54 protein-coding genes and 1 other annotated feature (2 of these 55 only partly in view) are annotated in these 57671 nt (G+C 41.3%); of the genes, 14 read left to right on the top strand and 40 right to left on the bottom strand.

The genetic code is table 11. From position 1 onward, the window contains the following. From mbcS to ACJROX_RS21315, 4 genes are all read right to left on the bottom strand, one after another. A protein-coding gene (gene mbcS, locus ACJROX_RS21300; protein WP_408007207.1) for an acyl-CoA synthetase MbcS crosses the window boundary here: on the bottom strand, nt 1–867 show its 5' portion. 723 nt of this gene lie to the left of the window's left edge; the window shows 867 of its 1590 coding nt (coding positions 1–867); its start codon is at nt 865–867; its stop codon lies beyond the left edge, outside the window. Between the two features lie 146 nt (nt 868–1013). Further along, nucleotides 1014–1205, bottom strand: coding sequence for a small, acid-soluble spore protein, alpha/beta type (locus ACJROX_RS21305; protein ID WP_408007208.1), 192 nt, complete (start codon nt 1203–1205; stop codon nt 1014–1016). Nucleotides 1206–1296: 91 nt separating this feature from the next. Then, a complete protein-coding gene (gene thiI, locus ACJROX_RS21310; protein WP_408007210.1) occupies nt 1297–2505 on the bottom strand; it encodes a tRNA uracil 4-sulfurtransferase ThiI in 1209 nt (402 codons plus the stop codon). Nucleotides 2506–2509: 4 nt separating this feature from the next. Beyond that, a complete protein-coding gene (locus tag ACJROX_RS21315) occupies nt 2510–3652 on the bottom strand; it encodes a cysteine desulfurase family protein (protein ID WP_408007211.1) in 1143 nt (380 codons plus the stop codon). A 325-nt stretch (nt 3653–3977) separates the two neighbouring features. On the opposite strand from ACJROX_RS21315, the gene brnQ reads away from it, so the two are divergent. Continuing rightward, on the top strand, nt 3978–5324 hold the full coding sequence (gene brnQ / locus ACJROX_RS21320) for a branched-chain amino acid transport system II carrier protein (RefSeq protein ID WP_408007212.1): 1347 nt from the start codon (nt 3978–3980) through the stop codon (nt 5322–5324). A 196-nt stretch (nt 5325–5520) separates the two neighbouring features. Here brnQ and ezrA read toward each other — a convergent pair whose 3' ends face one another. Further along, nucleotides 5521–7227 (bottom strand): septation ring formation regulator EzrA, encoded by a 1707-nt coding sequence (ezrA, locus tag ACJROX_RS21325; protein ID WP_408007213.1) that lies wholly within the window; start codon nt 7225–7227, stop codon nt 5521–5523. A gap of 213 nt (nt 7228–7440) precedes the next feature. Between ezrA and hisJ the strand changes: the two genes are divergently transcribed. Further along, complete coding sequence (gene hisJ / locus ACJROX_RS21330; protein WP_408007214.1) at nt 7441–8259, top strand: histidinol-phosphatase HisJ; 819 nt, start codon at nt 7441–7443, stop codon at nt 8257–8259. Between the two features lie 50 nt (nt 8260–8309). Here hisJ and refZ read toward each other — a convergent pair whose 3' ends face one another. After that, on the bottom strand, nt 8310–8990 hold the full coding sequence (gene refZ / locus ACJROX_RS21335; RefSeq protein ID WP_408007215.1) for a forespore capture DNA-binding protein RefZ: 681 nt from the start codon (nt 8988–8990) through the stop codon (nt 8310–8312). A gap of 149 nt (nt 8991–9139) precedes the next feature. On the opposite strand from refZ, the gene ACJROX_RS21340 reads away from it, so the two are divergent. Then, complete coding sequence (locus tag ACJROX_RS21340) at nt 9140–9619, top strand: GAF domain-containing protein (RefSeq protein WP_408007216.1); 480 nt, start codon at nt 9140–9142, stop codon at nt 9617–9619. 84 nt (nt 9620–9703) lie between these two features. On the opposite strand, the gene megL is transcribed toward ACJROX_RS21340, so the two are convergent. After that, complete coding sequence (gene megL, locus ACJROX_RS21345) at nt 9704–10906, bottom strand: methionine gamma-lyase (protein WP_408007217.1); 1203 nt, start codon at nt 10904–10906, stop codon at nt 9704–9706. 568 nt (nt 10907–11474) lie between these two features. Between megL and rpsD the strand changes: the two genes are divergently transcribed. After that, entirely contained in the window at nt 11475–12077 is a 603-nt protein-coding gene (gene rpsD / locus ACJROX_RS21350; RefSeq protein WP_408007218.1) for a 30S ribosomal protein S4, read from the top strand. A gap of 45 nt (nt 12078–12122) precedes the next feature. Here the strand turns inward: rpsD and ACJROX_RS21355 are convergent, their stop codons facing one another. The 3 genes from ACJROX_RS21355 to tyrS form a co-directional block, all read right to left on the bottom strand. Beyond that, nucleotides 12123–12371, bottom strand: coding sequence for a hypothetical protein (locus tag ACJROX_RS21355; RefSeq protein ID WP_408007220.1), 249 nt, complete (start codon nt 12369–12371; stop codon nt 12123–12125). A 452-nt stretch (nt 12372–12823) separates the two neighbouring features. Next, the gene (locus ACJROX_RS21360; protein WP_408007221.1) at nt 12824–13093 is read right to left on the bottom strand and encodes a nuclease-related domain-containing protein; all 270 of its coding nucleotides are present in this window, start codon (nt 13091–13093) and stop codon (nt 12824–12826) included. Nucleotides 13094–13357: 264 nt separating this feature from the next. Further along, nucleotides 13358–14599 (bottom strand): tyrosine--tRNA ligase, encoded by a 1242-nt coding sequence (gene tyrS, locus ACJROX_RS21365; protein WP_408007222.1) that lies wholly within the window; start codon nt 14597–14599, stop codon nt 13358–13360. Nucleotides 14600–14745: 146 nt separating this feature from the next. Continuing rightward, nucleotides 14746–14961: a binding site (T-box leader), on the bottom strand. A 151-nt stretch (nt 14962–15112) separates the two neighbouring features. Here tyrS and ACJROX_RS21370 point away from each other — a divergent pair. Further along, nucleotides 15113–17923: a transglycosylase domain-containing protein gene (locus ACJROX_RS21370; protein ID WP_408007223.1), complete on the top strand. Its 2811-nt coding sequence runs from the start codon at nt 15113–15115 to the stop codon at nt 17921–17923. 63 nt (nt 17924–17986) lie between these two features. Here ACJROX_RS21370 and ACJROX_RS21375 read toward each other — a convergent pair whose 3' ends face one another. The 3 genes from ACJROX_RS21375 to acsA all read right to left on the bottom strand — a co-directional run bounded on the left by ACJROX_RS21375 (nt 17987) and on the right by acsA (nt 22957). Beyond that, on the bottom strand, nt 17987–19960 hold the full coding sequence (locus tag ACJROX_RS21375) for a hypothetical protein (protein WP_408007224.1): 1974 nt from the start codon (nt 19958–19960) through the stop codon (nt 17987–17989). Continuing rightward, nucleotides 19908–21095: a GNAT family N-acetyltransferase gene (locus ACJROX_RS21380; protein ID WP_408007225.1), complete on the bottom strand. Its 1188-nt coding sequence runs from the start codon at nt 21093–21095 to the stop codon at nt 19908–19910. Before ACJROX_RS21380 ends, ACJROX_RS21375 begins: the two co-directional genes overlap by 53 nt. A gap of 146 nt (nt 21096–21241) precedes the next feature. Continuing rightward, nucleotides 21242–22957 carry an acetate--CoA ligase gene (gene acsA / locus ACJROX_RS21385; RefSeq protein ID WP_408007226.1) on the bottom strand — a complete coding sequence of 572 codons (1716 nt, stop codon included), beginning with the start codon at nt 22955–22957 and terminating at the stop codon, nt 21242–21244. A 416-nt stretch (nt 22958–23373) separates the two neighbouring features. Between acsA and ACJROX_RS21390 the strand changes: the two genes are divergently transcribed. Genes ACJROX_RS21390 through ACJROX_RS21400 form a run of 3 tightly spaced genes read left to right on the top strand, consistent with a single transcriptional unit; the run spans nt 23374 to nt 25834 of the window. Next, the gene (locus ACJROX_RS21390; RefSeq protein WP_408007227.1) at nt 23374–24006 is read left to right on the top strand and encodes a GNAT family N-acetyltransferase; all 633 of its coding nucleotides are present in this window, start codon (nt 23374–23376) and stop codon (nt 24004–24006) included. An 11-nt stretch (nt 24007–24017) separates the two neighbouring features. Further along, on the top strand, nt 24018–24647 hold the full coding sequence (locus ACJROX_RS21395) for an acetoin utilization AcuB family protein (protein WP_408007228.1): 630 nt from the start codon (nt 24018–24020) through the stop codon (nt 24645–24647). Then, on the top strand, nt 24644–25834 hold the full coding sequence (locus tag ACJROX_RS21400; RefSeq protein ID WP_408007229.1) for an acetoin utilization protein AcuC: 1191 nt from the start codon (nt 24644–24646) through the stop codon (nt 25832–25834). The genes ACJROX_RS21395 and ACJROX_RS21400 overlap by 4 nt, the downstream gene beginning before the upstream one ends. A gap of 178 nt (nt 25835–26012) precedes the next feature. Here ACJROX_RS21400 and ACJROX_RS21405 read toward each other — a convergent pair whose 3' ends face one another. From ACJROX_RS21405 to ACJROX_RS21445, 9 genes are all read right to left on the bottom strand, one after another. Further along, complete coding sequence (locus ACJROX_RS21405) at nt 26013–26459, bottom strand: CHRD domain-containing protein (RefSeq protein WP_408007230.1); 447 nt, start codon at nt 26457–26459, stop codon at nt 26013–26015. 414 nt (nt 26460–26873) lie between these two features. Beyond that, on the bottom strand, nt 26874–28463 hold the full coding sequence (locus ACJROX_RS21410; protein WP_408007232.1) for a sodium:solute symporter family protein: 1590 nt from the start codon (nt 28461–28463) through the stop codon (nt 26874–26876). Next, nucleotides 28460–28567: a hypothetical protein gene (locus ACJROX_RS21415; protein WP_408011724.1), complete on the bottom strand. Its 108-nt coding sequence runs from the start codon at nt 28565–28567 to the stop codon at nt 28460–28462. The genes ACJROX_RS21410 and ACJROX_RS21415 overlap by 4 nt, the downstream gene beginning before the upstream one ends. A 250-nt stretch (nt 28568–28817) precedes the next feature. Next, entirely contained in the window at nt 28818–29081 is a 264-nt protein-coding gene (locus tag ACJROX_RS21420; RefSeq protein WP_408007233.1) for a hypothetical protein, read from the bottom strand. Between the two features lie 66 nt (nt 29082–29147). Continuing rightward, nucleotides 29148–29813 (bottom strand): reverse transcriptase-like protein, encoded by a 666-nt coding sequence (locus ACJROX_RS21425; RefSeq protein ID WP_408007234.1) that lies wholly within the window; start codon nt 29811–29813, stop codon nt 29148–29150. Between the two features lie 325 nt (nt 29814–30138). Further along, nucleotides 30139–30477 carry a hypothetical protein gene (locus tag ACJROX_RS21430; RefSeq protein ID WP_408007235.1) on the bottom strand — a complete coding sequence of 113 codons (339 nt, stop codon included), beginning with the start codon at nt 30475–30477 and terminating at the stop codon, nt 30139–30141. 108 nt (nt 30478–30585) lie between these two features. Then, complete coding sequence (locus ACJROX_RS21435; protein ID WP_408007236.1) at nt 30586–30897, bottom strand: hypothetical protein; 312 nt, start codon at nt 30895–30897, stop codon at nt 30586–30588. Next, nucleotides 30894–31112: a LysM peptidoglycan-binding domain-containing protein gene (locus ACJROX_RS21440; RefSeq protein ID WP_408007237.1), complete on the bottom strand. Its 219-nt coding sequence runs from the start codon at nt 31110–31112 to the stop codon at nt 30894–30896. Before ACJROX_RS21440 ends, ACJROX_RS21435 begins: the two co-directional genes overlap by 4 nt. Nucleotides 31113–31434: 322 nt before the next feature. Then, nucleotides 31435–33771: a WD40/YVTN/BNR-like repeat-containing protein gene (locus ACJROX_RS21445; RefSeq protein ID WP_408007238.1), complete on the bottom strand. Its 2337-nt coding sequence runs from the start codon at nt 33769–33771 to the stop codon at nt 31435–31437. A gap of 336 nt (nt 33772–34107) precedes the next feature. Here ACJROX_RS21445 and ACJROX_RS21450 point away from each other — a divergent pair, with 336 nt between their 5' ends. Next, entirely contained in the window at nt 34108–35994 is a 1887-nt protein-coding gene (locus tag ACJROX_RS21450) for a Xaa-Pro dipeptidyl-peptidase (protein WP_408007239.1), read from the top strand. Nucleotides 35995–36136: 142 nt separating this feature from the next. Here the strand turns inward: ACJROX_RS21450 and tnpA are convergent, their stop codons facing one another. The 6 genes from tnpA to ACJROX_RS21480 form a co-directional block, all read right to left on the bottom strand. Further along, nucleotides 36137–36589, bottom strand: a complete 453-nt coding sequence (gene tnpA, locus ACJROX_RS21455; protein ID WP_408007240.1) for an IS200/IS605 family transposase — start codon at nt 36587–36589, stop codon at nt 36137–36139. 175 nt (nt 36590–36764) lie between these two features. After that, nucleotides 36765–37775: a catabolite control protein A gene (gene ccpA / locus ACJROX_RS21460; protein WP_408007241.1), complete on the bottom strand. Its 1011-nt coding sequence runs from the start codon at nt 37773–37775 to the stop codon at nt 36765–36767. A gap of 115 nt (nt 37776–37890) precedes the next feature. Then, complete coding sequence (locus ACJROX_RS21465) at nt 37891–38967, bottom strand: bifunctional 3-deoxy-7-phosphoheptulonate synthase/chorismate mutase (protein ID WP_408007242.1); 1077 nt, start codon at nt 38965–38967, stop codon at nt 37891–37893. A gap of 108 nt (nt 38968–39075) precedes the next feature. Next, nucleotides 39076–39405 (bottom strand): bacillithiol system redox-active protein YtxJ, encoded by a 330-nt coding sequence (gene ytxJ, locus ACJROX_RS21470; protein ID WP_408007243.1) that lies wholly within the window; start codon nt 39403–39405, stop codon nt 39076–39078. A 93-nt stretch (nt 39406–39498) separates the two neighbouring features. Next, on the bottom strand, nt 39499–39963 hold the full coding sequence (locus ACJROX_RS21475) for a YtxH domain-containing protein (protein WP_408007244.1): 465 nt from the start codon (nt 39961–39963) through the stop codon (nt 39499–39501). A gap of 14 nt (nt 39964–39977) precedes the next feature. Continuing rightward, complete coding sequence (locus ACJROX_RS21480; RefSeq protein ID WP_408007245.1) at nt 39978–40418, bottom strand: DUF948 domain-containing protein; 441 nt, start codon at nt 40416–40418, stop codon at nt 39978–39980. Between the two features lie 558 nt (nt 40419–40976). On the opposite strand from ACJROX_RS21480, the gene ACJROX_RS21485 reads away from it, so the two are divergent. Further along, the gene (locus ACJROX_RS21485; RefSeq protein ID WP_408007246.1) at nt 40977–42092 is read left to right on the top strand and encodes an aminopeptidase; all 1116 of its coding nucleotides are present in this window, start codon (nt 40977–40979) and stop codon (nt 42090–42092) included. A 300-nt stretch (nt 42093–42392) separates the two neighbouring features. Here the strand turns inward: ACJROX_RS21485 and murC are convergent, their stop codons facing one another. The 9 genes from murC to ACJROX_RS21530 form a co-directional block, all read right to left on the bottom strand. After that, nucleotides 42393–43694 carry a UDP-N-acetylmuramate--L-alanine ligase gene (gene murC, locus ACJROX_RS21490; protein ID WP_408007247.1) on the bottom strand — a complete coding sequence of 434 codons (1302 nt, stop codon included), beginning with the start codon at nt 43692–43694 and terminating at the stop codon, nt 42393–42395. Nucleotides 43695–43852: 158 nt separating this feature from the next. Beyond that, nucleotides 43853–44950 carry a nicotinate phosphoribosyltransferase gene (locus ACJROX_RS21495; RefSeq protein ID WP_408011725.1) on the bottom strand — a complete coding sequence of 366 codons (1098 nt, stop codon included), beginning with the start codon at nt 44948–44950 and terminating at the stop codon, nt 43853–43855. A 156-nt stretch (nt 44951–45106) separates the two neighbouring features. Beyond that, on the bottom strand, nt 45107–47617 hold the full coding sequence (locus tag ACJROX_RS21500) for a DNA translocase FtsK (protein WP_408007248.1): 2511 nt from the start codon (nt 47615–47617) through the stop codon (nt 45107–45109). Nucleotides 47618–47817: 200 nt separating this feature from the next. Beyond that, the gene (gene ytpR / locus ACJROX_RS21505) at nt 47818–48429 is read right to left on the bottom strand and encodes a YtpR family tRNA-binding protein (protein ID WP_408011726.1); all 612 of its coding nucleotides are present in this window, start codon (nt 48427–48429) and stop codon (nt 47818–47820) included. 28 nt (nt 48430–48457) lie between these two features. After that, entirely contained in the window at nt 48458–49258 is an 801-nt protein-coding gene (locus ACJROX_RS21510; protein ID WP_408007249.1) for a DUF1444 domain-containing protein, read from the bottom strand. A gap of 206 nt (nt 49259–49464) precedes the next feature. Next, a complete protein-coding gene (locus ACJROX_RS21515) occupies nt 49465–49662 on the bottom strand; it encodes a hypothetical protein (protein ID WP_408007250.1) in 198 nt (65 codons plus the stop codon). 45 nt (nt 49663–49707) lie between these two features. Next, the gene (queF, locus tag ACJROX_RS21520) at nt 49708–50130 is read right to left on the bottom strand and encodes a preQ(1) synthase (RefSeq protein ID WP_408007251.1); all 423 of its coding nucleotides are present in this window, start codon (nt 50128–50130) and stop codon (nt 49708–49710) included. An 82-nt stretch (nt 50131–50212) separates the two neighbouring features. Beyond that, a complete protein-coding gene (locus ACJROX_RS21525) occupies nt 50213–50527 on the bottom strand; it encodes a thioredoxin family protein (protein WP_408007252.1) in 315 nt (104 codons plus the stop codon). A gap of 17 nt (nt 50528–50544) precedes the next feature. Beyond that, complete coding sequence (locus tag ACJROX_RS21530) at nt 50545–51555, bottom strand: PTS transporter subunit IIC (RefSeq protein ID WP_408007253.1); 1011 nt, start codon at nt 51553–51555, stop codon at nt 50545–50547. A 238-nt stretch (nt 51556–51793) separates the two neighbouring features. Between ACJROX_RS21530 and ACJROX_RS21535 the strand changes: the two genes are divergently transcribed. The 3 genes from ACJROX_RS21535 (at nt 51794) to ACJROX_RS21545 (ending at nt 53899) form a co-directional block, all read left to right on the top strand. After that, a complete protein-coding gene (locus ACJROX_RS21535; RefSeq protein WP_408007254.1) occupies nt 51794–52405 on the top strand; it encodes a hypothetical protein in 612 nt (203 codons plus the stop codon). A 118-nt stretch (nt 52406–52523) separates the two neighbouring features. After that, nucleotides 52524–53168, top strand: a complete 645-nt coding sequence (locus ACJROX_RS21540) for a HAMP domain-containing protein (RefSeq protein WP_408007255.1) — start codon at nt 52524–52526, stop codon at nt 53166–53168. Continuing rightward, nucleotides 53165–53899: a methyl-accepting chemotaxis protein gene (locus tag ACJROX_RS21545; protein ID WP_408007256.1), complete on the top strand. Its 735-nt coding sequence runs from the start codon at nt 53165–53167 to the stop codon at nt 53897–53899. The genes ACJROX_RS21540 and ACJROX_RS21545 overlap by 4 nt, the downstream gene beginning before the upstream one ends. Before the next feature lie 507 nt (nt 53900–54406). Here ACJROX_RS21545 and mltG read toward each other — a convergent pair. Beyond that, on the bottom strand, nt 54407–55408 hold the full coding sequence (gene mltG, locus ACJROX_RS21550; RefSeq protein ID WP_408007257.1) for an endolytic transglycosylase MltG: 1002 nt from the start codon (nt 55406–55408) through the stop codon (nt 54407–54409). Between the two features lie 131 nt (nt 55409–55539). Between mltG and ACJROX_RS21555 the strand changes: the two genes are divergently transcribed. Next, nucleotides 55540–55986, top strand: coding sequence for a YtoQ family protein (locus tag ACJROX_RS21555; RefSeq protein ID WP_408007258.1), 447 nt, complete (start codon nt 55540–55542; stop codon nt 55984–55986). 61 nt (nt 55987–56047) lie between these two features. Here the strand turns inward: ACJROX_RS21555 and ACJROX_RS21560 are convergent, their stop codons facing one another. Further along, entirely contained in the window at nt 56048–56554 is a 507-nt protein-coding gene (locus ACJROX_RS21560) for a DUF84 family protein (protein ID WP_408007259.1), read from the bottom strand. Nucleotides 56555–56706: 152 nt separating this feature from the next. Continuing rightward, nucleotides 56707–57671, bottom strand: partial view of a M42 family metallopeptidase gene (locus ACJROX_RS21565; protein ID WP_408007260.1) — the 3' portion only. Its footprint extends 106 nt past the window's final position; only the last 965 of its 1071 coding nucleotides appear in the window; its start codon lies off the right edge, out of view; it ends in the stop codon at nt 56707–56709.

The following is a 57671-nucleotide window of genomic DNA, read 5'->3' on the forward strand; positions in this document are numbered from 1 at the left end:
TGAAAGATTGTAATCCTTCAAGTTATCTACTTTAGCCATCAACCTGTACTCAGTCGGTGTACAGCAAAGGACGTTGATCTGTTCCTTCTCCAACAACTCCAAATACGTATTGGGGTCGAATTTGCCGTTGTAGACAAACCCTGTCGAACCAGTACCGAGAACAGATACGAATGGACTCCAAATCCACTTTTGCCATCCTGGACCAGCAGTCGCCCATACAATATCTCCTTCTTTAATGTTCAGCCAAGATTTAGATGCAGTCCGAATATGTGCATAAGTCCATCCATGTGTGTGGACGACACCTTTTGGCTGACCTGTCGTTCCGGATGTATACGATAGAAAGGCTATATCGTCGCTGTTGGTCGTCGGCAGTTCAACAGATCGATCTAGCGATTGGATCACTTCCTCGATCATCGACCATCCATCAACGTTTCCTCCAACTGAAATTTTATGTTCCAAGCTTTCTATAGGATCTTCAATTCCATCAATAAGAGAAGTCAATGGTTCATAAGCGATGACCGCCTTCACTTCCCCGTGATTGATCCGATAACTTAAATCTTTAGGCCTGAGCATCTCAGAACAAGGAATGACAACGAGACCTGATTTCAAAATTGCAAGGTACACTTTATACGTGTCAATCAAGCGCGGCATCATGACGAGAACGCGGTCACCTTTGCCCAATCCTAAAGTTAGGAGAGCCTTTGCTAAATCATTTGCTTGATGAAATAACTCTTTGTACGTTATTTCATCTACTGCACCCTTTTCGCTACGACACTTGATTACTATACGTGATGGGTCGCTCGCAAACTTTTCCATTTCTTCAGCTGCATTGTACTGTTGAGGAGCAATTAATGTTTGGTTGTTCAAAGCGGACGCCTCCTTATGTATTCATTTACACTCTCTATTATACATAATTTTTAGAATATTTCCATTTTGTGTGATGAAGTATGAAGAAAGGCCAGCATCATGTGCTGACCTGTATTCCATCAATATAAGATTTGTAGAGCTGTGAGTTACTTTTGAGGTTGTTGACCTTGAGCCATAGCAACTAGACGCTTAGTGATTTCTCCACCAACAGATCCGTTAGCGCGCGATGGTGAGTCAGGACCAAGTTGTACTCCGAATTCAGAAGCAATCTCAGTTTTCATAGCGTTAAGAGCTTGTTCAGCTCCCGGTACTACTAATTTGTTTGATTGACGAGCCATGATATTCACCTCCTTTGTTACCCATAGGTTACGGAGGTACAGTTGAATTCATACTCGCTTAAGAGTGGTAAATCTTGAAAGGACAGGTTGGTTAAAACAAGTCCTCATACGCATCATGATGAGTTTCTGCGTCTTCTTTAAAATAAGCTGTTTCGGTATTCGCCACAGCTTCGTTTACAAGCGCATCGATTTCCATATATTGTTCAAATCGATTCGCCTTTTCGCGTCTTGGTTTTGTTTTGGGAGCAGATGGCAAGAACACTGTACAACAATCCTCGTATGGGCGGATAGAAATATCGTAGGTTCCGATTTTTCTGGAGATCCCCATGATTTCAATTTTATCCATCGTGATCAATGGCCGGATAATTGGCAAATTCGTCACCTCATTGATCGTATTCATGCTGGATAAGGTTTGACTTGCTACCTGTCCCAGGCTTTCGCCTGTGGCGATTGCCAGAGCATCATTTTTTGCGGCTAATTGCTCTGTAATCCGAAGCATATACCGACGCATGATGGTCATGCTGTAATTATCGGGAATTTGTTTTTTTATCGCTTTCTGGATGTCTGTAAAAGGAACTACATGCATTTTGATCGTTCCACCGAATTTCGTAAGAACTTGTGTCAGATCCTCGACCTTTTGTCTTGCTCTTTCACTTGTAAAAGGAGGACTGTGAAAATGAACCATTTCCAGACGGATTCCCCGTTTCATTGTCAGGTATCCAGCTACAGGACTATCAATGCCACCAGATAACATCAGCATGACTTTACCGCTGCTACCGATCGGCAATCCCCCAGCACCGGGATAATCGATGCAACTGATATAAGTTGCTTCCGGTTTGATCTCCACTTTTATTTCTACATCAGGATGATGAACATCTACTGTAATGTTTTCGGAATTTTTAAGAACATAACCACCGATCAAATGATTCAACTCCTGTGAATCATGCGGATACTGTTTATAATTACGTTTGGTGGAAACCTTGAATGTCTTTACAGAAGGACCTGCTTCTCTTAAAGCTTCAAGTGCTGTCTTTTGGATGTTTTCCAATTCAAGATCAGTTTTAACGGCAAGGGTTAATCCTTGGATTCCGAATATTTCTTGCAATTTTTCTACGATCGGTTCATGATTTTCACCGTTCAACTCAATGTACATACGATCAAACGCTTTTTTTACTGTAACACCTTCAAAAGGCTTAAATTTTCTTCGGATCGTATCCCTTAGTTGGTTTACAAAATGGTGTCTGTTTTTCCCTTTAAGTGACAACTCACCGTATTTGACTATGATATGGTCGTAAATCATATTATTACCTCATTACTTTCGTTAAATTGTGCAGAACTTCCTCAAGGATGGTAATGAAACGCTCTCCTTCACTTTCTGTATTATCAAAGCTCAGGCTTACTCGGATGGCGCTGCTGGCCCGTTCTAGCTCATGGCCTGTAGCTTCCAATACCCTGCTGACTTCTGTTGACTTCGAGGAGCAAGCAGATTTCGTTGAGACAAAAACATCTTTTTCTTCTAAAGCATGGATTAGTACTTCTGGTTTGATACCCGGAACGGAAAAATTGATGATATGGGGGGCACTTTTCTCTTCAGGTGTATTTAGGACAACCCCTTCAATCTCCGATAATTTCGAACGTAATAAACGATTCAATCTCAGAAGCCCCTCCATCTGATCTTTTGATTTCTCCATCGTCAATCGAAGAGCTTTTGCCATCGCGATGATTCCAGGTATGTTCTCTGTGCCAGCCCGGTGTTTATACTCCTGTAAGCCACCGTGAAGGAGTGGGGATATCTTTATACCATTACGGACATATAGGATTCCAACACCTTTTGGACCATGGAATTTATGGCTCGATAAGGAACATAAATCAACCCCGGATTGCTCATACTGAAGAGGGACTTTTCCTATACCCTGGACGTGATCGACATGGAAAAAGATCTTCGGATGTTTCTTAAGGAATTGACCGATTTCCTGAATTGGTTGAATCGTTCCCAATTCATTATTGACATGCATGACTGAAACAAGAATCGTATCATGTCTGATGGCGTTATGGAGGTTTTGTATTGAGACATGTCCATTCCTATCGACTGGTAGAAATGTAACGTCAAATCCGAGTTGCTCCAGCTGTCTGAATGATTCATAACAGGAAGCATGTTCAATTTCAGTTGTGATCAGATGTTTCCCGCGTGTCTGATGTTCAATCGCAATCCCTTTTATCGCCAAGTTATTCGCTTCTGTTCCACCTGAAGTAAATATAATCTCGGCAGGCTTTACTCGTAGAAGACCAGCAATTTGATTTCGAGCAGTGCTGATCAACTTTTCCACTTCTCCTCCCAATCGGTGAATCGAAGAAGGATTCGCGAAGTAATTCTCGGAGACCGTCATATATGTCTTCAGAGCTTCAGGATAAGGTTTTGTTGTTGCACTATTATCGAAATAAATCATTGTTACTTTACCCCTTTGAATATCGTATTACTGCATCATTTAATAATAGCATATATAGGCTTGATTCCAAACCACAGAATTAAAACACCATTGTTCGACATGATGTGACAAGAAAACTTTTCTTCTTATAGACGTTTCACTTACTATTTTCAGAAGAAAAACGTTATATATGCAAGAAATATAGAGATGTTAAAACATTATGAATCAATACAATTTTTCAACTTTTTTCTAAAGTGTCTATTTTATATAAAGATTATGTTAAGCTTTAACCGATTTTAGAAAACTCAATGATTTCAGTCGATAATTGTCACGGAGGTTTTACAGCATGAAAGCAACAAATTCACTTTCTTTTAGAGAGACATTTACTATTGGACTAATGATGTTCGCTCTGTTCCTCGGAGCGGGCAATATGATATTCCCTCCTCTGCTTGGTCAAACTGCAGGAACCAATGTGTGGACGGCCATTTTCGGCTTTCTGGTCACTGGTGTCGGCTTACCGCTTGTAGGTATAGTTGCAGTAGGACTTACAGGTGGAACATTGAGGGATTTAGCTGGTCGGGTCCATCCTGCTTTTTCCATTATTTTTTCAACGTTTATCTATTTGGCGATAGGTCCATTTTTCGCAGTTCCAAGAACAGGTACAGTTGCATTTGAGATCGGTGCTGTTCCTTTTTTACCTGAAACAATGAATCCTAATGGTTTGCCATTATTGATCTATACTGTCATCTTTTTCGCGATTACATTTTGGTTTGCCCTGAATCCAACTAAACTTGTGGATCGGATCGGCAAGATCTTGACTCCGATTCTTATCTTTGTGATCGGGTTGATCGTCATCAAAGGGATCTTCAGCCCTATCGGCAGTTTTTCAGCTCCGACAGGTGAGTACGAAGCGAATCCATTTTTCAACGGCTTCATCAATGGATATTTAACTATGGACGCGCTTGCCGCACTCGTTTTCGGGATTGTGGTCATCAATGCTGTGAAATCCAGAGGGGTTACCGATAAAAAAGAGATTGCCAAAGCTACGACGAAAGCCGGCTTTATCGCTGTAAGCGGCCTAGCATTGGTTTATCTCTCACTTGCCTATATCGGGGCAACAAGTCGAAATGTTTTAGGAGAGAGTGATAACGGGGGAGCGATCCTTACTGGAGCTGCAGATCTGTTATTCGGGCAATTCGGAATTGTTCTGCTTGCTGTAGCGATTACATTTGCCTGTCTTACGACTTCAATCGGCCTAGTAACTGCATGCGGCGAATACTTCAAAGGAATCATGCCGAATGTATCCTATAAATTGATCATCGCTGTATTATGTGTGTTCAGTGCAGCTGTCGCAAATGTAGGTCTTACCCAGTTGATCAATCTGACATTGCCGGTATTGATCGGCATTTATCCACTTGCTATTGCATTGGTTGCCTATTCTTTTTTCCACCGCCAATTTGGGGGCTATCGTGAAGTATATATAGGCGGGCTATTAGGGGCAGGAGTGATCAGTATTTTTGACGCATTGAATCAGATGAATGTAAATATTACTGCTGTGAACGATGTCCTGAGTGCCTATCTTCCGCTATATGTGCAAGGTGTAGGCTGGATTATTCCTTCATTAATCGGAGCTATCATAGGGTATATCATCGGCCGATCAAAAACCCGCGTCGTAGCACCCAATAAAGCATAAAGAACCAGCCACTGTGGCTGGTTCTTTTTCGGGTTTATAGGATCATCGCCCTAAGTTGGGATAAATATCAGGTTGTTGAGATAATTATCCAGCTTTTAAGGGATAAAGGGCTCCCGAAAGACTTTTGACCGCAGAACTGGATAAAGACTCTTTTAGAAACAGAAAAAAGCGGATCCGGGATACGGTCCGCTTTACTTTAATGTACTTTTTCCATCTCTTGTTGATAGCTTTCTTCCAGGTCTCTTATTATTTGTGGATTGACCGTTTGTATAGCTTCTGCTGCGTGCTCCATGGCCTCTTCATAATCATACATACGGAAGGCTTGTTCAGCTTCTGAAAGCTTTACAGCTACTGTCACATATTGTCTTCGGTATCGGTTTCCGTGCTGTATCAGCCGCTCCGCCCAAATTGCTCGATCAATCAGCTTGTAGGTCTTAACATGTACTTCGTCGATGGCTTCTTCCGCTTCGATCAACCTGTGTAGGACTTCAGCCATTTGTAATGGTTTATCATTCAATTTCATTGAGACCGTCTGCAATTTGCTCTCAGCATCATGAAGGGATGCATAATATTGTTCCGGCAGACCTGGTAAATTGTTTCGATGTATTTCTTTCTTGGCCTCGATCAGCTTTTTTCGGAATTCATGAATCTTTTCAACAGCTTCTAATTCGTCTTTACGAAGGTTGTGTATTTTCTCTTGATATACTTCTGTCATGACTCGTAAATCTTCCAGTTGTTTCGTGACGCTTTCCAGCATCTCTTTAACGGATGTGTAGGTCTGGTTATTTTCCTCTACTGAATGGAAAATCGTTCCTACCCGCTTTTCTAATTTTTCAAAAGAAGTTTCTAACCGTTCTTGCAAATCAATGTTTTCTTGCTCGATTTGATAGCTTAAACGTACGACATTCGTTTCTTCTTTCATCTTGTTGATTTCTTCACCAAGCTCTTCAACTTCAGCCTTTACTTCTTTTCCATCTGTCATCACATATTGCTTAGCTAAGACTTCCGCTTCGAGACGGTCATAAAGCTCTTCGATTTTCTTATTCATCTGATCTATTTCTTCTTGAGCATCTTCAATGTTTACGGCATTTACTTTTTCTTTGACGATTTGATAAGCGTAATCAATCACTTCAAGTTCTTTTTCGACACCAAGTTGTTCAACCCGGAAGCCCTGATCAGACATTTGCTTCAGACCTTCCTTCAACTGCTTAAGCGTCTCAGGAATTTCAGATTGCAACTGATATTGAAGCTCCGGAACGACTTCTAATTCATATTGTAAGCGGCGGACTTTCTCATCAAGCTGTATGATATAGGTGCGAGCTGCAATATGATTTCCGTTTTCCGTCTCTTCATTATAGCTTGCGAAATCTTCTGAGATGTTCTCCAGACGCTTTTCGAATGTCTCTACCAGCGTTCCAAGTGCTCGATAATGCGTAAGAAGATGTTTCCGGAGTTCTTTGTGGCTCTCTTTAAGCTCACCGATTTCTTTTCGATTCAATTCTTCGCTTTCCACAAATTCATTGATTTCTGAGGAGATTTCATCAATCTTCTCTTCTATCGAAAAAAGTGTTTTTCTCGTGTCACTCAGAATACCTCTTGCTTTCTTGAACCGGTATTTATCTGCTGCATCTTCTGCATCAAATAGATTCTCTTCTAGGCCAGGAAGTTGGACTGTTACGATGTCGTCCCATTCTTCGCGCCATACTTCAAACTTTTTTTCGGTCTCCCCGATCATCTCAAGTGCTTTCACTTTTGCAATCTCATCGGATAAAGGCTTATTCATGATATTGACTTTCTGTGTTTCAAGATGATCGATTTGATCATAAATTTTCTTTCGAGTATATGTACCGTACGCAATAAATACTGAGAGCAATACTATCAGCGCAATAAAAATATAAATCACAGGGACCATCCTTTCTTCCCTTTTTCAATTATGTATATTAGACTTATATAGAATATCGACATATTCGATCAATTTTCGCCGAATTTCATCCAGTTTCGGCGTTCATCGTAACTACTATAATACCATGTATACTACTTTTAGAACTACATTTTTTCGAAAATTTGATAAAAAATTGCTTTTTTCTTACAAAAGTACCAATTTAGGAGGAGGATCATGAACATTTATGACGGTCACATCCATACCCCATATTGCCCCCATGGAACTAAAGACTCATTCCATCAATACATCGAACGTGCAATCAAACTAGGGTATCAGGCCATGACATTTACTGAGCACGCTCCGTTGCCTCAAGGCTTTGAAGACCCTACTCCAGATAAAGACAGCGGTATGCAACTAGAAAACCTTGAAAACTATATTGAACAAATTACTCAACTTAAAAAAGAATATAGTGAAGATATCCTCATTCATACTGGTTTAGAGATTGATTATATTGAAGGATTCGAGAATGAAACTACTGCATTTTTAGACCGCTATGGTCCATATCTTGATGATTCGATCTTGTCCGTCCATTTTTTAAAAACAAAAAGCGGGTACCATTGCATGGATTACAGCCCTGATGTATTCGGTAAAATACTTGAAGAATGTAATTCCATCCAAGATTTATATTCCTTGTATTATAATACGGTTAAAAAATCTGTTAACGCAGACCTTGGGGCATATAAACCTAGAAGGATCGGACATATCAGCCTCGTTATGAAGTTTAAAAATAAATATCCGAATGTTGATATTAACAAGAACGAGATTTTAGAAACGATCGATTTGATCGCCCGACAAAAAATACAGTTAGACTATAATGGTTCGGGTGTAAATAAACCTTTATGTCGGGAACCTTATCCACCGGATTGGATTATTTCCGAGGCCTTGAAAAGAAACATCCCTCTGGTTTATGGCTCAGATGCTCATAGGGCTGGTGAGCTTGGCCAGGGTTTTGGGGAGTTAAAGCAAGAAGCACCGCTGACCCACCCAATTTAAATGGTAGCAAGCGGTGCTTTTTCTTTTGAAAGTAAGGATAAATTTCTGGCTCATCCTGTGCCAAGGCTTGATTTTGCTATGTTTTCTTTATCTTTTCCCGAAATAGATTCGGAATCATATTGGATGCATAACGTCTCATTCACCCAATCTTGTAACACGTTTAAATATTTGGATGTGAAATAACGATCGTGTACAGAGAATTGATAGATCTCCCTGACATATTGCGGATATAGAAATGGCATGAACAACATGCTTCTCAATTGCATCGTCACCATGTTTTTTGAACAAGGCTTGAACTCCTTCTGTTTCACGCCTTGCTCAAGGATCGTATTCAGATAGAATTTCTCTTTCATCAGGTAGGTAGTCATGATTTCGCGGACCAGTGTTGTATCTATGCTGATTTCACGATGAACCAACCTTGCAGCTTGTGATCGGTTTTGTTGATATAGGATGACTTCTTCAATCAAAAGGATTAGACAATTCCTAGCGGAGTCTTTTTCGAGTCGATCGTAAGCGCCTTGCAATACATGAAGATACCCTTCCAGAAATGACGACATCAAAAATTCCAACAGTCCTCTTTTTCCGCCAAAATAGTAGGAGATCAGAGAAACATTCACTCCAGCTTTTTCAGCGATATCACGAACAGAAGTTCCGGAATAACCATTGTTATTGAAAAGGGAGGCGGCTGATTCTGCGACTTTTTCTTTGGTGATGGATAAAGCCTTCTTCATGGCAAATCACCTCAATATACAATCATTACTATACATCTTTCTTCTTTTTTTATGGAAATCCTTTGAAAACACCTCGACATATCTAATGAAACTTTCAACAAATTCTGATATCATAAGACTAATTTCTAAGGATTGCGAGGGGAAGGAACGTGTTTCACGTCGAATCATATACAGGAAATCGCGAAGAAAATTATGAATTACTGAACAAACAGTTGAAAGCATTATTGGAAGGTGAAACGAATCAAATTGCAAACCTTGCAAATGCCTCTGCACTTTTAAATCAATTCCTTAACGAAGTCAATTGGGTCGGTTTCTACCTGATGGAAAATGGTGAGCTTGTTTTAGGACCGTTCCAAGGACTTCCAGCTTGTGTCAGGATTCCAGTTGGGAGAGGGGTCTGTGGGACAGCTGTCAAAGATAAGAAAACGATGCTTGTTGAGGATGTGCATCAATTCCCTGGACACATCGCCTGTGACGCAGCAACCCGATCTGAAATCGTTGTTCCGATTTTGAAAAACCAGGAAGTGATCGGTGTCCTTGATATTGATAGTCCTGTCACATCACGTTTTGATGAAATCGACAAAAAACATCTTGAACGATTCGTACAAACATTAACGGAAAACCTTTAGGGAAATCAGGAAACCTTTTTCCAGTCATCTCCTATGCATAAGAACGAGGCTCCCATCATGGAAGCCTCGTTCTTTTTTCCAACACTATACAGTTTCTGTTTTCCTTAGATGTTGTTGTAATGCTTGCTCGAGATCTTCCCAAATATCTTCCTTTGCCTCTAGCCCGACAGACAAACGGATGAGGTTATCGGAGATGCCCATCCGATCTCTCGCTTCCTTCGGTACAACTGCATGAGTCATTGTAGCCGGATGCTGAATCAACGTTTCTGCATCACCAAGACTTACAGCAATTTTCAATAACTTCATCGAGTTGATGAAATTCTGCGCGTCTTTCTTATCCCCTTTGATCTTAAAGGAAATCAGGCCGCCTGAACGCGCCATCTGTTTTTGAGCAATCGTATAATCTGCAAATTCCGGATCACCTGGAAAGTAGACCGCTTCCACTGAGGGATGCTTCCTTAGCTTTTTTGAGATATACATTGCATTATCGCAATGGCGGTCCATGCGGACAGGGAGTGTTTTCAGACCACGAAGTAATAGCCATGCATCAAAAGGGGACATGATTCCCCCGATATCCTTCTGGGTCGTGGCAGCCAAAAGATCGATCGTTTCCTTATCACCTACGACAAGTCCTGCTACAACATCACCATGACCACCGATATATTTCGTCGCGCTATGGATGACTAAATGACAACCATGTTCTAAAGGTCTTTGCAGGTAAGGTGTACAGAAAGTATTGTCTACCACAACCTTGATTTTATATTTAGCAGCGATCAGTCCTATCATTTTAAGATCCACGAGTGCCATCGTCGGGTTGATTGGTGTCTCTATGAAAATGACTTTCGTATTCGGGCGAATGTAAGCCTCTATTACATCAGGATGAGACATCGCGATAAGATCGTGTTCCACATTATATTTATCCCGAAGCATTTGGAGAAGTCCGAATGTACAACCATAAACTCCTTGAGAACATAAAATGTGATCCTCTGATTTCGTCAATCCCATTAGAACTGCAGACACTGCGGCCATTCCTGAAGCGAATGCCAATCCTTGGTCTCCCCCCTCTAAAACAGCGATACGCTCTTCAAGCATTTTCACCGTAGGATTGCCGAGCCTTGAATAGATGTATCCTTCTTGTTCGCCAGCAAATCGATGTTCTCCCGTTTCTGCATCCGGAAAGACGAAGGTGGAAGTCGGAAAGATCGGAGGTGCCAACGCGCCATGATGCTGATCAGACGAATAGCCCGAATGGATAACCTTTGTCTCGAACCTGTTGTCTTTTTTCACTCCTGAACACTCCTTTTCTCTATATATGGATGTAAGCGCTTTTATGCTAATCGTAACACAATCCCTTGTAATTTTGTGTTAAATTATTTTTGTGTGTGTCATAAGGGAAGGTGTTTAAAAGAAATTCGCGACACTCTTGCGGGAAAAGCGAGCCAGGCGAGACCCCGTAACGATTTAAGGACCTTCGAGTATAATAATGAACTTCGACTAAATACCACCGCGTCCTGCGCCTGCGGTTAAAACTATAAGGTTGGAATGTAAGTCCGTGGTCTTGTGGTGAACGTCGAAGCCAGCATAAAGAAATCTTCTAAGAATTCTCATCGCAGACACCCTTGACTTTTATTCCTAAACGTTATACACTGTTCTTTGTGTAAATTAAGACAGCCATGTGAATTCATGTGAGCCCTCTCATTATGTTCCTTGTAATAGCGGCTGATTAAATATTCAAGGTGCATCGCGTAGCTTCATGCTGTCGAAGTGAAGGTGTATGAAAACATAATGAACACATGAACGATCACACCGGCACTGTTTTTTTTACAACAAAAAAATGGTGAAGGAGGAGCTATTTATGGCTCGTTATACAGGACCAAAATGGAAATTATCTCGTCGCTTAGGAATCTCCCTTAGTGGAACAGGAAAGGAACTTGAAAAGCGTCCGTACGCTCCAGGACAACACGGTCCAAACCAGCGTAAGAAAATCTCAGAATTCGGATTGCAACTTCAAGAAAAGCAAAAGCTTCGTCATATGTATGGAGTTAACGAACGTCAATTCCGTCGTTTGTTTGACCAAGCAGGAAAAATGAGTGGTATCCACGGTGAAAACTTCATGATTCTTCTTGAATCTCGTTTAGATAACCTTGTTTACCGTTTAGGACTTGCACGTACACGTCGTCAAGCTCGTCAATTGGTTGGACACGGACACATTACTGTTAATGGTAAGCGTGTAGATATCCCATCTTACCGTGTAGCTCCAGGACAAGTGATCGGTTTACGTGAAAAATCCAGCAACCTTGACATCGTTAAGGAAGCGCTAGAAGTAAACAACTTCGTACCTGAATACCTTACATTTGATGAAAACAAGCTTGAAGGAACGTACACTCGTTACCCTGAGCGTTCTGAACTTCCTGCAGAAATCACAGAAGCACTTATCGTCGAGTTCTACTCACGTTAATAGTAGCTTACACAACCCTTGGGCATTTGGTCCAAGGGTTTTTTATTACCTATTTTCAGCATGTAAATCTAAATAGTAGATCCGTTCTTTTGTGTTCCCCCTATAATCAAGGTTCAAAGATTTCAGTATGTAATTCGCGACTGCTTCTGAATCTATATGCAGAAACTTTCTTAATTCTTTATTGGTGATAGTCGGGTTAATCAATAGAGCATAATCATGTAGAGCTTGGAAGTGGGCGTTTTTAGAGGTCGCCCTGCAAATGGGGCAAATCCATTTCCCATGAATTCTTTTCATTGGACGTCGAGAACACCCAGGGCAAACTACTCCTGTTAAAAGGTCTTCCCTATTCAGTTTAAGCAAATTGAGTAGTTCCGGGTCGCTCGGAATGTGTTTTTTGATGTGGAGCTCCTGAAGGTTTCGGAGGTCATAATTGGTGAAGGAAGCTTCTTTATGGGTATTATGAAGGGATATCACGGTATATAATATCTTTGTATCCCGAATCACTTTTTTGCTGATCAGGCTACCATTGTTTTTTGGTTCTATTTTGGCATTTTCATTCACTATCACTACGAAAGAAAAGATCGGGATCTTATCATTGAATCTATACCGTTCCAACTAATTTTCAAACTGAAAATGCTGGTGGTTTACCTGTTGGATTGGATCCTTGTAGTAATCCTCCCGTTCATCTTGTTGGCGTATAAGCTGATTGTATTCAGTATCAAAGATCAATTTACCGGATAAATTTTTCACTTCGGGATTACGAAAAAATTAGGATGGGTCAATAGGATATCGATTTGGAAATGAAATTTGCCACTGGATAAGCGTAAGCCTTGAAAGATGCCGTGACCATAGTCTTCTAGGAAACTTAAATGATAATCTAGTGACCGCTCTCCTGCTTTACTTGTAGCTAACCTCTTTTCAGTTCTTGATTTTGCAGGGTGATTTGAGTCGATTCTCCTTATTAAGGCTTCCAGTTTTTCGATTTTATATGATTTAAAATAGATTTTAAGGCTCAAAAAATCCCTCCACGTTTTATAGGTAGATATAACTTCAACACTTGATTCAGAAATCCTTCCAGCGAGGTGTGAAGGCTTGGTGTATGGGTTGGTTGAAAGAATTCAAGAAATTTTGGACATAATCCTAGAAATTTAAGAGGGAATCCTAGAAAAAAACGGATAATTCCAGAAAAATAAAGCTCAATCCCAGAAATCAGTAAAATCGAATTACAAAAATATAACCCTCACATAGAAAAGAGCCGTCCACCGACGGCTCTTGCTTATCTATTTTACAATCTTAACGAATTTTCGCTTTCCAACTTGGACGATCATGCCGTCTTCCACTGCAACCTGCTGCTGAACATCATCGACTTTCTCTTGATTGATCTTCACACCGCCATTTTGGATCATGCGGCGTGCTTCCCCTTTTGAATTCAATAGCCCAAGGTCTACAATCATATCGACGATCCAAATATCATCTTCACCCTTCCAGGCATGTTCTGGAATATCGTCAGGCAAGGCGCCTTTTGAGAAAACGGTTCGGAAATGCTTTTCAGCAAGCTCTGCTTCATCCTTCCCATGGTACATCTCCACAAATATTTTTGCGAGTTTAATTTTCATATCTCTTGGATGCAGTTCCCCGCTTTGGATGCCTTCTTCAATCGCTCTGATTTCGTTCATCGGAAGCGGTGTGGCAAGCTCAAAATATTTGATCATCAAGTCATCCGGTATCGACATCGATTTCCCGAAGATTTCATTCGGGTGCTCATCAATCCCGATGTAGTTGTTGAGGGATTTAGACATCTTACGGACCCCATCCAACCCTTCGATCAACGGTACTGTCATCATTAATTGCTTCTCTTTCCCGTATTCTTCTTGAAGTTGACGGCCCATCAACAGGTTGAATTTCTGGTCCGTACCACCAAGTTCGATATCACTTTCAAGCGCAACGGAGTCATAGCCTTGCATCAGTGGATAGAAGAATTCATGGATCGAAATCGGCTGGTTCGCTTTATAACGTTTCTCGAAATCGTCACGCTCGAGCATACGTGCTACCGTAACCTTGCCTGCTAACTCGAGTACATCGGCGAAATTCAATGTTGACAACCATTTGGAATTGAAGTGGACCTCTGTTTTATCCATATCGATGATCTTGCCGAATTGTTCCACATAGGTTTTTGCATTTTCTTTGATTTCATAATCCGTCAGCTGTTTTCTTGTTTCGGATTTGCCTGTTGGATCCCCGATTCGACCGGTAAAGTCACCAATCAGCAACTGGATTTCATGCCCGAATTCCTGGAATTGACGAAGCTTATGTAAAACGACTGTATGGCCGACATGCACGTCAGGTGCCGATGGGTCGAGTCCAAGCTTCACATTCAATGGCTTGCCAGTAGCAACCGACTTTTCAAGCTTCTTTTTCAAATCCTCTTCAGGAACGATTTCAACGGTTCCCCTTTTTAAAATCGTAAGCTGTTTTTCAACTTCTTCCTGCTGTGCAGCTGTGAGCGCATATTCTTTTCCCACTTTCCTTCATCCTTCCCTTTTTATCTATCTTTTTAAAATTTAATCCTTTGTTAACAAAGAAAACTTGGCGCAGCCAACCCTGTAGCGTAGGCTGCGCCTTGTTGCCCTCATATTGCAGAATATAAAAAAACACGTCCCTTTCGTATGAAAGGAACGTGATATACGCGGTACCATCCTTCTTGAAGCATATGCTGCTTCCACTTCGTTCAGATAACGGCTAAGGTTGCCGCCTTTTGCTACTATTTTTCACAAAAGGTGCTCGAGGAGGTAATTCACAGCGTTCCTTTGTTCTGGTTTTCACCGGCCACCAGCTCTCTGCTTACAGTGAGGAAACTGCTACTTATTCCTGTCTATGCTTCATCAGTATGTACAATTATGTAAAAAAGTATAATCATTTTGTATCACATTCATAAATGGAATGTCAAATTTACTTCCCTATAAATCGACATGAAAGGTATTCCATATGTTGTCTATGTGCTATAATGAAAGTTGGAAATTTAGGGGGGTATGACCATGAATCACCTATCATCCTTCATCGTTAAAGTGAAACATTTCATGAAGGTTTTAGATGATAAGAACATATTTAAAATCAGTCGGATTACAGGAAAAGTAGTATGGAACCTGTTTTTAGTCTTGTTGGTCTTAGCTCTTGCCGGCGGCTTTTTCGCAACTGGCGTTGGAGCTGGTTACTTTGCTTCACTTGTGAAAGACGAAGAAATAAGAACATATGACAATATGAGAGATGAGATCTACAACTATACAGAAACTAGTAAAATATATTTTACTGACGGTACCTTACTAGGCAATCTCCGTTCTGATATCGTTCGACAAGAAATAGATATCAAGGAAGTTTCACCTCATTTGATCGATGCAGTCATTGCGACGGAAGATGAATATTTCAAAGAGCATGAAGGTATCGTGCCCAAAGCGATTGCCCGTGCAATTTTCCAAGAAGTGACCGGTGCTGCTGTTCAAACCGGTGGTAGTACATTGACCCAGCAGCTTGTGAAAAACCAGATGCTTACAAGAGAAGTCTCTTTCGATCGTAAAGCTAAAGAAATGCTTCTCGCTTTAAGATTAGAACGTTTCTTTGAAAAAGAAGAAATTTTAGAAGCATACCTAAACATCGTACCGTTCGGACGTAATGCTTCAGGGCATAACATTGCTGGTATCGAGGCCGCAGCCCAAGGGATTTTCGGGGTGGATGCTAAAAATCTCAGCTTACCCCAGGCCGCTTACATCGCAGGAATGCCACAAAGTCCATTCGGATATACGCCATTCACGAATGATGGAAAAGTCAAAGAGAACTTAGATCCTGGGCTAAACAGGATGAAGACGGTGCTGTCAAGAATGCTTTCTGGTGGTTACATAACCAAAGAGCAATATAACAAAGCTCTGGCACATGACGTTACAAAGGAATTCACTAAAAACTCTCCAAGCCCATTTGAAAATTATCCACATTTGACAATGGAAATCGAACGCAGGGCAGTCGATGTCATGAAGGTAAAATTAGCAGAGCAGGACGGTAAGAAATATTCCGAATTGACTCCAACTGAAAAAAGCAGCTACCAAAAAGCAGCTGACCTTGAATTAAGGAAAAATGGTTACAAAATTGATATTACAATCGATAAAGAGATTTATGATGCATGGCAAAAAGCCAAAAATGAAGTGCCTTATGGTCCTGATACCACAAACCCTGTAACAGGGGAAAAAGAACTTGAAGATGTAGGTGCGATGCTGATTAAGAATGACACAGGGGAAATTCTGAGCTTCGTCGGTGGACGTGATTATGAACAGGAAAACTTGAATCACGCGACCCAATCGTATCGACCGAATGGTTCAACGATGAAACCGATACTCGTATATGCGCCTGCAATGGAAATGGGATTGGTCCAGCCAGGATCGATCATTCCGGATACGAAGTTCACTTTCCCAAATGCAAAAGGATGGTCTCCGAATAACTACGACGGTGGTTATCATGGCCTTGTTACTGCACGTAAAGCTTTACAATTTTCCTATAACATACCCGCTGCACGGACGTATGCAAAAATGGACCGTTTAAAAGCAACGGAATATCTTTACAAAATGGGCTTCACGACTTTAAGTGAAGAGGAACGATATTACCCTTCCCTTTCCCTTGGAGGTATGACGACCGGGGTTACAGTGGAAGAAGCGACGAATGCGTATACTACTTTCAGTAATCAAGGAAAGTTTGTGGACGCATATATGATCAAATCGATCAAGTCCAAAGATGGCGAAGTCGTATATGAACATGAGTCGAAGAAAACAGACGTTTTTTCTCCACAAACTGCTTATTTGACATTAGATATAATGCGGGATGTTGTAAGAAGCGGTACTGCTGCCGGAATACCAAGCATGCTTAAACATCCGTCAGTGGATTGGGCTGGGAAAACAGGGACAACCCAAGATTTCCATGATGCCTGGTTCATCGCTACCAACCCAACCTTAACGATGGGATTAAGACTCGGTTATGATACACCTAAAAGGGTTTCGACAGGGTACGGACATAGAAGCCAACGGATCTGGGCAGCTCTGATGAATGCGGCATATGATGTAAGGCCAGAATTGTTGACGACAGAAAAACATAAACGGCCAAGCGGAATTACGACCGCTTCCTTCTGTGGAATTTCTGGTAAACTTCCGTCTAAGTTGTGTAAAGAGGCTGGTCTTGTGAAGACGGATCTGTTCAATGTGAAATATTTGCCTAAAGAGGAAGACGATAGCTTGCAACAAGTGAAATATGTTGTTAATTCAGAAGGTAAGAAATTCAAAGCAGCAGGGAATACACCTGGAGGCTTCACTGCTGACGGTGTCATGATCAACAAGGACTATTTTGATGATATCAACTTAGATAATATCATCAAAGATGATTGGGATAATATCATCGGAGACGATAAGTTGAAGGATAATGGAAAAGCACCTGAAGCAGTTTCGGTGAAACACAGTGGCTCGACACTTACCTGGAATGCTTCAGGGGAGAAGGATGTCATCGGTTATCGAATTTTCCGTGCAGCCAATGGAAGCGATTCTTATTCTGCGATCGGTGAAGTTAAAGGCGGAAATGAAACGAGCTTCAAGATTTCAGGCGGAAACTTCACCTATATTGTTCGTGCAGTTGATATATCAGGAAATGAATCGAAAAACAGCAATACGGTGAAATTTGGAGAAGATCCTTCACCACCTAAAGAAGATAAACCGAAAGATCCACCGCCGCCGAAAGATGATGATAAACCTAAGCCTCCACCACCACCTGAAGATCCTGAAGGCGATTCGGAAAATGATCCAGAAAATCAAAACGGTTGAGACAACAAATGAAAGGACCTCATCAAGTAATGAATACTTGGTGAGATCCTTTTTTTGTAGCTCCTATTTACTCATAAAACGGATGGATTTCAAATCTTCTAAAGCGCTATTTGGAAAAGGTTTTTGATTCCCCAGGAAGAAGACAGGTTTGGTAAACATCCTTTTTCCATCCTCTAAATTGAGCTTTGTATTGATTTCCAGAAACATGACTTCCTTGTTGATATATGAACTCATACGAGAGTCAATCGAATCGGTTATGACCTGCAGCAGACCTTCATGCTCATCGGAGCCGAATACGACACTCTTTGTGATCCTCATTTGCTGCTCCCCTTTTCCACCATAGATTTTCTTCCATTCGCCATCTGCATTCTGGAAGTGCCCCCAGCTATGTTCAAAATTCGAACTAGGGTTGAAGAAACAATTCGTATCCCAATTTTTCATATCGATATAATAACCTGTGCTTTGAATGATTTCAGTTGTCTGACAAAGGACAGGCGTACCTGGTAAAAGTAAGTAGTATTGGTGATATTCGACGCCTTTATATTTCTCGTTCTCCTCAAGTCGGACGACAACCTTGAGTCCTTGCCACTTGTTTTCTTTGGAATCCTCCAACGAAACGAATTCGGCATGCCGCTTCTCCTTTAATAAGGATCTTTGACTCACATCGCGCAGTCTATTCTCCACTCCGCCTGACCAAGGATTCCACCATGACTTTGGTTTCACTTCAGGAAAAGAAGAATCCAGCCATTCTTGATTGTTCCATTTTAATGAATAGAGTCCTGGATAGAAGTCAGGAGCTACTGATATCTCCATTAAACCATTACCGCATTTGAAGACTCCCATACTTTCCTTTACCCCTGTCGCAAAACGGACTCCTTCTTTTCCAATCTTGACATAAAGGGACGGTTTCTCCGTTTTGATTGCATCTAGTTTCAGATTCGCTGTCAATATTCCTGTTTGCGGCAACTCACTCAATGTCACTTTAAAGTCCTTCATCTTGATCGCTTCAACTGACTGTACCTTTTCCTTTGTCAGTACTTGATCACCTGAAAGAAATTCCACAACACCATTCAGATAAGAAGCTTTGTAATCTGACACCTTTACTTCAATCGATTCCTCGGTAATGAACGGATTATGGTCATTCATATTGATTTCAAGGTGTTCTGTCAAAGACCCATGATCAGGCGATTTTTGGGTTACGAATTCTCTGAAGGATTGCCAATTTTGAAAAGCTCCGATAGAAAGATAGACCGGTTCCGTTTTCACAATTTCATTCGCTTTCAACCTACCAATTCTATTTTCAAAATAGACGAACCAGCCACCAAAGTTAATTTTCTCCTGTTTTGACCAACTAAGCCCCCTTGGATTCTCGTCATCCCTTGAAAACAGCCAATTTTCGGTGACGGAACCACCCTTCCAGTATTCATGGTAGGAACCGATCGAATCCTTCATTTCTATCATTCTGTTTTCATAAGGGATTACTGCTCTTTCAAGCGTATGATAAACCCGATTGTTGAGCCATAGCACGTCATCCAATGTATTGGAGTTCGCGTTTTCTACTTCGTAATGATGTTCAATCAATCCTTCGGAAAATAATTTAGCGATCGCATGTAATTTTACACCTGGATAGGACTTGGAGCAATATGTTGCCCTGTACCCTATTGAACTATCATCTTCTAAAAACTCAACCTTTTCAGCTCTTCCCTTTGAAAATTCTTCAGAGAAAGGTTTTCCTAGGCGAGGATACATGAACGCAGAATCCTGATCCTTCGTCTGCTTTCTCCCTGGAATCAGCCAGTTATCGAATTTCTGAAGCCACATATGGTACTGTCCATTATAGACATGGTAGGTCTCTTCACTTTCACCAAAGAACCTGGTTCCGATCCCTTTGAATGCAACACCAATTTTCCTCGTAAAAGTAACCTGAGAGCCATCAGCTTTCGTAGCAGTGATCTCAACTTCAGGAGAATAAAATCCGTGCTTTTTAAGCGTACTCGATAGGAACCGAGCACCTTGACTTTGGTGGCAGGGATACATCCACCTCACTTTGCATTGGACTGAATAACTCACTACCAGGCAACACGAATGAAAATTTCACGGTTTCTTTATAGTTGTTTTCAATATCAACATATAAGTTGGAAGACTGTCCGATAAAGGAGAGGTTCCGAGGTGTGTGGCAACTCACATTCGCTGGAAATTTAGGCAGTACTCCGACTTGGAATTTTGCCATTTTTCCGTTTATCAATACATCCGTGTCGACGGTAGGGTGTGTCCTCCAAACACTCTGTTCTTCTTTAATACGATCTACGAAAAATGGCGCTTCAATGACATCTTCATCCTTCACTGTAATGTAATCTTTTTCAAAAGAAAAATGGATGTTCTTGTTCTCATTTCCACGGAGGGAAATCGTCAAAGGGTTTCCTGTCTTATTACTGATGTGATAACGCACGATATACTGTGAACCGAAAACCAACTTGAAGTCCTCTACTGTGGCAGAGATTTTATAATCATCCGTCTCGATGGAGCGGAGCCCGCGTCCAAAACGCTCGAATTGCATCTTCAGCATTTCTCCGCGTTTGTCCCATGAGTACTCATAATAATGGAAATCATTCTCTGTTATGCCGTCAGGCTTTACTTCAATCAATCTTGTACTCGCCTCATACCAATTCAAGTCCTTAAAGTATTCCTGGACCGCTTCCGTATGTAATACAGTCGGCATGAAGTTCATCAGATGCGTGGCATCGTCTCTTTCTTCCCAGAAAAATCCACATTTTTTGTATAACGGGACTGCTTTCGTATTCCCAGGCCAAGTATATAGATCAAGACGCGGCCATTTCAGTTCGATTACCCGTTCTAATGCTTTCAGTACGAGCTTCTTCCCGATTTTTTTACCGTGATAATCACTTCGTACGTTCAGTAGCGGAATGTATAAAGCACCCTCATCCTCCCTATATTCACCTAGACTGCAATATCCTACGACCTTTTCACCTTCTAAAGCTAGGTATAGGTGGAGATTGGTCGAATTTGCTTCTTCCTTGAGGATTTGTTCTTCTGTTTTTACAGTATTCCCGCCTCCCCAGCCATCCTGGCTATGGTTCCACATTTCTGCAACCGCTGCTGCATAACTTGGTTCATATTCTACGATTTTGATTTGATCGACTGTTTGAGTCATTTCCCAACCCCCATTCCTCACGTATAATCAACTTAACATATTTTTACAATTCTATGCTCAAAAAAAGAAAAAAGCATGTGAAGTCATTATGAAATCACATGCTTATGCTTTATTCTGAACTATATTATGTTCTTTCCCGGTTATTATTAATCTTCCATTGTAGACAAATCGCCTGTTGGGAGGTCTAGTTCCCATGCTTTCAAAACTCGGCGCATGATTTTACCGCTTCTTGTCTTCGGAAGCTTATCTTTGAATTCGATTTCTCTTGGCGCGGCATGTGCAGCCAATCCTTTTTTCACGAAGCTACGGATCTCTTCTTTAAGTTCATCATTAGCATCATAACCTGTTCGTAGGGCAATGAAAGCTTTGATGATTTCTCCGCGTACTGGGTCAGGCTTCCCGATGACACCCGCTTCGGCAATGGCCGGATGCTCGACAAGCTTACTTTCGACTTCGAACGGACCGACACGTTCACCGGAGGTCATGATGACATCATCGATACGGCCCTGGAACCAGAAATATCCGTCTTCATCCATATAAGCGGAGTCACCAGAAATATACCAATCCTCTGACGTGAAATAGGATTCATATTTCTCAGGCCGGTTCCAGATCGCTCTCATCATAGAAGGCCAACCTTTTTTAATCGCAAGGTTCCCCATTCTGAATGGTGGAAGTTCATTTCCTTGATCGTCGATGATCGCTGCCTTCACTCCTGGGATCGGTTTACCCATCGATCCAGGTTTGATTTCCATGGAAGGGAAGTTACTGATCAATTGAGCGCCTGTTTCAGTCATCCACCAGTTGTCATGAATCCGAAGTCCGAACACTTTAGATCCCCAGCGGACAACTTCAGGATTCAGCGGTTCACCTACACTAAGTATATGACGCAAGCTTGAGAGATTATATTGCTTAACGACCTCATCGCCTGCCCCCATCAACATACGGAAAGCCGTTGGAGCACTGTACCAGACAGTCACCCCATATTTTTCAATGGTCGCATACCAATCTTCTGGACTGAAACGGCCCCCACGAATGACGTTCGATGCACCATTCAACCATGGAGAAAAGACACCATATGAGGTACCAGTCACCCAACCAGGGTCTGCAGTGCACCAATACACATCTTCATCTTTCAAATCAAGGACCCATTTCCCTGTTTGATAATGCTGAAGCATTGCATTATGCACGTGCAGGACACCCTTTGGTTTTCCAGTAGAACCTGAAGTATAGTGGAGAATCATACCATCTTCACGGTCAACCCATTCGATTTCCAGGTCTTTGCTTGCATTCTCCATACGCTTATAGTAATCCGCGTATGTGTCATCTTCTTGTACGTTTTCCCCAACGAGGATTACGTGCTTAAGTGCAGGTAATTTATCAACTGGAACCCGATCAAGAAGAGCTGGTGTCGTCACAAGGACCTTCGCTTCACTGTCTTCAAGACGGTCAGTCACTGCCCCTTCCATAAAGGCTTCAAACAATGGACCAACAATGGCTCCAACTTTCAGTGCCCCGAGAAATAAGAAATAGAGTTCGGGTGAACGCGGCATAAAGATGAATACACGGTCCCCTTTTTCTACATCCAAATCTCTCAGCACATTACCCGCTTTATTGGAGTAATCCTTCATTTCTTTGAACGTATATTTTTCATCTCGTTTTTGGTCTGAAAAATAAAGGGCTACCTGATTTTTCTTTACTGATTCAGCGTGACGGTCGATCGCCTCGTAAGCCATATTGACTCGGCCTGTTGACGACCAGGAGAAATTCTTCTCAACCTCTGACCAATCAAAAGAATTATAGGTAGTTTCATAATCTTGTAGGTTGTATTCGCCATTGATAACCGGAAGCGCTTCCACTTTCATTATTCGATCTCCCCTTTATTTAAGATTTGGCTCTGTTATACTTCTTTGATTTTCGCGAAATTCACTCCCTTTCCGCGGGCGATCCGCAAGCATCCTCACTTACACACGGATGTGCTGGCTTCGACGTTCACCACAGGACGTGGTGGTTTTTAGTCGAAGATCCTTTTTAAAGAGTGCGGGGTCTTGTCTGACTCGCTTTTCCCGCAGGAGTGTCACAAATTTCACTTAAGGCAATTTTCTGTATGAAATCAACTAAGAAATTTTAACAAAGCCTTAGATTTAGATTCAGTATATCAATATTTTCGATTATTCTCAATTTTAATACTGTTCCTAGTATTTCAGTTTGAAAACGCTTACTCGTTGTGATTTCATGTATAATAAGTAATAGAGTATGAATACAGGTGGTGAAACTGAGTTTGAAGCACACAAAAATTTATAATGCAAAAACCATGAATACACCTAAGGGGAAATTGATTTTAGAAGGACCGATCAAGCCAACAACTCTTGCAAGCTATGAATTCCATGAAGACCTCACTGCGTTTCGTCCTCCTGCTGAACAGCATAAAGCCCTGATCGAAATAGCAGGACTGCCTGAGGGACGAATTATTATCGCACGCTATCATAATACTATTGTAGGATACGTCACATATGTGTATCCCGATCCTCTTGAACGCTGGTCACAAGGCAATATGGAGAATTTGATAGAGCTTGGAGCAATTGAAATCATTCCGGAATTCCGTAACTATAAAATCGGTAAAAATCTATTGAAAGTATCGATGATGGATGATGCAATGGAAGACTTCATCATCATTACGACTGAGTACTACTGGCATTGGGATTTGAAAGGTACCGGGTTATCCGTTTGGGACTACCGGAAAGTCATGGAAAAAATGATGAATGCAGGCGGCCTGGAATGGTATGCAACGGATGATCCTGAAATCAGTTCTCACCCAGCCAATTGTTTGATGGCCAGGATCGGAAGCCGTGTTGATCACGAATCCATCCAGAAATTCGATCAGCTCCGTTTCCAAAATCGGTTTATGTATTAGGAGGTCCATAGATGAAAGTCGAAGCTATGATGAAAACGGAAATCATTTCCGTCCGGGAAAATGTCAGTATAGAAGAAGCTAAGAAACTGATGGAAAGCCATCGGATACGCCATCTTCCTATTGTCGATGATCAAAAACATCTGGTGGGGATCGTTTCTGATAGAGATTTGGTTTTGGACCGGATTCCCAACCAACATTCTCCTAGCGATACAGAAGTACAATCGGTAATGACTAAAGATGTGATTACATGTCACCCATACGATTTTGTAGAAGAATTACTTTCGATTTTTTATGAAGAACGCATCGGATGTATCCCCGTTGTGAAAAACAATGAAGTCGTCGGAATGATTACTGAACGGGACATGCTTTATACATTGATCCAACTGACTGGTGCACATCAGCCAAGCTCACAGTTTGAAATTAAAGTGGAAAACGTATCTGGCAAGTTAGCGGATGTAACGGCTGTGATCAGGAACCATAACGTCAATATCAACAGTGTTCTCGTCTACCCTGGAGAAACAAATGCGACCAAGGTACTTGTACTGCGAGTACAGACAATGAATCCTCTGCCTATCATCAATCATTTGAAATCGGAGGGATACAACGTATTATGGCCGGACACATCAGGAGAATTCGTATGACCAAGCCGATCTTCGTCTTTTCAGATCAGCTTTTAAGCTATAAGTTCAGTAACCATCACCCGTTCAATCCGCTTCGATTCCAAATGACATTCGAACTATTGAAAGATGCAGGGATTCTTTCGGAAGATCAGATCGTCCAGCCGCGTAAAGCGACTGATGAAGAAATCCTGCTTGTGCACAGCGAAGATTACATGAATGCCATTAAGAAAGCAGGTCAAGGCCAGCTACCTAAGTCGCTGCGATCAAGTTTCGGGTTGGATACAGATGATACGCCGGTTTTTAAAGACATGCATGAAGCAAGCGCTTGGCTGGTCGGAGCAACATTGACCGCTACAGAGCAAGTTTTTGAAGGGAAAACAAACAAGGCGCTGAGTTTAGGCGGCGGATTACATCATGGCTTCAGGGGGAGAGCATCTGGATTTTGCATTTATAATGATAGTTCTATTGCAATTGAATACATGAAACAAAAATACCACGCACGTATCATGTATATCGATACGGATGCCCATCATGGCGACGGTGTTCAGTGGGCTTTCTACGATGACCCGGATGTATGCACGTTTTCGATTCATGAGACTGGTCGTTATCTATTCCCTGGTACTGGTAACGTTTCAGAAAAAGGAGCCGGTAAAGGCTACGGTTATGCCTTCAACCTTCCTGTAGACGCCTTTACAGAGGATGATTCTTGGATACCAATACTTGAGGAAGCGATTGATGAAATCGTGAAGTTCTTCAAACCAGACATCATCATCAGTCAAAATGGTGTTGATGCTCACTATTGGGACCCTTTGACCCACCTCTCACTCACGATGAAGTCCTACCGTAAAATCCCTGAATTAGTCAATCGTGCTGCGGACCGTTACACAGAAGGACGCTGGATTGCCGTCGGCGGTGGAGGTTACGATATTTGGCGAGTTGTACCGAGGGCATGGTCTCTCATTTGGGCAGAAATGAATGGAATTGAACTTCAAGGTTCACTTCCTGAGGCATGGTTGAAAAAATGGCAGGAAAAAGCCCCTGTCGACCTTCCGACGTTCTGGGATGATGAAGCGGATCTTTATCCAAGCATTCCAAGAAAGCAAGAAATCTGTGACAAAAACCAAGTCATGCTGCAAAGAGCCCTCCAACATATCAGGAACGAAAAAAGTCAGTGTAACCAAAATCTTACTGTGAATTTTAGAAAATAACGACCTAAAGCGCTTGGCAAGCCGAGCGCTTTGGGTTCTTTTTTTACGAAGGACTATTAACTTTTAAAAAAAGTTAAGTGATCTGGGTACCAAATGAAATGTAAAAAAACTCCATTTGTAAGGAGGTATTTTTATAGTGAAGAAAGTCAAGTTTTAGTTGGACCACAGCTTGTCCGGATCAGGTCAAAAAGCGATTTTTTCGGACTCGCTTGATTTGTCCCCGGATTTCGCCTGCCGGGTTTTGTTCGGTATGAGCATTGACATAAGTGAGTCCCTCAGACATAAGTGTGATCAGATCCCCCACATTTCTAACGCCAATATCATTATTTTCGATATCTTCATTGGTTATGATGCCTGTGACCGTCCCGCGGTTGGTGGTGATGCCATGTTGTTCTTCAAGCGTGGCAAGGTCTGCCCCGAATAAGAAAACGAGTACCGGACCATTCTGACCACGAGCACCAAAGTGGATATGGGCTTGTACAAGATTCCGTATATCCTTCACTTGCAAAATGAACCTGATCTGCTCCCGTCTTGAATTGGTAACGAATTTTGCAACACCGAAAGCTTCCGTATCGACTGGAGGTACTTCGTTTTCACCTTTCAATCTAGCAATAAATTCACCCATTCTATCACCTCCTTTGAAAAAGCTATAGTATAGTATTCAGGGTGATGGATTCGTGTATAGATGGAAGTCCCTATTTCTGTATAATGGGTCTGCACGTCTACTATGGCAAATAAAATAAAAGCTAGAGTAAATCCCCTAGCTTTGAGAATCCTTGACTTCTATTTATTTGAACGTGCAAAAACCATTGATGACCAAACTAGCCTGATTTTTTCCCTATCTTATCAACTTAAGGGTGGGTAGATTTTTTATACTTCAAAAGTAAGATTATAGATGTGGTTATCAGTGGCAATTTTATCTAGAACCTCGTTTTGTTAGAAAGTACTTTATTCTTTATCCTCTCTATGAACTATGGCTAGTTTTATACCAGGGCTAAAGAAAAGCCCTTCAAAGAGTAGAAGGACTGTTTTACTGCAATTATAAAGCTGTCTTGTGTTGCTCATTGTATTCACGTTTCACTTTTGAACTTGATCCCAACAAGCTTACCACAACGAAGACGATTGTTGATAATGGCAGGGCATAGAAGAGAGGATCGACATGTGTCCAAGGAAACGCAAGTAATGTTTCTTTTCCGAAAATCGCTTTTGAGATTCCAAAAGCTGCTGCCTCTTTTTGATGGAAAAAGATAAATCCGAAAATACTGACTGCAAATCCTGTTATAATACTGTAGGTCGCTCCAGCTCTTGTCGCGCCTTTCCAAAATAGAGCCCCCATCAATGCAGGCAAGAATGCTGCCCCGCATATACCAAACCAGAATGCTGTCGATGTCGCTATGACTCCTGCTGGAAGGATGTAACCGAGAATAACCGCAGCGATAACACCAAGGATGACACCAATACGTGACAAATCCATTTTCATACCGAAGAAACTATTCACACCAAGTGTTTTTAATATATCCTGACCAAAAGCTGTCGCTTGAACATGGATTAAAGAAGAAACAGTTGATATCGTCGCGGATAACAGCGTCAGTGTAAATAAGTAAATGAACCAATCTGGCATAAGAGCATTGATGAACTTCGGAATGATCAAATCAGCATTCCCCCCAGCTACCGTCAATGCAATTTCACCAGAGTTATTATAGAAATACAAGTTACTTAATGGACCGATTACAAAAGCGGCACCTGTCATAAAGAAAATGAAAATCCCGCCAACAAGCACAGAACGGTAAAGGGCACGATCATTCTTCACCGTCATACATCTCATTGCCAGCTGTGGCTGAGCAAGCACCCCGATTCCAACACCCATGATAATCGTACTTACTACCGTCCACCATAATGGTGACCCGAGTGCAGGCATACTTGTCCAGCCAAGGTGCCCTCCCTCAACCAATGGTGGAGGAACTAGATCCTTCATTGCCGTTAGTCCACTATGGCCTTCAACCAAACCTCCGACAGCTTGATAGGTAACGAATAGGAAAATCGCCATACCTACAAGCATGATGACTGCCCCGAAGGCATCCGTATACATGACGGCCTTGATTCCTCCACTGACTACGTAAAGTGCGATAATCAACGCGAGGATCAATAAGGCAATATTAAAGTTCATCGCAAGAGATTCCTGCAGGAAACGCGCGCCTCCAATCAATACAATGCTCGTATACGCTGGCATCAATACGAAAATCATCGCTCCAGCAAAAACCGTAATGAAATTCGACTCATATCGTCTACCTAAAAGAGTCGGGAAGGTTGATGCATCAAGCTTGAGTGACAACCTTCTGATTCTGGTTCCGAATACCGCAAATGCAACGAAAATTCCAAGGACGATATTTAGAAATGCCAGCCATAACAATCCCATACCGAACACACCAGCAGCTCCGCCAAATCCGACAATAGCAGAGGTACTAATGAAAGTCGCTCCGTAAGAAAGGGCCATGACAGCAGGGTGAATGTTCCGTCCACCTACAAGGTAATCCGCTTCTGTGGTTGTCTTTTTATAACCATAGTAGGCAAGACCAGACATGATCCCGATATAGACAATGATGATTGGAATCAATACTGCTAAATTCATTGCTCATCTCCCCCACGGTTCCACATTACAGTTCCAAAAACAATACATCCGATTGTTGCAAGTACAGTTGCAATCCATACAAAAGCAACTCCGACATCTTCCATACCTAACACCTTTACCGCCTCCTATGTATGTGCTTTTTCCATCCCTTTCACAGCGATAAACGCATTGTAAGCGTATTCATTTTCAGGCAAAACAACGAGTATTGCAATTTTGAAAGGAAGGTTCTCGTTATACTTTTCCTCTTAAAAAGACAAAATCCTTCCGATCATATATGATTTTTCAAAATTTTATGAACTTTCCATTCAAGGAGGAAGGGTTCTCCTATTCAACTATAGGAAAACCCTTCAAATTTTATTGATAGAGAGATCTGATATCGTTTAAATCTTGTATGAACTGATTGATTTCGTATTGGTTCAAACGGATCAGCATTTGATCGTATAACGTAAGCACCAAGCCATCAGCCTCATCCTTATTCTTATACAGAAAATCATACAAATTATTCAATTGTGTTTCTTTAAGAGTTGATTCTGTGGAGAAATGTTTGACCTTTTCCAACATGAACTCATTATTCAATTGATCGAAGTCTCCAGATATGATGCTTCCATTTAATTTCATGCCCTCACTCCCTGGTGTTTACAGTAGTTTACCCAAGGTTGTCATTGTTATCGATATTAACTCTATTTATTTTTGGGATTTCGTTTCGATTGTACTCTCAATATCTACCTTTTTTAATGCTTGAGAGGCCAATTGATCCGCTTCCCTGTTCTCTTTTCGGGAAATTAATTCATATTCTGGTTGGATACCTAATTCCTTTAGTTTAGTTTCAATCCGATCAGCCCATTTTGATAATTCTCGTTCCATGCAAGCCCATTCACCATTCAATTGATTGATGACGACTTGTGAATCACCAATGAATTTAACAGGCAAATGATGAACTTCTAGTTGCTCCAATTCCATAAGGCTAAGATGAAGTGCTGCATATTCTGCCTCATTATTTGTGTTAAGCTCTTCTACCAAAGCGTTTTTCCGAAGGCGCAAGGATTTTCCATTCTGATCATAATAAATCGCACAACCCAGGCCAGATTTTCTTGTTTCAAGATCAAAACCACCATCAAAAAAAACCATTATATTATGGGGTTCAGTTTCAATCCCCTTCATAAATTCCTTCAGTTCCTTCAAGGACCACGTATTTTCAAGATTATCGATAAACTTTAAATTTTTTGTACGTCCCGTTCTTTCAAGATCCTCAGCGATTTTTATCCCTTGCTCAGCGTCCATAACCTCTGAATTTAATAACGTTGTTAGACCTTTTGGCGTTTTATATGTGATTTCAATTCTGATTTTCATGTTTGATACCATCCTTGATTTCGTATTGAAGACTATTTATATATTCGTATCTTACCAATAATACAAGTTACTAAACCAGGGCCTATACATAAAGTGTAAAAAGTGTTGAAGTGTTTTTATGCTAAATTTCCATACGCTTTTCAAACGGATAAAATTCGTGATCATTGCTTTAACCTAGAATTCTTATGATTACCATTATTTCCTCTTAGTTATTATTTGATTGCCTCTAAAACAAAAGAAGAAGCCCCTCAATACCAATCGTATCAAGGGTCTGGATAAAGAAAGAATTGAAATGGGATTCAAGTTCAAGTTCCTAATGGCGCTGTTATTGCATAGAAGCTGAAATTTCTTTCATTTTTTGTAACACTAAGGGATAAAAATTACTTTTAGCGCTGGTTGTAGAATTTCCTCTGAAAAAACCTGTCCCTGGGCAGGTTTTTTCAGCATGTCCCTCACTGTGATCCAACACTCTTTCTCCCGTATTGATATCCCAACAATGATGGTAGGTGATACTATCAATGGAAGGAGTCAAGCCATATTTCAGCATTAACAAGACTGTGACAGTAATTATGGTGCCCCTTTGTTCCGCGGTCATTTGATTCTTACCTTTATCAAAGTTCCCGACATTTTCAATTGCTAACGAATCAGCTTCAATAGCATGCATCGCAGATTCATTCTGTAACCCTAACGAACCTTCAGGGGGTGTATCGAATGGTCTACCAACTGCTACTTTTCCGTCTGGAAATGTGGTTAATTGTTGACTTATAGTACTCTATCCCATTTCCTTTACATGATACTCCTCCATTCCCTTCAACAAAGGAAAATGATTGGAACCATTGAATTGCTGATAGGATGGTTGGTACGTGTGATGTTGTTGGATTTTACCTATTTTTCTAATGAAATGATGATTATTGAATAACCAATCCTTGAATTCCTCTCTTGTCATAAGTACATACTGTCCTTGCATGGTCAATCTTTTAGGGGGAATCTTTAATTTTTGTCCGATATAGATCATGTTCGATGTAAGACCATTCGATGTTTTATCAACTGGACTGTAGAATTGAATGATTGTGAAAGTTTTCATAGGGTATCCCCAGGAACAACTTCGTACATGATGGGGACCCTTAATTTCTGGCCGACAAATACTACATCGGATTGCAGTCCGTTGATCAGTTTCAGGTCTTTTACAGTAGTCCCATACGTATTAGCAATTTTCCAAAGATAATCCCCTGATTTCACCTCATATATATTTCTCGGGTTATTAGTTGCATGAACAGGAGATAGAACCATCTGCAGCACGATCAGCAAACCTAATGTAAGTACAAAAATTTCTTCATCTTATTATCCTTCCAATGTGGTATTACAAAACAAAAAGATATTTCTTTATTATTTTGTAATCCAGCAATGGAAATATTCTAATTAATTCTTAAAAATTGTACAGGGTCTTGCCTGGCTATCTTTTCCCGCAGGAGTATCGTGAATTTCGTTTAAAATAATTGCTATTAAAAATCAACAAAAGGATTTACCAGTATCTATCACCCGTGATTACAGGTACAGGCTGCCGAATTTTTCTCGACAGCCTGCGTATATCTTTTTGGAAAAGATAAGTTTTTTTGTTATTCTACCAACCTTTTGGTTTTACTTCATATACACCTCGTCCGAATGTTGCCGCGTACAGTACACCGGATGGCTCATGGTATTTCAAGTCAGTGACCGGAACGACCGGGATTCCATTTCCGAGGCTATACCATTTCTTCCCGCTGTTCAGTGAAACAAATACACCGACATCACTAGCTGCATAAAGAACATTTCGTTTTTGAGGATGGACGACCAGATCGTTCAGAGGAACATCAGGAAGATTCCCGCTTATATCACTCCAGCTTTCACCCCCGTCTTTGCTTTTCAAGACATGAGCAGCATTATCGCCAGATCGGAAACCAGAAAATGTTGCATAAACGATGTTTTCATCTTTCGGATCGACAGCTAATCGCGTCACCCAACGGTCCGGTAATTTAGGATCCTTAATTTCGTTCCAATTCTCACCTAAATCCTTTGTAGACCACACTCTTCCATCGTCTGTTCCAGCGTATAGGACGTCAGCATTCGATTTCGATACGGCAATCGTCGTGATCGTTCCGAACGGATATTGGTCTTGACTTTCAGCATCTGAAAGACTAGGACTGATCGCTTCCCATGTCTTACCGGCATCTGTGGAACGATTGACTATATTCCCCCCGTAATACATGACAGAAGGATTGTTCGGATCGAATACGACTGGTGTCATCCAGTTCCTGCGCTCAGATACGGTTTTATTAGTAAAATAGGTCATCGTTTCTCCGCCATCTTCAGAACGGGCACAATTTCCATACTGGTAACAAGCATACACAATGTCTTGGTCTTCATAATTGATCAGGTTGACCAGACCATCACCATAGTAATAATTGTTCCACCCTGCTTCTCCCTCTCCCCATGAACGGATTGATCCGTTATCCTGGGTGCCACCGGATAACCGGGAACGATCCTGACGGCTTACATCAAGCGTATAAAATTGTGTAAAAGGTTCATATTCTGCTTTCACCCATTCTGATGATACGGACCCATTATCTTCAGATCTGTATACTCCTCCATCGTTTCCAAGATAGACACGTCCTTGTGATTTTGGATCCCATGCCATCGTATGCTGATCGGCGTGGATGCTTCCTCTAGATCGATTCCAGGTCTCGCCGCCATCAGTTGATTCCATCAGCTGCACACCTGATACAAATATGTGATCCCCGTCATTCGGGTCAACATAATTACGTCCGAACCACCAGCCGAACGAAGATTGCGAGTTTGCAAGTTGATCATTACGTGGTTGTTTTTCCCAAGAATCACCTCCATCACTTGAAATATAAAATCCTTCAAAATAGCCATCTGTTTTAATGACGGTTGCATAGACCTTTTCAGTATTAGAGGTAGAAACCACAAGGCCAATCCGACCAACTTCCTCTCCTGATGGCAGTCCATCTTTCAACTGGGTCCATGTAGCTCCCCCATCATCGGAACGATATATCCCTGATCCTGCTCCACCGTATTTACGCTCATTCGGATAACGGATACGATCCCACATTGCGACAAAAATACGTTCCGGATTTTCAGGATCAATTGCTATGTCGACCGCTCCAGTAGTCTTATTTGCCCCCTCAAGTGAAAGCTCCCAAGTATCACCTCCATCTTCGGTTACATATAAACCACGCTCTCCGCCATCGTGGAATAATGGGCCTGATGCTGCTACCCATACTTTATCAGGGTTGGAAGGATCAACGAGGATACGCCCGATCGCATTGCTGTCTTTCAAACCGATATATTCCCAATCTTCTCCACCATTCGAAGATTTATAGACTCCAGTACCTCCATATACAATACTTCCTCCGCCAGGATTCGCTTCACCTGTCCCTACATAGAGTGTTCCATCTGGTGTAATGCCGATCGCACCGATCGATTGGACAAGATCATCTTCCCATACTGATTCGAAGGTTTTCCCAGCATCCGTACTTTTCCAAACTCCTCCAGAGGCAGCTGCTATGTAGATGGTATCTTCGTTGTTCGGATCAACCACGAGGTCCACAACACGTCCACCGATGTTGCTTGGTGCATTGAATTCCCATTTCTGACTTAGAGCCCCCGGGGCTTCCTTTGCAGTCGTTGCACGGATTTGTTTCGTTTGTTCAAATGCTTTCTGAAAGGCATTTCGCGGGATGTCTTCCTCCTCAAAACCTTTCTGCGTCATAAACCAATCATCACGTTTTCCAGGTCCCTTTTCAGCAAAATCCGCTTCAACCCTTTCATCGACTGTTTCTTCTGCTCCTTTTGTTTCTTCCATAGTTGATGTTGGTTCCGAGGTTTGGAAATAGATGATCGAAGCTACAAAGATCAAGGCTACTAAAACACTAGAAAATAAGTAGATTTTCTTTTTCATCAATGCACTCATCCTTTCTTTTTATATAAGAGGTGATGCAAACTGTGTTGTTTCTTGATGAACAATCGTATGACTCATGGCCTAATTAATCTTCTACCTCCTTCAGTAAAATAGTTTCAAGATACAAGGATTCTAATGATTGGAGAAAATATTGTCAATATAATTGGAATATTTTGATATTTTATTCCTATCTTGTCTGATATAGCTATTTCTCAAGAACTATTTAGAGTCCCGAAATAATTCAGTCCATATGACCTTCAATAATTTGGTAGATTCCTATAAGGTTGATGTAAATCTAGTTTTTTATATGAAACTAAATAGTTTAGGAGGGTTTCTATGTTCAGGAGAAAATCAGGTTCAAGAATAGCTTTGACTTTATCCCTTGTTTTAGCCTCTTCTCTAGCCTTTGAAACTGTTACATATGCAACTACTGCTGAAAAATCAGTAGATTACAATTTACCATCTGAAAATGTTTCACAACCAATCTACGATTATGAAGATTCAATCAAGCAAACGGTATATGTTGAAACGGCATTAGACAGTGATCGAGATGGGGAGCTTGATCTGATAGCTGCAGATATCATTCGACCAAAAGAAACACAAAACGGATTGCTTGTGCCAGTTATAATGGATGCCAGCCCTTATTATGAACGTCTTGGACGGGGAAACGAATCAGAAATAAAAGATCCTGATGGTGACGGCATTAATGAAAAGTTCCCACTCTTTTATGATAATTATTTTGTTCCAAGAGGCTATGCTATTGTACAAGTTGATATGGTTGGTACAAACAATTCAGAAGGCTGTCCGACTACAGGTGGGTATGAAGAAACTGAAGGAATCAAAGCCGTCATCGACTGGTTAAATGGACGAACAAATGCTTGGAATAAAGATGGGCAAGAGGTTTCTGCTGATTGGTCAACCGGTAAAGTTGGTATGATTGGAAAATCGTATGATGGTACCCTAGCGAATGGTGTTGCCGCAACTGGAGTTGAGGGGCTGGAGACGATTGTCCCGATTGCCGCCATCAGCAGCTGGTATGATTACTACCGTTATGGAGGAATCACATTTTACAATGGCGGTCCTTCCTATCTATCAAGAGTGGTGACAGATAGTGAAAGTGTGGAGGAGTGTGCTCCAATCAGGGAAGAGTTGGCAGATGGAGCCGATGATGAATCTGGAGACTATAACTCTTTTTGGGATGAGCGTAATTTTGTGAAGGATGCTATGAATATAAAGGCGAGTGTATTCGTTGTTCATGGATTGAATGACTATAATGTAAAAGCCAATCATTTCTCCAATTGGTGGGAAGAGCTATCCCGGCACAATGTCCCAAGAAAGTTATGGCTGACACAAACCGGTCACGTCGATCCGTTCGACTTCAGACGAGAAGAATGGGTGAATACACTACATCGATGGTTCGATTATTGGTTACTCGATATGGATAATGGAATCATGGATGAGCCGATGGTTGACATAGAACGTGTTGCAGACGAATGGGAAACCTACTCATCATGGCCAGATACTGATTCTGAACCAGTGAAAATCAGATTTGGCCATGAAGACGGAGAGTTACCTGGTATTTTGACTACAGGACCAGTAAAAGGCAACCATTCACAATCTTTCACTGACGACCCGAACCAAACCAATAATGAAATGGTCGAAGATGAGTTTACGAATAAAGATAACCGTTTGATTTTCTTGTCCCCTGAACTCACAAATACCATACGCATCAGCGGAGTTCCTGGATTAGATATCAGAGCAAAGATTGGTGAAAACGATACAAATCTCACAGCTTTGATCGTCGATTACGGAGCAGATACACGTGTCAATCATCGCAGCAGAGGGGAAGGCATACAGACGCTGGATGAGGAAAATTGCTGGGGACAAAGCTCTAACGTAGATAAGGCATGTTATAAAGTCACTGAAAAAACAACTCACGAAGCACCTTATGAAATCGTAACTCACGGTTGGCTTGATGTACAGAACTGGAGGTCCCTTGGTAGTACTGACCTATTGAAACCTGGAAAGAGCTATCGATTCCAGTGGGATACCCTTCCTGAAGATTATGTGTTCAAGCCAGGTCACCGTATAGGGATCATCATTGCTGGAAGTGATGATCGCTGGACTATTCCTGAAGAAAATAATGCAAATATCGAGGTTTCTCTTGGACAAAGCCATGTGATACTACCCATTGTAGGTGGGAAAAAATCGATTGAGTTTTAAAATTGAAAAGAGAAGAAACCCATCACCTCAGTAAGTATCCGCCCGTAAAACGGGCGGTTTTAGTTTCACCCTATAAGAGCACTTTACCAACAAACCCCTAAAGGGGCCTTTTGAATTGACCGTCAACCGTTTATCTCTCTACCTATTTCTTGAATGGGTCTACATATTCTCGTTTAGTCATGTTGTCCCGCAAACGGTCTTCAGCTTCTTGTTCTCGAATATATTTCGCTACTGTTTTTTGATTGAGTCCAACTGTACTCACATAGTATCTTTTAGCCCAAAACGTCCGATTTCCATGATTATATTTGAGGTTTGCATGTCGGTCATGTATCATCAAAGAGCTTTTTCCTTTTAAGCATCCCATGAAGTAAGATACTGACATTTTGGGTGGTATTCTGACCAACATGTGTATATGGTCTGGCATTGCATGAGCTTCAATGATCTCAACATCTTTCATATCGCATAATCTTCTTAGAATCGCACCAATGTCTTTTCTCAATTTCCCAAATATGATCTTCCTTCTATACTTTGGGATAAACACAATGTGATACTTACAATTCCATCGGGTATGTGATAAACTGTTGTCGCTCGACATGAGCAGATCTCCTCTCGTTAATTGAAATTGGTTTGACGGCCAGTTTCTATTATAATGAGAGGAGATTTTTCTGTTACAACCCTTAAAGGTTAATTTTCACACGGGCATAGCCTGTGGTTTAAAAAGATTTAATAAAAAGCATGCGTTTCAGTAGAACCGCATGCTTTTCTTTGTCCTATTCTAATGTAGAATCTCTGAGTTGAATTCTGTGTGGGAGGATGACGGTTCGATCTTCCACCTTTTCATTGTTCATGAATTTCGTCAATAATCTCATCGCTACGGCCCCGATATCGTACATCGGCTGGACTACTGTAGTCAGGGTTGGACGAACCATTGAGGCCAGACGTGTATTATCAAAGCCGATCACTTCCATATCCTTTGGAATGTTCAATCCATTATCTTGAGCACCGTGGATGACCCCTAGAGCCATTTCATCTGTACCGACAAAAACTGCACTAGGCCTGTCTTCTAAACTGATGAATTTTTCAGCGGCTTCTAATCCTGAATCATAGGTGTAATCACCAACGTGGACATGGTCCTCAATAAGTGAAAGGCCTGATTCCTCCAACGCTCTTCTATATCCTATAAATTTATACTCACCATTGATCGGATCTTCAAGTGGTCCAGATACCATTGCAATTTTTTCATTTCCTCTTTCAACCAACAGCTTGATAGCATCATAAACCGCTTCCTGATAATCGATATTCACGGTTGGAATCTCATTATCAGAGGAGACTGTAGCGGCTAGCACGATCGGAACCGGAGAACGTTTGAACTCCTCAACATGTTCCTCTGTAATCGTACCACCCATGAAGACGATGCCGTCAACTTGTTTTCCTAATAAAGTATTGAGTAGATGTATTTCTTTTTCTTTGTTTTGGTCTGAGTTACAAAGAATGATATTGTAATTGTACATCGTAGCAATGTCTTCGATTCCTCTTGCTAATTCTGCGAAGAAGATGCTAGAAATATCCGGGATGATAACCCCGACAGTTGTCGTTTTTTTACTAGCTAAACCCCGAGCTACCGCATTTGGACGATACCCTAGGTTTTCAATTGCATCCAACACTTTTTTACGAGTTGCAGGTTTGACGTTTGGATTCCCGTTGACAACACGTGAAACGGTTGCCATTGATACTCCGGCTTCTCTTGCAACATCATAAATCGTAATATTACTGTTATTCATAACGGCCTCCTTTTGCACGTAATTGTATCCAAACGGATTGTTAGTATTATTCTTCCTAATAATAATACTTTTTACTCTAATTGCTAATATTGTACAACATTAATTCACTAAACGGTCAAATCAATTTGGGATTCGTCTCTTTTAAAGCGGAAGCGAATTCATTGAATTGATGGAGGTCCATTTGCTGGGCCGAATCCGATAGTGCCACTGCAGGATCTGGATGGACTTCAGCCATGATGCCATCTGCACCGATCGCTAAGGCTGCTTTTGCAACTGGAAGCAGAATATCCCTCCTGCCAGTTGAATGAGTCACATCTACGAGTACCGGCAAGTGGGTTTCTTGTTTGAGAATCGGTACTGCAGAAATATCCAGTGTATTCCTTGTAGCCTTTTCATAAGTCCGGATACCCCGTTCACATAAAATGATATTGCCATTCCCTTTTGACATGATGTATTCTGCTGCATTCATAAATTCAGATATCGTTGCTGCCAATCCGCGTTTCAATAAAACGGGCTTAGAGGTCCTTCCTGCTTCCTTCAAAAGCTCGAAATTATGCATGTTCCGAGCACCGATTTGAATGACATCAATATATTCAAGAGCCTCTTCAAGATCCGCTGGGTTCACGATTTCACTGACTACTGCAAGATTGTGCTTCCTTGCAACCTTATTCAAGATTTTAAGCCCTTCCATTCCAAGTCCTTGGAAGTCATAAGGGGAAGTACGCGGCTTGAACGCTCCGCCTCTCAGAAGTTTGATTCCATGTTTCTTGACGGCTGCCGCTACAGCATCCACTTGTTCATAGGATTCAACGGCACAAGGTCCAGCAACAATCCTCTGCTGTCCGTCCCCTATTTTTTCGCCCATCACATCTACAATTGAATTTTCAGGTTGATTTTTTCTTGAAACCAGGAGTGTTTGGCTATGATCATCCTCTTGAAGCTCAAGAGCCGCTTTGAAAATCTGTTTGAAAATATGTTGTAATGTTGAAGTTTCAAACGGTCCCAGATTATGTTCAGCGATTTTATCTAACATATTTCTTTCTCGGACAGGATCAAATCGATTAACGCCTTGTTTCTTTTTAACATGCCCGATATCTTGTACAATTTCAGCACGTTTATTCATCAACTCTACTAACTGTAGATTGATTAGATCAATTTGATCTCTTAAATAATCCAATTCTTGATTGCTCATCATTTCACTTCCTACTGCATGTATATAACTAAAATGTATACCTCTTAGTTTAGTCTAATGATCAGTTTCCGTCTAGCATAGTGTATTTTTGACACCGTTTCTCCCAGTTCATGAAACATGTTTCTTCGCCTGATCCATTAAAGCACTATAAGTAATGCTCCAGTGGGTGTCATGGTAAAGAACTTTATTATTAGAAAACATGAAGATCTGAGGTGATTCGTGTTTTATATTGAATTCATCCGCAATTTGGTTGGATAGAGGTCTAGATTCCTGTACATTCAGAAAGTAAAAAGGCATGTCAGGATGATCTTCTGCAAATTTCTCTGCTTCTTCATATGCAGATTGACTGATCGGGCATGTCGTACTGTTCTTTAAGAAGTAGAAAGGATTGGCAGTATCTATCGATTTAAATTCTTCCCAGGAATGGATTTTATTCATAGTGGTGATACCTCTCTTTAATATAAAAATTAAGGGGCTGACCCCCAAGTGTCTGACACTTTGTTGTCGGGTCAACCCCTCTCCAAAATCGAATTATTTATTTGTTGAGCTTGGGTGTTTTTCTTCATAGTTTGTCTCAATGTCGTTCAATTGGCTGTTCGGTGTTTGCATAGCATCTTCTATTGCATCTGCTTTGCCTTCGTTGTATTCCTCTTCAAGCTGCGTCATCTCGTTATCTTTGTTTCTCCATTTGTTGATGTTATCACGGGCAGAAGTCGAGATTTCCCTTACTTTGTTTGCTGCCTGAGAAGTTTGGTTGCTTACGTTTTGTGCCAAAGTAGAAGACTTCTCTCTAGCCATTGTAGCAACCTCCGTACTCTTGCCCTTCAATTGAGTAGCTTGATCATTCAGGTCCGTACGTAATTCTTTACCGGATTTAGGTGCAAGTAGAAGAGCCGTAGTAGCACCGACGATTCCACCGATCAAAGATCCGATGAGAAAATCCTTCGTGTCAATTGTTGAAGATTGGTTTTGAACATTTTTGTCTGTCGTTTGCATATGAACATCCTCCTCTATTTTGGTTCTGTCGTTCTACCATATTTTTTAGTTCTTAATTGCCATTTTTCCCAAACATCTAAAGCCGCATTACTCCATTGCACCACCTGAGAAACTGTATCCGACCTTCGTTCCCCTTCTCTTGCAATACGAGTAGACACGTTTTTAACAGAATGACTCACATTTGATAGACTGTCTCCAATTTCTCGTACACCATGGAATACGGAGTTCAAAGATTCAGACTTATGCTGGATATCGTCTGCTAAACGGTTGGTTTTATGTAACAAATCCGTTGTTTCTCTCGATACTCCATCTAGTTGGTTTTCTAATCCGTCCAACGTTTTTGCAACATTCGTCAAAGTTTGTTGAAGGGATTTCAATGTCTTAGAAATAAAAACGACTAACACTGTAAACGCTACTGCAATTAAAGCTACACTTAAATACAAGATTATTTCCATATCGCATACCACCTCCTGTTTAGTATTACATTTCCCAATACACGTATTCATTAAACTTTAGCCTTGTTATATTTTAATTTTGATTTCTAATAGAAAATGCTATTAGCTGAATTCGCTCCCTTTCCGCGGGTGATCCGCAAGCCTCCTAACTTGCACATGGATGTCAACACAAAAATGAAATCATTTTCGTGTCTGCGATGAGAATTCTTAGAAGCTTCTGGCTTCGACGTTCACCACAAGACCACGGACTTACATTCCATCCTTGTAGTTTTGCGCCGAGTAACCGCAGGCGCAGGACGTGGTGGTATTTAGTCGAAGTTCATTATTATACTCGAAGATCCTTTTATAGCGTGGGTCTCGCCTGGCGCGATTTCCCGCAGGAATGTCGCGAATTTCGCAAAAATCAACAATCAAGTATAACAGAGCCTAAACTTTAAACCTTTTTATCAAATTCGCTGTCTAGAATCAACAATCCTCCTATCTTTTTTCTAATCTTAAAATAAAGTACAATAGTAGGTGGGAAATAACAAATTCTATAAAAAGGAGAGGCAATTTCAGATGAGAGATCCAAGAATACAGGCTTTGGCGAACAACATCATTACATACTCGGTAGATCTTCAGCCAGGCGAAAAAGTATTGATTGAAAATACGGGTTATCAACAGGAACTCGTCAATGCCCTGGTAGAAGAAGCTTATAAAGCGGGAGGCTTCCCTTTTGTAACCATCAAGGATGAAACAACTCAACGCGCTTTGCTTATGGAAGCAAAAGAAGAGCAGTTAGAATTGCAAGGCAAATTTGAAGAAACGATTATGAAGGAAATGGATGCTTATGTTGCGATCCGCTCTGGCGATAACATTTCAGAACTTTCTGATGTTCCTTCTGAAAAAATGGCGCTGTATCAAAGGAAAGTTTACAAGTCTGTCCATCATGGACTCAGAATCCCGAAAACCAAGTGGTGTGTACTCCGTTACCCGACACCATCCATGTCCCAGCTTGCTGATATGAGTACATACGCGTTTGAAAACCTGTTCTTCAATGTATGTAACCTCGACTACAGCAAAATGCTTGAAGCGATGGGACCGCTTGAAGAGCTGATGAACCGTACAGATCGGGTACATATCAAGGGACCAGGAACAGACCTGACTTTTTCCATTAAAAATATCCCATCTGTCACATCTGCTGGCCATAAAAACTTGCCTGATGGTGAAGTATACACTGCACCAGTCCGTGACTCTGTGAATGGAACAATTACATTCAACTCTCCGTCCCCATATCAAGGGTTCGTCTTCCACAATGTCAGTTTCACATTCAAAGGCGGGAAGATCATCGACGCTAGATCAAATGATACAGAACGATTGAACAAGATTCTTGATACAGACGATGGTGCACGTTATATTGGTGAGTTCGCAATCGGGGTAAACCCATATATCCAAACACCAATGCAGGATATTCTTTTTGACGAGAAGATTGATGGAAGCTTCCACTTTACACCAGGCCAATGCTATAAGGAAGCGTTCAACGGGAATGACTCTAATATCCACTGGGATCTGGTGAACATCCAACGTCCTGATTATGGTGGGGGAGAAATCTATTTCGACGGCGTCCTTGTCAGAAAAGACGGCCGTTTCGTATTACCAGAACTTGAACCGCTCAATCCAGAGAATTTGAAGTGAAAGGATAAGGGCTGAATCTGATCGATCAAAATTCGCCCTTTTTTATATTGATGTTTTTAAACTTTGAGTAAGTCGTTTTGATGGTCTCATCACCCTTCTATAAGTACCTCGTTTTCCGTTTTTCTCATTTTCAGGGTGTCAAAGCCCTCCTTTGAGTACCCCGTTTTCTGTTTTTCTCATTTTCAGGCCCTTGATTCATATTTTTTCATACCAGATAACGCCTTTACGTTTATCCCAAATCTTTTAAAACAAGAAAAGCGACCTCAAAAGACTGGATTTCCGTCTCTTAGGTCGCTTTCCTTATGAAGCTAATTGACTTTCATATGCTCTTTGATATTTTTGTATGTCACCTGCACCCATGAATAGGAGTACACTATTGGCATGCTGTGATAAAAGATCGATTGTATCTTCCCCTATGATATTTGAATTCGGTATCCGTTCTTGCAGGTTTTCAATCTTCAAATCACCTGAGTTTTCCCTTGCAGAACCGAATATATCACACAGATACACTGCGTCAGCCTGATTCAAGCTATCCGCAAATTCAGTCAAGAACGTCTGAGTCCTTGTGTACGTATGTGGTTGGAAGATCGCAACTACTTCTTTGTCAGGATATTTCTGTTTTGCAGATTCGATTGTAGCTTTGATTTCCGTTGGGTGATGGGCATAATCATCAATCAGAACCTGTTGACCGATCTTCTTTTCTGTAAACCGTCTTTTCACACCTTTAAAAGTAGCAAGCTGCTCTTTCAAAATATTGACATTCACTTGTTCATAGTGGCAAAGGGCGATAACAGACAAGGCATTAAGTACATGGTGTGTCCCATATCCTGGAATCGAGAAAGTTTCATAATATGAATTCCTTACAAACACATCAAATGTGGTTCCTTTCTCATTTACCTGGATATTCCCTGCTTGGAAATCGTTGTTTTCATTCATGCCATAGAACATGACGGGTACTTTAGCTTGCATTTGTTGTAAATATGGATCATCCCCGCAGGCAATGATTCCTTTCTGAACCTGCAGTGCCATCGATTGGAATGCATCGAATACATCATTTACATCTTTAAAATAGTCTGGATGATCAAAATCTATATTTGTCATGATCGCATAAGATGGTTCATATGAAAGAAAGTGGCGTCGATATTCACATGCTTCAAAAACGAAGTACTCACTATCTTCTTTACCCCTTCCAGATCCATCACCGATCAAATACGACGTAGGTTTTGCTGCTCCTAAAACATGTGCTAACAACCCGGTCGTAGAAGTTTTACCATGTGAACCGGTAACCGCCACACTGATGAATTTCTTGATGAACTCACCGAGAAAGTGGTGATAACGGTAAACAGGAACTCCTAATTCAGTTGCTTTAGCTACTTCTTCATGGTCATTCGGAAATGCATTACCTGCAATAACCACTTGGTCGGATTTTACGTTATCCGCTCCAAACGGTAACACTGGGATATCTCGTTCTTCTAATGCTTGTTGGGTAAAGATGTATTGTTCAATGTCAGATCCTTGGATGTCATACTTCATGTCATGAAGAATCTGTGCCAATGGACTCATACCAGTCCCTTTAATCCCAACAAAATGATAAGTTGTCATAAAACGAACCTCCAACTAATCTGGAATCGTTACTAATTTTCTATCGTTATTATATGCCTAAACCAGTTAAATGGGGCTAGTTCCCCTCTTAGGCATAAAACCCATTTTAACATTATATCAAAAACATACTCTTTAGACCAATATATCATTATATTAGCCTATTCTACTTTCTCAAGTCTTGGATTCGGACGGTGCTTACGTCCTTTCTTTGCTTCCCTTTTTCCATTTAATAAAACATTGTCCCCAGTAAAACCGATGTGGATCTTCAATAAAGAACTTCCTACACCATAAATGTCCACCGGTACTTGACGTTCTTCGAATTCCCTTATACGATCCTCAGTGAATCCACCGCTTACAACGATTTTCACATGGTGGAATCTTTCCTCATCCAAAGCTTTTCTCAATGCGAAAATCAATTCAGGATTGACACCCCTTGGGTCAAATGTCCCAAGCTCATCTTGATTTCTCCAGAAATATTGATCTACCAGTGTCCTGGAAGTATCAATACGTACACCCTTCAATAGGCTGCCGAACTCTCTAGCCACTTTCAAAGAATCCGTGACGACATCATTATTATAATCAACCAATGTAATCAATTCGTCCTCGGGATACTGTTCATGGTAAGCATGGGTAGCTGCTACCACGTCTCCTTCGAATAACTGTATGAGCGCATGCGGCATTGTACCCATTCCGCGTTTCCCCCACCATTCATTCATTGCGTGTGTCGCTTGCGCTGTTGAACCTCCGATGTAAGCAGCATAACCATCACCAGCTTGCTGTGTAAAGTGATCATCTCGGTCACCCATGAAAATGACCGGCTTTTGAACCCCTGATGTGCTGCTCGCTTTAACCACGTTATACACATTCGTAGACACTGAAGTTCTTCTGGCAAGCATTCCGTCAATAAGCCCTTCCAGGAACCCGAAATTTTGGTAAGGGCCTTCTATCGTCAAGACGGTTTCATATGGTTCGATTTTGTCACCGTCTTTAAGTGAGTAGATCTCTAAATCTTCCGGATTTTTTGCAAATGTCTTGATCAATGCAATTGCTTCGTCCGTTCCACAGAGTACTGCATGCTTCTTCTGGAAGAACTGCATTTTCACAATATTATCCGATCGCTGTGCTTCCGCGATTTCACATGTTTTCAAGAAGTATACAGCCGAAAACCATCCTTCAGCGACACGTTCATCGAACTTGAAGGTGTTGTTCGTCAGTCTTTTGATTTTTCCTTGCATTTTCAATTCGATTTCTTTCATATCCATACGATTGCACCTATTCCTTTATGTACTTCCAATACCTATAAGATAACCATTAGTTTATCATATAAAACGACTACCAGTAACTCAAGACTATCTTGAATCCGGAAAGATTGCTGATAAAATCATGTTACCGGTAGTCTTTTTGGATTAGAATCACTTACTAACTTGATCATAAAATTCTTGCTTTGATACTAATACATTACGCGGTTTACTTCCCATCGCTTCTGAAACGATGCCGCGAGACTCCATCATATCGACTAACCTGGCTGCTCGATTATAACCGATACGGAACCTTCTCTGTAAGGCGGAAGAAGAAGCAGCACCTTGCTCAAACACAAATTCGCACGCCTCATCAAATAACTCATCATTTTGTTCAAAAGCCATCGTATTTTGTACCAGTTCTTCTTTTTCAAATAAATAATCTGGCTCCCGTTGGCCTTTGACATGCTCAGTGATCCGCTCGATTTCCTCATCAGATACAAAATTCCCCTGTACTCGGACAGGTTTCGATACACCATTGCCAAGAAAGAGCATATCTCCTTTTCCGAGCAGCTTATCTGCACCATTTGTATCGATGATCGTTCTTGAGTCCACGGATGAAGATACAGAGAATGCGATCCGTGTCGGGATGTTCGCTTTGATCAGTCCGGTTATGACATCGACGGAAGGCCTCTGAGTTGCTAATAGTAGATGGATTCCACAAGCGCGGGCTTTTTGTGCGATCCGGCAAATCGAATCTTCCACTTCTTGTGGGGAGACCATCATAAGGTCTGCCAACTCATCAATGACTACGACTACATATGGGAGTTTTTGATCAGGCTCCCCTTTTTCTTTCACTAGTTTGTTGAAGCGTTCCATATCCCTTACACCGGTTTTCGCAAACAATTCGTATCGACGTTCCATTTCATCGACTGCCCACTTCAGACCTAGCGTCGCTTCCTTTGCATCCGTTATGACTGGCGTTACCAGGTGAGGTAAGTGATTGTACGGTGCAAGCTCAACCATTTTAGGGTCGATCAACATCAATCTTACGTCGTCTGGATGTGCCTTATATAAAATACTGATCAGCAACGAATTGATGCATACACTTTTACCGGATCCAGTAGCACCAGCAATTAATCCATGCGGCATTTTCTGGAGATCCGTCACGACCGGATTCCCTGATATATCAAGTCCCAATGCTACAGAAAGCGGGGATGAGCTTTTTGCAAAATTAGGATGAGCGATAATTTCCCGGAGAGTCACCGATTTGCTAACTTTATTCGGTACCTCGATTCCGATTGCATTCCTGCCAGGGATTGGTGCCTCCATCCTTATATCCTTCGCTGCAAGGCTCAACTTGATATCATCAGAAAGATTCGTAATCTTATTCACTTTTACGCCCGGTGCAGGCTGAACTTCAATCCTTGTTACTGAAGGACCTTTCGTCGCTCCAACGACAGTCGCTTTCACATTGAAGTTATGAAGAGTAGACTGCAATAATTTAATTTGATCATTTAGCCACGTTTCATCATCATCATTAATCTCCTGAATTTCACGATCTAACAGACTCGCAGATGGAAATATATATTCGCTACTTACTGCTTGTTCAGGTTTTATGGAACTGAAATCAGAATCCTTTTCCTTTGGAGGAGTTCTCCTTGATTGTCTATCGCGCTGCAACATCATAACATTGAATGGTATCGGGCTCTTCTTCTTTTCTTGTATCTCCGACCGTTCCATCTGGAGATTTGAATCTTCAAATCCATTTTCATTGTTTTCCGGAGTTTCCTGTGTACTATTCGTTTTATTGTCATATGTATGGATTGATTCAGTGTGATTTGTTAATTCTTCTGGTTCTCCGACTGACTCTTCATTACTTTCTTGTTGTATATCTGTTTCATTGAAAGTAATGTGAGCTGGTTCCATTACTTCTTCTGCTGCAAGATTGGTTTGTTCTTCTGTGCTTTCAGACTGCCATTCTGATTCCTCAGCTTGTTCATTGTCCGATTTTGATTCTTGCTTGAAATCCCAACCTAGAATTGGTGTTGCTTGCTTTTCTGATTCAATAGGATCAGTTTCATTTAAAAATCGGGCTTGTCTCATTTCAGAAATCACCTGAAATGCTTCATAACCTGGTTCATGCATTGATTCTGTATTTTGTTTTTTACTAGAAATGCTGCCGGCACTTTCCGGGCCAATTTCCGGTGGAAATATTTCAGGTCGGCTTCCAAATCCATAAATTGGAGAAGGAATTTCAGTAGGTTTAAAATTTTCTCCAGTAAACTTTGGTCTCTCTCCCGCTTGTTTAACCCTGCTATCGCTTCGTCTATGGCTATGCTGCCTTTTTTCCTTTCGTTGTTGTTCGGCCTCATTATTATTCAATTGTTTCTCTAGTTGATCTTGCGACTTTACTCTCTCGTTTCTATTCAGACCATTATAGGAATCCTTCCTATCCTTTTCGTCGGGTATGACTGGAAAACGGAAATTGCCATCTTTAGGATATTGGTGTCTCATTTTAGGTTCAAACGAGCCCTTAGCCGTTGTGATTCGGCCGACTGACTTCCCTATCCTTTTAAATTCAGAAGTTGTTTTGGAAGCTCTCCTTTTGTCCGGCTTATCTCCCTCAATGTCTTCTTCCTCATCGAATATCAAATCCATCATTTTTTTCAACCATTTAGACATTTTATACATTCACCTTTTTTAAAAATTTCTTTTATATTCCTAAATAATTCGAGCTTAAAAGGTACTATAAGATTATTCCCTCATCTATTAAAGGGGGATCGTCAAGAATAAAACATATTCCTTATCCTTCTTCCTTAAAAAAGGTAAATAAGTAGTAGAAAACAACCAGGAGGAATTCTGGTTGCTCTCTGCTTTATTTACTAGTTTTGCCTGAAAAAATCTTCGCCAACTTGATAGTCCCCGCTTAATACGAGTATCCCTTTTTCTTGGGGTGCGTCTGGAAGATCCAATTCTTTGGCCGAACAAATCATACCAGAGGATTGGACACCGCGAAGTTCAGCATCTTTAATCAGCATACCACTAGGCATTACAGCACCGACACGTGCTACAACCACCTTCTGATCCTTATTAACATTAGGCGCTCCGCATACGATCTGCAAGACTTCATCACCGATGTTCACTTTACAAATGCTCAGCTTATCTGCATCAGGATGCTTTTCTTTTGAATCCACATGCCCGACAATGAAATCAGGACGTGCATCATATTCAATCGTTTCTTCTACACCATTCTTCCTTAAAAACTGGTTGATTTCATTGACAAGTGTTTCAGTTACTTCGATTTTCCCATCTCCAGAAAGTGCAAAGTGGTGAGAGGCATTAAAAATATTATAGCCAAGTGTACGGCCGTTATTTTTATCAAATAATCTTATTACTTCCCCATTTTTATTATAATCGCGTTCTGAAACTGTACCTGCATCTACAGAAACGAGTAATACATCCCCAACTCCATTTTGATTATAATGTACATTCACCATTCGGGTTTTCCCCTTTCATCAATATCTATTCGGATTTTTCCGGCTTCGTTTTTGCGAGTATGAATATTGGTTCAAATTCTCCATTTTCATAAAGGAAAGGTAATGCAGTAACAGGGACTCTTCCATTTGAAAAGAAATGCATGGACATTTGACCGAGAATATCGTATCCCTGTTCATTTTTGATATCGGCAAAAATCAGCACATCTTGATGCGGAACAGTCACAGCTAGCGTCCCATCCACTTTTTTCTGCATGCTGTCAAGGAGTTGTTGATTCAAGATACGGCTTGCATCATATCCATCATTGTGATTGATGAAGTAGAATGTATTTCCTGCTACTTGGTCTTCCTTCATTGAACAATCAAGTGACCGTAGGTTGAACCTTCCGATTTCTCTCAGTTGTTGCAAATTCCATCCTTCACCTTCAAGCATTTTTTCTGTCAACAATCGATATGAATTCCCCAGATCTTGTGCATAAAAAATCCGGGTTTCAGCTGTGTGCTCTTCAAACACCAGCGGCTCTCCATTATGTTCAGTCGGGAAAGATGTCGATCGGATCACTGGAAATATCGCTTTCTGATTCCCGTCTAACGATTGATTTTGATTCATGACTGAAAATAGTTCATCAACGTGATAGATGATTTCGTCGATCGCATCATCTTTACGCTCTTCGTATTTTGCTGTCAATCCAGGAAGCGACAGTGTAATCCCTTTACCTGTTCCCTTTTCCTCAATTCGCAATGTTTTTTCCTTTGCATTGTAGATGAACGAACGATCATCGGTACCTAATTTCTTCTCAAGTATACGTTTCAATTCAATTGGTTCCATCCGACATCCTCCTTTCTAGGCGGAATCCTCGCTCTTTTTAGTATTATTTTTGGTTAATAGAATTTTTTTAAGCGAAATTCCCGACACTCCTGCGGGAAAAGCGGGCCAGGCGAGACCCCACAGCTTGGATGCAGAGTGGTGTTGTCCAGCTCCAACGCCCAACCACTCGGATCACTTCAGACCTCCTGCGGCGGCAACACATTGATTCACATCTTATGTGTAAGCCCACGCAGAACCGAACTTTGTTTGGTTCGAGCCTCCTCGTCGGACTTCCAGTGACCTTCGTGGCTGATCAGGCGTTTAAACTTTTCTTTAGCCCGCGTAAAGGGAGTGAATTTTGCAAAATCAACTAATCCTTTTTGAAAAACAGAAAAAGGGATTGACCAAAGCGAAGTGTCAGGCACTTATGGATCAACCCCCTGGGTTACACTTAGGGCTCGACCCCAGAGTTATTTGTTATCTTTTTTATATTCTGCTACGACTTCAGTTCCTAATCCACCACGTGCATTCCAGATCGCAGTTATTTTCATTTCTTTTGGATCAAGTAATTGTACAAGATCATCAAGAATACGATTTGTAGCATGCTCCTGATAGATTCCAACATTTCGGTAAGAAGTGAGGTAATACTTCAAGGATTTCATTTCTACGAGTTTTTCATTCGGAATATAGCTAATGTGAAACTCTGCGAAATCCGGAAGTCCAGACCAAGGACAAACAGATGTGAATTCTGTTGTCGGGATCGTCACTAAAGTATCCTTCCCTACATATTCATATGGAATGGTTTCTAGTATATCTACAAGGATGACATCCTCATTTTCTATATCGAACCGAATACCTGCGTATTTACTGTGGTCAACCTCTACTTTTGCCACAACGTTCACCCTTTCTAAATGACAATTAAGACATGAATCTCTAATAGTAAATTGTAACACCAGAAAGGGGAAAAGTCACTTTTTATCCGATGGATTGGAGGAAATCCTCAATTTGCTCTTTGGATTTACGTTGCTTGTCCACATAGCGGCCGACCTCTTTTCCATTTCGATAGGCAAGAAAACTCGGAATCCCGAAAATATCTAGCTCCTGGCATAATTCAATATGTTCATCACGGTCTACATAAAAATAATCAAACTCATCATACTCTTCCTCTATCTCTCGCATAATCGGTTGTACAATCACACAATCAGGACACCAGACAGCAGAAAACATGATGATTGCATTATCAGATTGTATGGCAGCATTCCAGTCATCGTTTGTTTTGATTGTTTTCAATTAAATAACCTCCAATGTTAATACTCGATTTTCATATCTCCATCTTGGATGATCCCTTTTTTTCTCATCCATTCTGATATTACAAGAGAGATGACGGCTGGTCCAATAAAGTGCAAGAACAAAACAATGAGTAAAGTTTCAAAAGTAAAGCCCATCGTACGGAAGGTCATGATCTGGCCAACAAACCCACTTGTCCCCATACCCGCACCTTCAGCAATATTGGATGTTACCCATACTACCGTTCCGAATGGTGCCAGGACCATTCCAGCAATTGTGGGCGGAATAAGGATAGCTGGCTTTTTAACAATGTTTGCAACCTGCAGCATAGAGGTTCCGATACCTTGAGCGATCCATCCTCCCCATCCATTCTCCCGGAAGCTTGCTGTCGCAAAACCGATCATTTGAGCAGCACAACCTATTGTTGCTGCTCCTGCTGCAAGTCCATCGAGACCAAGCATGATCGCAATCGCCGCGCTGGATATCGGAGCTGTCAAGGCTAGTCCCATCAAGGTGGCGACAAGGATTCCCATTACAAGAGGTCTTTGTTCTGTCGCCCACATGATGAGATCTCCAAAGTTTTGCATGGCACTGGATATTTGAGGTCCGATGAACTTGGCTACGAGATAACCGATGGTCACAGTCACAAATGGGGTGACAATGATGTCCACTTTCGTTTCCTTCGAGACCATTTTTCCAAACTCTACTGCAAATAGGGCTGCCACATAACTTCCTGCCGGACCTCCCCCTAAGGCACTCCCAGCAGCCCCTGCAATAACAGTTGAAAATAAAACAAGTGGAGGGGCATTCAGACCGTATGCAATTGCAACCCCGATTGCAGGTCCCATCAAACTCATCGTCAAACTCCCCATCTCCATGAAGAACGAGGAACCAGATAACTCACCCGCTGTTTGTAAAATAAGTCCGATGATCAGAGAGGAGAAGAGTCCTAATGCCATATAGCTAAGCGCTGTCACAAAATACGTATGTAATGATAGAGATACCCCTTTTTTCCTTAAAAATGATTTCAAAAGACTTACCTCCGTTTTTTTTTTGAATCCTGGCTTTTGATCGACAGGTTTCTTTAATGCTTGTGTTTACAAAATTCTATCGTAAAAAGTATTAAGATTTTTTAACATTCTACGATAATAAAAGTAAGGAAAATAAATGAGCTATTTCTAAACTCTATCTCTATTATATACAAAGTCGTTTCAATCCATAAAGTAGAGCGGTGAATAGCTAGTGCAGAGGAACCAAGGGGGAGAAAGCATGCTGCAATTGCTCAAGGATAACCTTCAGCTGTCAATCAAGAATAAAGTTCGGCTCATGTTAATTATGGCTGTCGTAGGAATTGTAATTTTATTTGTGTTTTCAATGTTTTACGTTTTCATGACTCAAAGCATGAATGATAAGCAACAACGACTACAACAACTTTCTACGGACACCATCTCAGTCAACAGTGAATTTTCGTATATCAGAAAACTTGAACAAGAGTTTTTACGGACAACTTATGAAGCCTCAGCTCAAGAGATCACTGCGAAACTTTCCGAACTTCTACAACATATCAACAAGATACAAGAAGATAACAACCAATTTTCAGCCTCTTTTAAAGAAATCGCTGATGAAGTAGGTAGAAATGAGTCTTCCTTCGTCGACTCCTCAAAGCTTGTTTCAGATATAGACAGTATGCAAGCCATTCTTAATGAAAAAGCAGATGCCATGAGTAAGCTGCTTGGATCCATCAATCCGGTATTATTGAATGAATTCTATGAGCTTCGTATTTTAGAGAAACAATACTTTTTAACAGGGACATCTACGGATGAAAACCGATATAATGATCAACTTGAATCTTTGAAGAAAGCAGCCGTTCCGCAGATTTAGAACCGAAGCAAACATCAGGGTTCAATTCTAATCTTTTAGCTTATACCAGTGCCATGGACACCGTAAAGGTTACGAGGGTCAAATCCAACAAACTGTCGTTGATTTTGAAGAGATTGGTATGAACCTCCAAAAAACGATTGAAAATGTTGAAAAAGAGGTCATTGCTGAAAACCAAAGCTTAAGTGCTGATCAGAAACGATTGGGGACAATCCTTTTATGGATTTTGATCATCCTGAGTTTAATCATTTTAGCGGCAAGCGGGTCATTAGGATTCTGGCTGACCAGGACGATCACTTCTTCGATCACCGGCCTAAAAGAAGGGGCAACAGTCATTGGTGAAGGCCATCTTGGTCATCGTGTCAACGTTGAACAGAAAGATGAGATGGGAGAGCTTGCAAGTACATTCAACTTGATGGCTGAAATGGTGCAGAAAGCGATGCAAGAAGTTAACACCGCTTCTGTGCAGCTTTCTTCTTCATCTCAGCACCTAGCTGCTATTTCTGAAGAAACAACCGCACAAACAGAAGAAGTCAATGAAGCAATCCAACAGGTTTCTGCTGGTGCTCAAGTCCAAGCTGACCATTTACATGAGAGTACTGAGTTGATTTCCCGGGTGACCTCTTCAATTGATGAAACAGCTAAATACAGCCTTCAAATCAGTCAAGATTCTCAAGCAACTGAAGAAGAAGGAAAAGAGGCCTTAAGATTGTTGAGAACCTTGGTAAGAGCTCTGATGAATTCCTTGGGCTTGCAAACCATTTGATTCACCAGGTACAAGAGGCAAACCAGCATTCCCAACAAATCGGTTCCATTGTCGATACCATCAAAGGTATTGCAGGCAGCACCGACCTGCTTGCTTTGAATGCAGCAATCGAATCAGCAAGAGCTGGGGATGCAGGCAGAGGGTTCGCAGTGGTAGCTCAAGAGGTCCGAAAGCTTGCAGAACGTTCGAAATCAGAAGCCCAGAATATTTATAAGCTTATTACTTTAATGTCCGAGCAAATGGAAAAGCGCTCAAATGAGGCTGAACAATTCGACTATTACCGTACTGAGCAGCAGACTTCAGTTGATCGTACGAAGCAAGCGTTCACGAAAATCGCGGATAATGTAACAGGTATCAATGCTCGTATCCAGCAAGTGCGTGAAGCGATCAGTGAAGTCCAAGGCTCGAATACAGCATTATCTGAAAAACTTCAAGAAGTAAGCGCGATTTCACAAGAATCTGTTGCTGCTTCTGAACAAGTAAGTGCATCAAGTATCCATCAGAAAGAAGCAATCAATGAAGTTAACAATGCTGCAAACGAACTTCAAAATATAGCCATGCTTCTTCAAGACGAAGTTGGACAATTCAATTTGATCAGCGAAAATCTAGACCCTGTAGGTTCATTTGATTATGAATCCGACGGGATGACTACTGAAGAGCATGAAAGAGAACACGATTATAAAGCTGAAGCCGCTGTTGCAGAGGATTCAGCTTTAGAAGAAGTTACTTAGGAAGAGGATCACTCGAAAAGGAATGAGGATCAAACTAACAAGAACATAAAAGATAAATAGAGAAAGTTCAAGGGCTCACCACAATTCTTTGGGGTGTGCCCTTTTCTTTTAGGCTTTGTATGTTGATTTTTTATAGCGAAATTCTCGACACTCCGCAGCGATTTAAGGATCTTCGACTATCAACCACCACGTCCTGTGGTGAACGTCGAAGCCAGCACATCCTGTGCAAGTGAGCTGAGGAGGCTTGCAGATTGCCCGCGGAAAGCGAGTATATTTCCCAATTTTAAAAAACAACAATCTATACAAAACAGCCTTAAAAATGGATTAAAAACTCACACGGAAAGTGAGTTTTTTCATCTTCACGTTCCAGAACGTGTTCCTGGGAACTCCACTGAAGATTTGAATTTGATGAGTACTTGATTATCTACAAAAATAAGGGGGTAAACGCAAAAAATCGAAATTATCTACAAAACGATTCTATCAACAGCAAAATGAACCAACTCCCACCTACCAATTCCCTTTATGATCGGTATGTTGTTGATGTTCCTTAAACGTCTTCGAAAAATGGTGTTCACCCGATCCATCCGCTTTTACAACAAAAAAGTAATAATCATGCTTTTTCGAATTCAAACTGGCTTCCAGCGATTTTTTCCCCGGATTCCCGATCGGTCCTGGAGGAAGTCCATCATTAATGTATGTATTATACGGACTTTCCACTTCCAGGTCTTTATATAGAAGGCGTTCTTTCGGTTTATCAAGAACATATTGGACCGTGGCACATGATTGCAATTTCCAGTCATCCTCCAAACGGTTCTGGAATACTCCGGCAATCAAGTCTCTCTCTTTATCGACGACAGCCTCTTTTTCAACGATGGACGCCAGTGTCACCCATTTCTCCAACTGTTGACTTGAATCAGGATCGAGCTCATTACGTACCTGTTCAAAACGATCCAGCATTTTTTCAATAATCTCACTTGGAATGACGCCTTTTTGAAAGTAGTAGGTATCCGGGAACAAGTAGCCCTCTAATTTGTATTGGATATCTTTGTCATCCTTAAGCTTCTGTACGATTGGGTGGTTGACTCTCTCACCGGATTCTGCAAGTTTTAAAAATTCTGTTTTGGTCACTAGACCGTGTTTTTCAAGCCGGGCTGCAATCTGTTCAATTGTGAAGCCTTCCGGAAAAGTCACTTCAATCCCTTTTTCAACCGGGGATTTCAAAAACTCATTATATATAGATGGGATGGATTGCGTGCTCGAAACCTGATGTTTTCCTGCCTTTACCTGCCCATCGAAGTCATTTAGCTTCCCATACAACAAGAAAAACATTTTGTTTTTGATCACTTTTTCCGATTCCAGTTGTTCTGCTACCTTTTGTAGAGAATCGCCTTCCTTGACTGTGATGACTTTTTGCTTTTCATGCCAAAATGGAGTAGCTTCATAAACTACCCAAATGCAAATTACAGATACAATTAGGATTGATAAAATAATTAAATAACGCTTTTTCATAAAAATTACCCCAGTTTCTAGTCTCAGCCATCATCATCCCCTTAATATCCTATGAACATACAAGACGAATTACAGGAATTTTTCAAAATGTTCATGTTACTATAGTTATAGATCAATAAAGGAGTGATACAGTGAATCTAACGGTATATCTAGCAGGACAAATCCATGATAATTGGCGAGATGAAGTAAAACAGAAAGCTGAAAAGATGAATCTTCCGATCACTTTTGTTAATCCGATGACTAACCACAGCCGATCAGATGACATCGGTGAAGAGATCTTAGGGGAACAACCAAATAAGATCATTAAAGATGATAAAGCCTCTGACTTCAATAATTTAAGGACCGAGATTTTGCTTTCCAAGTCAGATGTTGTTCTCGCGTTTTTTGGTGATAGCTACAAGCAATGGAATACGGCGATGGATGCTTCCACTGCGCTTGCATTGAATAAACCACTTATCCTGGTCAGAGATGGATCCCTCCATCACGCATTAAAAGAATTATCGAATAAAGCGACGGCAACTGTGGAAAACTTCGATCAAGCGTTACAAGCGTTATCTTATGTATTTGAAGAAGAATAAAAGGAAGGGGATGACCCCAAAAAAAGTGTCAGACACTTATGGGTCAGCCCCTTTTTTATGTTCACTTTTTATAAAATTGATACTGACCGAACAAGAGGCGAACGATATGGGCGAACATTTCTTCACGGGTGATCCAGCCATCGGTAAAAATCCCGATTGCACCTTCCTTCTTCCGTACATCTCTTTGTTTCGTGTAATCAGCCATGACATCACCTAGTTCTATGCCAGAGCGAACCGGGTCGCTGATTTCCTTAGGAAGAAGAATCTTCGCCCCGCTAGCAACATATGTACCAAGCTCTTCGGTTACAAGTGCTCCCCAATTACACAAAAAGAGACCATCTTCAGAATCCACCACGCCGCCTTCAAGTCCTAAACCGAGTTTGTACCCTTTATCGATGCAAGCTTTCGCCCGATTGATCGCCCCTTTTCTCGTTTCTGAATCTGAAAATGGCTGTGACGAGGCAAGCGACGGAACATCCAGCCCTTCTACCTGCCCTTCGAGAGACTCGACGATCGATCGGACCGCTTGAATTTTCGCCGGATTCTTTGACCCAACCGCTACAATCACTATAAACACACTCCAATCCTAAATGTTTAAACTTCAGAAGTGCCAGGTACAAAAATGAAACCCTGGTGCGTCAACGGTTTACAAACAGTGCCAGGCACCGATTAAAGGTCCGATTAAAGGCACCGATCAAAAATCGGTGCCTGTTACAGTTATTAATCATAGATGATTTGGTCGACGGTTGATTTGTCAGACGACTTGACCAATTTGACAAGCAATTCTTTTGCTGCAGCGTAATCATCTATGTGGATAATCGAAGCTGAGGTATGGATATAACGGGAACAAATCCCAACTACTGCAGATGGTACGCCTTCGTGCGAAATATGTACACTGCCTGCATCTGTTCCACCCTGGGAAATAAAGTACTGATACGGAATATCATTTGATTCAGCCGTATCAAGGATGAAATCGCGAATGCCTTTATGTGTCACCATCGTACGGTCTAGAATACGTAGCAATGCGCCTTTACCTAATTGTCCAAACGCTTCCTTATCACCGTTAGCATCGTTCGCCGGGCTTGCATCCAATGCGTAGAAGATGTCTGGTTGGATGAGGTTTGCTGCTGTTTTCGATCCACGTAATCCGACCTCTTCTTGGACCGTAGCACCAGAGTAAAGCGTATTCGGTAGTTCCTCACCTTGGAGTTCCTTCATCAATTCAATGGCAAGACCTACTCCATAACGATTATCCCAGGCTTTTGCTAAAATCTTTTTCTTGTTCGCCATTGGTGTAAATGGGCAGATCGGTACGATTTGTTGTCCTGGTCGAACACCAATCGCTTCTGCATCTTCCCTGTCATCCGCACCGATATCGATATACATATGCTTCAATGGCATTGGTCTGGAACGCTGAGATTCTTCAAGCAAATGTGGTGGAATCGAGCCAACCACTCCGATAACCGGTCCATTATCGGTCATGACCTGCATCCGCTGAGCCAACAAGACCTGGCTCCACCAGCCGCCTAACGTCTCGAATTTCAGCATACCGTTCTTTGTAATCTTCGTCACCATGAATCCGACTTCATCCATGTGTCCAGCTACCATGATTTTCGGTCCGTCTTCTTTCCCTTTTTTCACGCCAAAGATACTTCCAAGCTTGTCCTGGATGATTTCATCCGAAA

Origin of the sequence: Pseudalkalibacillus sp. A8, from assembly GCF_045920555.1 — a bacterium.
Taxonomy (GTDB): domain Bacteria; phylum Bacillota; class Bacilli; order Bacillales; family Fictibacillaceae; genus Pseudalkalibacillus.

Bases quoted from the DNA above. Each gene is read 5' to 3' on its own strand.
- ACJROX_RS21305 (WP_408007208.1), bottom strand. From the start codon at position 1,205: ATGGCTCGTCAATCAAACAAATTAGTAGTACCGGGAGCTGAACAAGCT.
- thiI (WP_408007210.1), bottom strand. From the start codon at position 2,505: ATGATTTACGACCATATCATAGTCAAATACGGTGAGTTGTCACTTAAA.
- ACJROX_RS21315 (WP_408007211.1), bottom strand. From the start codon at position 3,652: ATGATTTATTTCGATAATAGTGCAACAACAAAACCTTATCCTGAAGCT.
- brnQ (WP_408007212.1), top strand. From the start codon at position 3,978: ATGAAAGCAACAAATTCACTTTCTTTTAGAGAGACATTTACTATTGGA.
- hisJ (WP_408007214.1), top strand. From the start codon at position 7,441: ATGAACATTTATGACGGTCACATCCATACCCCATATTGCCCCCATGGA.
- refZ (WP_408007215.1), bottom strand. From the start codon at position 8,990: ATGAAGAAGGCTTTATCCATCACCAAAGAAAAAGTCGCAGAATCAGCC.
- rpsD (WP_408007218.1), top strand. From the start codon at position 11,475: ATGGCTCGTTATACAGGACCAAAATGGAAATTATCTCGTCGCTTAGGA.
- ACJROX_RS21355 (WP_408007220.1), bottom strand. From the start codon at position 12,371: ATGAAAAGAATTCATGGGAAATGGATTTGCCCCATTTGCAGGGCGACC.
- ACJROX_RS21370 (WP_408007223.1), top strand. From the start codon at position 15,113: ATGAATCACCTATCATCCTTCATCGTTAAAGTGAAACATTTCATGAAG.
- ACJROX_RS21375 (WP_408007224.1), bottom strand. From the start codon at position 19,960: ATGTATCCCTGCCACCAAAGTCAAGGTGCTCGGTTCCTATCGAGTACG.
- ACJROX_RS21380 (WP_408007225.1), bottom strand. From the start codon at position 21,095: ATGACTCAAACAGTCGATCAAATCAAAATCGTAGAATATGAACCAAGT.
- acsA (WP_408007226.1), bottom strand. From the start codon at position 22,957: ATGAAAGTGGAAGCGCTTCCGGTTATCAATGGCGAATACAACCTACAA.
- ACJROX_RS21395 (WP_408007228.1), top strand. From the start codon at position 24,018: ATGAAAGTCGAAGCTATGATGAAAACGGAAATCATTTCCGTCCGGGAA.
- ACJROX_RS21400 (WP_408007229.1), top strand. From the start codon at position 24,644: ATGACCAAGCCGATCTTCGTCTTTTCAGATCAGCTTTTAAGCTATAAG.
- ACJROX_RS21405 (WP_408007230.1), bottom strand. From the start codon at position 26,459: ATGGGTGAATTTATTGCTAGATTGAAAGGTGAAAACGAAGTACCTCCA.
- ACJROX_RS21410 (WP_408007232.1), bottom strand. From the start codon at position 28,463: ATGAATTTAGCAGTATTGATTCCAATCATCATTGTCTATATCGGGATC.
- ACJROX_RS21415 (WP_408011724.1), bottom strand. From the start codon at position 28,567: ATGGAAGATGTCGGAGTTGCTTTTGTATGGATTGCAACTGTACTTGCA.
- ACJROX_RS21420 (WP_408007233.1), bottom strand. From the start codon at position 29,081: ATGAAATTAAATGGAAGCATCATATCTGGAGACTTCGATCAATTGAAT.
- ACJROX_RS21425 (WP_408007234.1), bottom strand. From the start codon at position 29,813: ATGAAAATCAGAATTGAAATCACATATAAAACGCCAAAAGGTCTAACA.
- ACJROX_RS21430 (WP_408007235.1), bottom strand. From the start codon at position 30,477: ATGCATGCTATTGAAGCTGATTCGTTAGCAATTGAAAATGTCGGGAAC.
- ACJROX_RS21435 (WP_408007236.1), bottom strand. From the start codon at position 30,897: ATGAAAACTTTCACAATCATTCAATTCTACAGTCCAGTTGATAAAACA.
- ACJROX_RS21445 (WP_408007238.1), bottom strand. From the start codon at position 33,771: ATGAAAAAGAAAATCTACTTATTTTCTAGTGTTTTAGTAGCCTTGATC.
- ACJROX_RS21450 (WP_408007239.1), top strand. From the start codon at position 34,108: ATGTTCAGGAGAAAATCAGGTTCAAGAATAGCTTTGACTTTATCCCTT.
- tnpA (WP_408007240.1), bottom strand. From the start codon at position 36,589: ATGTCGAGCGACAACAGTTTATCACATACCCGATGGAATTGTAAGTAT.
- ccpA (WP_408007241.1), bottom strand. From the start codon at position 37,775: ATGAATAACAGTAATATTACGATTTATGATGTTGCAAGAGAAGCCGGA.
- ACJROX_RS21465 (WP_408007242.1), bottom strand. From the start codon at position 38,967: ATGAGCAATCAAGAATTGGATTATTTAAGAGATCAAATTGATCTAATC.
- ytxJ (WP_408007243.1), bottom strand. From the start codon at position 39,405: ATGAATAAAATCCATTCCTGGGAAGAATTTAAATCGATAGATACTGCC.
- ACJROX_RS21475 (WP_408007244.1), bottom strand. From the start codon at position 39,963: ATGCAAACGACAGACAAAAATGTTCAAAACCAATCTTCAACAATTGAC.
- ACJROX_RS21480 (WP_408007245.1), bottom strand. From the start codon at position 40,418: ATGGAAATAATCTTGTATTTAAGTGTAGCTTTAATTGCAGTAGCGTTT.
- ACJROX_RS21485 (WP_408007246.1), top strand. From the start codon at position 40,977: ATGAGAGATCCAAGAATACAGGCTTTGGCGAACAACATCATTACATAC.
- murC (WP_408007247.1), bottom strand. From the start codon at position 43,694: ATGACAACTTATCATTTTGTTGGGATTAAAGGGACTGGTATGAGTCCA.
- ACJROX_RS21495 (WP_408011725.1), bottom strand. From the start codon at position 44,950: ATGAAAGAAATCGAATTGAAAATGCAAGGAAAAATCAAAAGACTGACG.
- ACJROX_RS21500 (WP_408007248.1), bottom strand. From the start codon at position 47,617: ATGTCTAAATGGTTGAAAAAAATGATGGATTTGATATTCGATGAGGAA.
- ACJROX_RS21510 (WP_408007249.1), bottom strand. From the start codon at position 49,258: ATGGAACCAATTGAATTGAAACGTATACTTGAGAAGAAATTAGGTACC.
- ACJROX_RS21535 (WP_408007254.1), top strand. From the start codon at position 51,794: ATGCTGCAATTGCTCAAGGATAACCTTCAGCTGTCAATCAAGAATAAA.
- ACJROX_RS21540 (WP_408007255.1), top strand. From the start codon at position 52,524: ATGAACCTCCAAAAAACGATTGAAAATGTTGAAAAAGAGGTCATTGCT.
- mltG (WP_408007257.1), bottom strand. From the start codon at position 55,408: ATGAAAAAGCGTTATTTAATTATTTTATCAATCCTAATTGTATCTGTA.